The sequence below is a fragment of the Pseudomonas sp. NFACC56-3 genome (genome assembly GCF_900100025.1).
GTDB classification, from domain to species: Bacteria; Pseudomonadota; Gammaproteobacteria; order Pseudomonadales; family Pseudomonadaceae; genus Aquipseudomonas; species Aquipseudomonas fluorescens_AA.
In genome coordinates this window covers 1-56538 of sequence record NZ_FMTK01000005.1, presented here as the reverse complement: position 1 = coordinate 56538, position 56538 = coordinate 1, and the positions used below count along the sequence as shown (strand labels likewise).

The 56538-nt window shown below is 61.8% G+C and carries 54 protein-coding genes and 3 pseudogenes (1 of these 57 only partly in view); 32 read left to right on the top strand and 25 right to left on the bottom strand.

What is annotated here, in order from left to right; all coding sequences use genetic code 11:
- From BLO80_RS09495 to BLO80_RS09485, 3 genes are all read right to left on the bottom strand, one after another.
- A protein-coding gene (locus tag BLO80_RS09495; RefSeq protein WP_092327657.1) for a glutathione S-transferase family protein crosses the window boundary here: on the bottom strand, nt 1-315 show its beginning. 315 nt of this gene lie to the left of the window's left edge; only the first 315 of its 630 coding nucleotides appear in the window; the start codon lies at nt 313-315; its stop codon lies beyond the left edge, outside the window.
- 129 nt (nt 316-444) lie between these two features.
- On the bottom strand, nt 445-2499 hold the full coding sequence (locus tag BLO80_RS09490) for a 2Fe-2S iron-sulfur cluster-binding protein (RefSeq protein WP_092327655.1): 2055 nt from the start codon (nt 2497-2499) through the stop codon (nt 445-447).
- Nucleotides 2500-2673: 174 nt separating this feature from the next.
- Nucleotides 2674-4281, bottom strand: a complete 1608-nt coding sequence (locus BLO80_RS09485; RefSeq protein ID WP_092327654.1) for an ATP-binding response regulator — start codon at nt 4279-4281, stop codon at nt 2674-2676.
- A 100-nt stretch (nt 4282-4381) separates the two neighbouring features.
- Between BLO80_RS09485 and BLO80_RS09480 the strand changes: the two genes are divergently transcribed.
- The 3 genes from BLO80_RS09480 to BLO80_RS09470 all read left to right on the top strand — a co-directional run bounded on the left by BLO80_RS09480 (nt 4382) and on the right by BLO80_RS09470 (nt 6310).
- Nucleotides 4382-5020 carry a response regulator gene (locus tag BLO80_RS09480; RefSeq protein ID WP_092327652.1) on the top strand — a complete coding sequence of 213 codons (639 nt, stop codon included), beginning with the start codon at nt 4382-4384 and terminating at the stop codon, nt 5018-5020.
- Nucleotides 5021-5336: 316 nt separating this feature from the next.
- Nucleotides 5337-5843, top strand: coding sequence for a hypothetical protein (locus tag BLO80_RS09475; RefSeq protein WP_092165132.1), 507 nt, complete (start codon nt 5337-5339; stop codon nt 5841-5843).
- A gap of 44 nt (nt 5844-5887) precedes the next feature.
- Nucleotides 5888-6310, top strand: coding sequence for a hypothetical protein (locus BLO80_RS09470; protein ID WP_092327650.1), 423 nt, complete (start codon nt 5888-5890; stop codon nt 6308-6310).
- 62 nt (nt 6311-6372) lie between these two features.
- Here the strand turns inward: BLO80_RS09470 and BLO80_RS09465 are convergent, their stop codons facing one another.
- Nucleotides 6373-6762: a hypothetical protein gene (locus tag BLO80_RS09465; RefSeq protein ID WP_092327649.1), complete on the bottom strand. Its 390-nt coding sequence runs from the start codon at nt 6760-6762 to the stop codon at nt 6373-6375.
- A 131-nt stretch (nt 6763-6893) separates the two neighbouring features.
- Here BLO80_RS09465 and BLO80_RS09460 point away from each other — a divergent pair, with 131 nt between their 5' ends.
- Nucleotides 6894-8528, top strand: a complete 1635-nt coding sequence (locus BLO80_RS09460; RefSeq protein ID WP_092327647.1) for an ATP-binding response regulator — start codon at nt 6894-6896, stop codon at nt 8526-8528.
- Here the strand turns inward: BLO80_RS09460 and BLO80_RS30600 are convergent.
- The 3 genes and pseudogenes from BLO80_RS30600 to BLO80_RS09450 all read right to left on the bottom strand — a co-directional run.
- Nucleotides 8509-8982, bottom strand: a pseudogene (locus BLO80_RS30600) (methyl-accepting chemotaxis protein); the annotation flags it as partial. The gene BLO80_RS09460 and the pseudogene BLO80_RS30600 sit on opposite strands and share 20 nt — an antisense overlap.
- A gap of 114 nt (nt 8983-9096) precedes the next feature.
- A pseudogene (locus BLO80_RS30595) lies at nt 9097-9774 on the bottom strand (PAS domain-containing protein); the annotation flags it as partial.
- Nucleotides 9775-9938: 164 nt separating this feature from the next.
- Nucleotides 9939-10844 (bottom strand): transcriptional regulator GcvA, encoded by a 906-nt coding sequence (locus BLO80_RS09450; RefSeq protein WP_092327644.1) that lies wholly within the window; start codon nt 10842-10844, stop codon nt 9939-9941.
- A 113-nt stretch (nt 10845-10957) separates the two neighbouring features.
- Here BLO80_RS09450 and gstA point away from each other — a divergent pair, with 113 nt between their 5' ends.
- Together gstA and BLO80_RS09440 are read left to right on the top strand one after the other, a co-directional pair.
- Nucleotides 10958-11557 carry a glutathione transferase GstA gene (gene gstA / locus BLO80_RS09445; RefSeq protein ID WP_092327926.1) on the top strand — a complete coding sequence of 200 codons (600 nt, stop codon included), beginning with the start codon at nt 10958-10960 and terminating at the stop codon, nt 11555-11557.
- 123 nt (nt 11558-11680) lie between these two features.
- A complete protein-coding gene (locus BLO80_RS09440) occupies nt 11681-12631 on the top strand; it encodes a DNA/RNA non-specific endonuclease (protein WP_092327643.1) in 951 nt (316 codons plus the stop codon).
- A gap of 280 nt (nt 12632-12911) precedes the next feature.
- On the opposite strand, the gene BLO80_RS09435 is transcribed toward BLO80_RS09440, so the two are convergent.
- On the bottom strand, nt 12912-13859 hold the full coding sequence (locus BLO80_RS09435; protein ID WP_092327642.1) for an ABC transporter substrate-binding protein: 948 nt from the start codon (nt 13857-13859) through the stop codon (nt 12912-12914).
- Between the two features lie 302 nt (nt 13860-14161).
- Between BLO80_RS09435 and BLO80_RS09430 the strand changes: the two genes are divergently transcribed.
- From BLO80_RS09430 to BLO80_RS09415, 5 genes are all read left to right on the top strand, one after another.
- A complete protein-coding gene (locus tag BLO80_RS09430; protein ID WP_092327640.1) occupies nt 14162-15154 on the top strand; it encodes an aliphatic sulfonate ABC transporter substrate-binding protein in 993 nt (330 codons plus the stop codon).
- 62 nt (nt 15155-15216) lie between these two features.
- On the top strand, nt 15217-16062 hold the full coding sequence (locus BLO80_RS09425) for an ABC transporter permease (protein WP_092327639.1): 846 nt from the start codon (nt 15217-15219) through the stop codon (nt 16060-16062).
- Nucleotides 16063-16065: 3 nt separating this feature from the next.
- Nucleotides 16066-16779 (top strand): ABC transporter ATP-binding protein, encoded by a 714-nt coding sequence (locus BLO80_RS09420; protein ID WP_092327637.1) that lies wholly within the window; start codon nt 16066-16068, stop codon nt 16777-16779.
- 122 nt (nt 16780-16901) lie between these two features.
- Nucleotides 16902-17063 carry a hypothetical protein gene (locus BLO80_RS29880; RefSeq protein WP_170847644.1) on the top strand — a complete coding sequence of 54 codons (162 nt, stop codon included), beginning with the start codon at nt 16902-16904 and terminating at the stop codon, nt 17061-17063.
- A gap of 53 nt (nt 17064-17116) precedes the next feature.
- Nucleotides 17117-17707 (top strand): helix-turn-helix domain-containing protein, encoded by a 591-nt coding sequence (locus tag BLO80_RS09415; protein ID WP_170866797.1) that lies wholly within the window; start codon nt 17117-17119, stop codon nt 17705-17707.
- Between the two features lie 131 nt (nt 17708-17838).
- Here the strand turns inward: BLO80_RS09415 and BLO80_RS09410 are convergent, their stop codons facing one another.
- A complete protein-coding gene (locus BLO80_RS09410) occupies nt 17839-18348 on the bottom strand; it encodes a hypothetical protein (protein WP_175459473.1) in 510 nt (169 codons plus the stop codon).
- 291 nt (nt 18349-18639) lie between these two features.
- Complete coding sequence (locus tag BLO80_RS09405; protein ID WP_092327634.1) at nt 18640-19596, bottom strand: threonine dehydratase; 957 nt, start codon at nt 19594-19596, stop codon at nt 18640-18642.
- 94 nt (nt 19597-19690) lie between these two features.
- Between BLO80_RS09405 and BLO80_RS09400 the strand changes: the two genes are divergently transcribed.
- Nucleotides 19691-20506, top strand: a complete 816-nt coding sequence (locus BLO80_RS09400; RefSeq protein ID WP_092327633.1) for a helix-turn-helix transcriptional regulator — start codon at nt 19691-19693, stop codon at nt 20504-20506.
- A 176-nt stretch (nt 20507-20682) separates the two neighbouring features.
- On the opposite strand, the gene BLO80_RS09395 is transcribed toward BLO80_RS09400, so the two are convergent.
- The 5 genes from BLO80_RS09395 to BLO80_RS09375 form a co-directional block, all read right to left on the bottom strand.
- Entirely contained in the window at nt 20683-21447 is a 765-nt protein-coding gene (locus tag BLO80_RS09395; RefSeq protein WP_092327631.1) for an SDR family NAD(P)-dependent oxidoreductase, read from the bottom strand.
- Nucleotides 21448-21713: 266 nt separating this feature from the next.
- Nucleotides 21714-24083: a CehA/McbA family metallohydrolase domain-containing protein gene (locus BLO80_RS09390; protein WP_092327630.1), complete on the bottom strand. Its 2370-nt coding sequence runs from the start codon at nt 24081-24083 to the stop codon at nt 21714-21716.
- 52 nt (nt 24084-24135) lie between these two features.
- Complete coding sequence (locus BLO80_RS09385) at nt 24136-24885, bottom strand: ABC transporter permease (RefSeq protein WP_092327628.1); 750 nt, start codon at nt 24883-24885, stop codon at nt 24136-24138.
- Between the two features lie 7 nt (nt 24886-24892).
- Complete coding sequence (locus tag BLO80_RS09380; RefSeq protein WP_092327627.1) at nt 24893-25894, bottom strand: ABC transporter substrate-binding protein; 1002 nt, start codon at nt 25892-25894, stop codon at nt 24893-24895.
- Nucleotides 25891-26730, bottom strand: coding sequence for an ABC transporter ATP-binding protein (locus BLO80_RS09375; RefSeq protein WP_092327625.1), 840 nt, complete (start codon nt 26728-26730; stop codon nt 25891-25893). Before BLO80_RS09375 ends, BLO80_RS09380 begins: the two co-directional genes overlap by 4 nt.
- Nucleotides 26731-26864: 134 nt before the next feature.
- Between BLO80_RS09375 and BLO80_RS09370 the strand changes: the two genes are divergently transcribed.
- Complete coding sequence (locus BLO80_RS09370) at nt 26865-27608, top strand: GntR family transcriptional regulator (RefSeq protein WP_092327624.1); 744 nt, start codon at nt 26865-26867, stop codon at nt 27606-27608.
- A 6-nt stretch (nt 27609-27614) separates the two neighbouring features.
- On the opposite strand, the gene BLO80_RS09365 is transcribed toward BLO80_RS09370, so the two are convergent.
- Nucleotides 27615-28526, bottom strand: a complete 912-nt coding sequence (locus BLO80_RS09365) for a bifunctional helix-turn-helix transcriptional regulator/GNAT family N-acetyltransferase (RefSeq protein ID WP_256574185.1) — start codon at nt 28524-28526, stop codon at nt 27615-27617.
- A 293-nt stretch (nt 28527-28819) separates the two neighbouring features.
- On the opposite strand from BLO80_RS09365, the gene BLO80_RS09360 reads away from it, so the two are divergent.
- Complete coding sequence (locus BLO80_RS09360) at nt 28820-30475, top strand: sensor domain-containing diguanylate cyclase (RefSeq protein WP_175459472.1); 1656 nt, start codon at nt 28820-28822, stop codon at nt 30473-30475.
- 4 nt (nt 30476-30479) lie between these two features.
- Here the strand turns inward: BLO80_RS09360 and BLO80_RS09355 are convergent, their stop codons facing one another.
- Together BLO80_RS09355 and BLO80_RS09350 are read right to left on the bottom strand one after the other, a co-directional pair.
- Nucleotides 30480-31145: a LuxR C-terminal-related transcriptional regulator gene (locus tag BLO80_RS09355; protein WP_092327620.1), complete on the bottom strand. Its 666-nt coding sequence runs from the start codon at nt 31143-31145 to the stop codon at nt 30480-30482.
- Entirely contained in the window at nt 31132-31932 is an 801-nt protein-coding gene (locus tag BLO80_RS09350; RefSeq protein WP_256574175.1) for a DUF3108 domain-containing protein, read from the bottom strand. The genes BLO80_RS09355 and BLO80_RS09350 overlap by 14 nt, the downstream gene beginning before the upstream one ends.
- Nucleotides 31933-32159: 227 nt before the next feature.
- On the opposite strand from BLO80_RS09350, the gene BLO80_RS09345 reads away from it, so the two are divergent.
- The 6 genes and pseudogenes from BLO80_RS09345 (at nt 32160) to BLO80_RS09325 (ending at nt 37522) form a co-directional block, all read left to right on the top strand.
- Nucleotides 32160-32588 (top strand): DUF1810 domain-containing protein, encoded by a 429-nt coding sequence (locus BLO80_RS09345; protein WP_092327619.1) that lies wholly within the window; start codon nt 32160-32162, stop codon nt 32586-32588.
- 20 nt (nt 32589-32608) lie between these two features.
- Nucleotides 32609-32719 (top strand): annotated as a pseudogene (locus BLO80_RS30590) (NAD-dependent deacylase); the annotation flags it as partial.
- Nucleotides 32720-32781: 62 nt separating this feature from the next.
- Nucleotides 32782-33084 carry an SIR2 family NAD-dependent protein deacylase gene (locus BLO80_RS30585; protein ID WP_371914569.1) on the top strand — a complete coding sequence of 101 codons (303 nt, stop codon included), beginning with the start codon at nt 32782-32784 and terminating at the stop codon, nt 33082-33084.
- A 123-nt stretch (nt 33085-33207) separates the two neighbouring features.
- Nucleotides 33208-34914, top strand: coding sequence for a molecular chaperone HscC (locus BLO80_RS09335; protein WP_092327617.1), 1707 nt, complete (start codon nt 33208-33210; stop codon nt 34912-34914).
- Nucleotides 34911-36578, top strand: coding sequence for a J domain-containing protein (locus tag BLO80_RS09330; RefSeq protein WP_092327616.1), 1668 nt, complete (start codon nt 34911-34913; stop codon nt 36576-36578). The genes BLO80_RS09335 and BLO80_RS09330 overlap by 4 nt, the downstream gene beginning before the upstream one ends.
- A complete protein-coding gene (locus tag BLO80_RS09325; protein WP_092327614.1) occupies nt 36575-37522 on the top strand; it encodes a DUF3829 domain-containing protein in 948 nt (315 codons plus the stop codon). Before BLO80_RS09330 ends, BLO80_RS09325 begins: the two co-directional genes overlap by 4 nt.
- A 4-nt stretch (nt 37523-37526) precedes the next feature.
- Here the strand turns inward: BLO80_RS09325 and BLO80_RS09320 are convergent, their stop codons facing one another.
- From BLO80_RS09320 to BLO80_RS09305, 4 genes are all read right to left on the bottom strand, one after another.
- Nucleotides 37527-38048: a GNAT family N-acetyltransferase gene (locus tag BLO80_RS09320; RefSeq protein WP_092327613.1), complete on the bottom strand. Its 522-nt coding sequence runs from the start codon at nt 38046-38048 to the stop codon at nt 37527-37529.
- 318 nt (nt 38049-38366) lie between these two features.
- Entirely contained in the window at nt 38367-39611 is a 1245-nt protein-coding gene (locus tag BLO80_RS09315; protein WP_041476374.1) for a saccharopine dehydrogenase family protein, read from the bottom strand.
- Between the two features lie 25 nt (nt 39612-39636).
- A complete protein-coding gene (locus BLO80_RS09310) occupies nt 39637-40734 on the bottom strand; it encodes a carboxynorspermidine decarboxylase (RefSeq protein ID WP_058545429.1) in 1098 nt (365 codons plus the stop codon).
- 249 nt (nt 40735-40983) lie between these two features.
- Nucleotides 40984-41919, bottom strand: coding sequence for a Ppx/GppA family phosphatase (locus tag BLO80_RS09305; RefSeq protein ID WP_092327611.1), 936 nt, complete (start codon nt 41917-41919; stop codon nt 40984-40986).
- A gap of 222 nt (nt 41920-42141) precedes the next feature.
- Here BLO80_RS09305 and ppk2 point away from each other — a divergent pair, with 222 nt between their 5' ends.
- The 6 genes from ppk2 (at nt 42142) to phnE (ending at nt 48179) form a co-directional block, all read left to right on the top strand.
- Nucleotides 42142-43059, top strand: coding sequence for a polyphosphate kinase 2 (gene ppk2 / locus BLO80_RS09300; RefSeq protein ID WP_092327920.1), 918 nt, complete (start codon nt 42142-42144; stop codon nt 43057-43059).
- Nucleotides 43060-43126: 67 nt separating this feature from the next.
- Nucleotides 43127-44746, top strand: coding sequence for an inorganic phosphate transporter (locus tag BLO80_RS09295; RefSeq protein WP_092327610.1), 1620 nt, complete (start codon nt 43127-43129; stop codon nt 44744-44746).
- Nucleotides 44747-44945: 199 nt separating this feature from the next.
- Nucleotides 44946-45797, top strand: coding sequence for a putative selenate ABC transporter substrate-binding protein (locus BLO80_RS09290; protein ID WP_092327608.1), 852 nt, complete (start codon nt 44946-44948; stop codon nt 45795-45797).
- On the top strand, nt 45794-46594 hold the full coding sequence (locus BLO80_RS09285) for a phosphonate ABC transporter ATP-binding protein (protein ID WP_092327607.1): 801 nt from the start codon (nt 45794-45796) through the stop codon (nt 46592-46594). Before BLO80_RS09290 ends, BLO80_RS09285 begins: the two co-directional genes overlap by 4 nt.
- Entirely contained in the window at nt 46588-47415 is an 828-nt protein-coding gene (locus BLO80_RS09280) for a PhnE/PtxC family ABC transporter permease (RefSeq protein ID WP_092327605.1), read from the top strand. The genes BLO80_RS09285 and BLO80_RS09280 overlap by 7 nt, the downstream gene beginning before the upstream one ends.
- The gene (phnE, locus tag BLO80_RS09275; protein WP_092327604.1) at nt 47412-48179 is read left to right on the top strand and encodes a phosphonate ABC transporter, permease protein PhnE; all 768 of its coding nucleotides are present in this window, start codon (nt 47412-47414) and stop codon (nt 48177-48179) included. Before BLO80_RS09280 ends, phnE begins: the two co-directional genes overlap by 4 nt.
- 81 nt (nt 48180-48260) lie before the next feature.
- Here phnE and BLO80_RS09270 read toward each other — a convergent pair whose 3' ends face one another.
- Together BLO80_RS09270 and BLO80_RS09265 are read right to left on the bottom strand one after the other, a co-directional pair.
- Nucleotides 48261-48920: an NADPH-dependent F420 reductase gene (locus tag BLO80_RS09270; protein ID WP_092204315.1), complete on the bottom strand. Its 660-nt coding sequence runs from the start codon at nt 48918-48920 to the stop codon at nt 48261-48263.
- Nucleotides 48921-48956: 36 nt separating this feature from the next.
- Nucleotides 48957-49682, bottom strand: coding sequence for an SDR family NAD(P)-dependent oxidoreductase (locus BLO80_RS09265; RefSeq protein WP_256573368.1), 726 nt, complete (start codon nt 49680-49682; stop codon nt 48957-48959).
- Nucleotides 49683-49866: 184 nt separating this feature from the next.
- Here BLO80_RS09265 and BLO80_RS09260 point away from each other — a divergent pair, with 184 nt between their 5' ends.
- Complete coding sequence (locus BLO80_RS09260; protein ID WP_092327600.1) at nt 49867-50478, top strand: TetR/AcrR family transcriptional regulator; 612 nt, start codon at nt 49867-49869, stop codon at nt 50476-50478.
- A gap of 7 nt (nt 50479-50485) precedes the next feature.
- Here BLO80_RS09260 and BLO80_RS09255 read toward each other — a convergent pair whose 3' ends face one another.
- On the bottom strand, nt 50486-51409 hold the full coding sequence (locus tag BLO80_RS09255; protein WP_092327599.1) for a LysR family transcriptional regulator: 924 nt from the start codon (nt 51407-51409) through the stop codon (nt 50486-50488).
- Between the two features lie 114 nt (nt 51410-51523).
- On the opposite strand from BLO80_RS09255, the gene BLO80_RS09250 reads away from it, so the two are divergent.
- From BLO80_RS09250 to yghU, 5 genes are all read left to right on the top strand, one after another.
- On the top strand, nt 51524-52519 hold the full coding sequence (locus tag BLO80_RS09250; protein ID WP_092327597.1) for an aldo/keto reductase: 996 nt from the start codon (nt 51524-51526) through the stop codon (nt 52517-52519).
- 125 nt (nt 52520-52644) lie between these two features.
- On the top strand, nt 52645-53403 hold the full coding sequence (locus BLO80_RS09245) for a substrate-binding periplasmic protein (RefSeq protein WP_092327595.1): 759 nt from the start codon (nt 52645-52647) through the stop codon (nt 53401-53403).
- 1 nt (nt 53404) lies between these two features.
- Nucleotides 53405-54748, top strand: a complete 1344-nt coding sequence (locus BLO80_RS09240; RefSeq protein WP_092327594.1) for a GGDEF domain-containing protein — start codon at nt 53405-53407, stop codon at nt 54746-54748.
- Between the two features lie 27 nt (nt 54749-54775).
- A complete protein-coding gene (locus BLO80_RS09235) occupies nt 54776-55510 on the top strand; it encodes a substrate-binding periplasmic protein (RefSeq protein WP_092327592.1) in 735 nt (244 codons plus the stop codon).
- A gap of 43 nt (nt 55511-55553) precedes the next feature.
- The gene (yghU, locus tag BLO80_RS09230) at nt 55554-56393 is read left to right on the top strand and encodes a glutathione-dependent disulfide-bond oxidoreductase (RefSeq protein WP_092327591.1); all 840 of its coding nucleotides are present in this window, start codon (nt 55554-55556) and stop codon (nt 56391-56393) included.
- Nucleotides 56394-56538 lie beyond the last annotated feature (145 nt).

Sequence of the window (56538 nt, the reverse complement as noted above, 5' to 3'; positions counted from 1 at the left end):
CGCGGCCACCGAAAGCCAGCGCTGCACCCGGGCCTGGGCGAGCGGATCGCTGGGCAACCACTGGCCCTCGCCGTACTTGGCCGCGAGGTAAACCAGGATCGCGTTCGAGTCGGCCAGCACCACACCGTTGTCATCGATCACCGGCACCTGACCGAAGCTGTTGATGGCGAGGAACTCCGGGGTCTTGTGCTCGCCTTTCATCAAGTCCACGAATACCAGCTCGGTCGGCAGGCCCAGCAGCGAGAGCATCAGCTCGACACGATGGGCGTGACCCGACAACGGGTGGCGATAAAGTTTGATCGCGTTCTCAGGCATGACGTACTCCATGTTGTTTGGGCTCGAAGCGATGATCGCGTCGATGGCGCTATCCTCTGCTCCTGCTCCGGACAGTGGAATAACCAGCTTTTACAATCCACCATTTCACCCTGTGAAACGATCGCAAGCCTAGACTTCAAGCACCAACGGCTCGCTGCCTTGGGCCGGTACCGCGCAGCAGATCAGCACTTCGCCCTCGCCAACCGGTTCGGCCGGCTGGCTCAGGTAATGCACCTGGCCGCGGCTCAAGCGGGTTTTGCAGGTGCCGCAGGAACCGCCGCGGCAGCTGAATTCCGGGTTCAGGCCGCGCGCCTCGGCCAGTTCCAGCAGCGTTCCGCCGCCGGGTTCCCAACGGGCCTCCTTGCCGGAACTGGCGAACAGGACCTTCACCGCTTCAGTCGCGGCCGGCACTTGCTGGGGCGCCGGCATGCTGACTTCGATGTCCCGCACAAGGGTGGAGGGACCGAAGGTTTCCGCATGGATGCGATCGTCAGGGATGCGCAATTTGCGCAGCCCGTCGTACAGCGCCTGGGTAAAGCTGCCCGGCCCGCACAGATAGAAGTCGTAGTCGTTGAGCGGCAGCAGTTTCTTCAGCAGTTCCACATCGATCCGGCCCGCCAGGTCATAACCTTCACCCACCGTTGCTTCGGTGGGCGGTTGGCTGACCATGCGCACAATCTGGAGCTTGTCGCCGGCACGGGCGGCCAGTTCGTCGATCTCTTCACGGAACGCCAGGTCGGCCACCGAGCGGGCGCTTTGCACCAGCCAGACCGGGCGCATGCGGCTGATGCGTTGCCCCTGGTAAACCACCTCGCGCAACATCGACAACAGCGGCGTGATGCCCACCCCCGCTGCCAGCAATACCAACGGACGCCGCTCGGTGGCCTGGACGGTGAAATGGCCCTGGGGCGCCCGCGCTTCGATCTCGTGCAGCGCCCGCACCTGCTCATGCAGGTGGGACGACACCGATCCATCGCGCTTGACGCTGATGCGCAGGAAGTCATCCGACGGCGCGCTGGAAACGCTATAGGTCCGGATCGACGGCGCTTTGTGTCCCTCCAGCTGGATCCGCACCGGCAAATGTTGCCCGGCTTCAAACCGGGGCAAACCCAAGCCATCGCTCGCCTGTAGGTAGAACGAACGAATGTTGTGGCTCTCATCCACGACTCGCGCAACCCGCAACGCACGCCAGCGGCTACGCAGCGCCTCAGCCTGCAAACGCTCGGCGGCTTGCTCCCAACTGCCGGTCATCAATGAATTGGGCGAATCGCCTTCCTCCTGATCCTTCCAGCGCAGCGCGATGGCGGCCGGACGATGGACGATGCGTTGCGGTGTGAAGCGCAGCAACCGCTCGGCGCCTTGGAAGGCATTGATCTGGGGATCGTCCAGCAAGACTTGCGCCGAGCCACTCATTTGCAACAGATCGCCGGTCTGGAAATCGACGAACACCAGCCCGGCCCGTGGGTTGAGCAGGATGTTGCCCAGGGTGTTGAAGAACAGATTGCCGGAAAAATCCGGAATGGTCAGCGACCCGTCTTCATCCATGCGCACGAACCCCGGCTTGCCGCCACGGTGAGAAGCATCGACCTGCCGCTCGCCATCGCGCACCACGTAGGTGGCGATGTAAAACGAATCGGCCGCCGTCACCAGGCGCCGCACCAGCGGGTCTGACGCGGTCAACTGCCGCGGCGCGACATCCTGTGCGTCGACAAATTGATACTGGCGCAGGTTGATGTAGCGAGGGCAGTTGCCATAGGCCTGGCTCACTGCGATCTCCAGCCCTGGGGCAAGCTGACGACGCACGACGCCATTCATGCGATTACGCCGACGGGTGTGCAATTCGATCCCCAGCATGCCGATGGCATCCCCCTCGCCCATGCCCTCCTGGGCCGGGTCGTTCGGCTCGGGCTCGAGGTTGATGTGCAGGGTCTGCGGATCGGGCGAATTCATGAAACCCGGCTGCCCCGTGCGCAGGGTCGCCCACACGTCGCCTTGCCGATCCACCGCCCCCAGTATCACGAAAGGCAACTGGGCGTAGAACTCCCGGTGCTGGTCCGGCATCCATGTACGCGCCAGTTGCCGTTGGCCGACACTGGCCATCATGTCGACTGCGCCGACGGAGCGCTGCAAGGTCAGCTCTCCTTCGTGCCAGGGCGAGTTTTTTACTTGCAGGGCTTCGTCCATCAGCTACTCCTCGCGCTCGCAGCATGAACGCCTGCGCCAGTGCGCTACGGTTAGGGATTCTCCGCCACCTTCTGCACGGGTGTGCAAGTGGCTGGGGTCATCTTCTGCCCAAAGCGGTTGCGCAGGAATACGCACAAACTGCAATCCACCGTTTCATAAACTGGAATGGTGGGCTCATGGCCTGACACTGGCGAAATGCTTGGTCAATTCGAGCAAGGTCGCCCGCAACTCCGGAGGCCGCACGGGCTTGGCCAGGATCGAAATGTTCATGTGGTGCAGCGCGTGGCGAATTCTTTCGATTTCATGGCCGGTCATGATCATGGCGGGGACTTCCCAGCCCCGCTGTTCGCGAATCGCGGCGATGCATTCGGCGCCCGATACTTTCGTACCCAGGTCAAAGTCGGCAATGATGATGTCGCAGTCACTGGTCACACCCACCCCGTCGCTGTGGGTTTCCACTTCGCATCCCCACTTCTCCAACAGCGCAGACGTCGCCATCAGCACGTTGGCGTCATCCTCCACCAGGCACACCCGCAAACCCTGCAAACGGCTTTGCGTGGGCACCGGTCTGTCTACCACAGCCCTTGGCGCGACCCTTTCCAGCCCTTGGATCATGGCGCGCGTGCCCTGGCCGAGCCGGGAGTGCAATTGGATGTCCAGATTGATCAGGTGGCTGATCCGCTTGACGATGGACAACCCCAGGCCCAGTCCCTCGACATCCTTGTCACGGACGTGGCGTACCCGATAAAACTCCTTGAACACCTCAGGCAGATGTTCGGCGGCAATGCCCCGGCCCTTGTCGTAGATGACGATGGCCAGGCCACTGCCTTTCGGACGCACACCGATCAATACCGGTTGGCCGGGGGCGTATTTGAGCGTATTGGAGACCAGGTTCTGCACCATGGTCGCCAACAAACCGGCATTGACACTGACCCAGTGCCGGCAAGGCCGCAGGCGTAACTCGACACCGGCCCAGCGAGCGGCTTCGGTGTTCTGCTTGACCACGTCCTGGAGCAACGCGCCCAGGTGCACGGGTTCGGCCTGCGGTTCAAGCTGCCCGTTGTCGAGGGTGTAGATGTCCAGGATCGAACGAAACAGCTGCGACACGATGTGCAGCGAACGGTCGATGTTGTCCACCAGTCGCAGCTCTTCCTGTCCCAGCCGGGCATCGCGCAGGCAGGCGGTGAACAAGCCGATCGAGTGGATCGGCTGGCGCAAGTCATGGCTGGCCTGGGCCAGGAAGCGGGATTTCTCCTGGTTCGCGGCAATCGCCTCTTCCGAAGCGATGCGGGTACGGGTCAGCAGGATATGCGCATAGGCAGGCACCACGATGGTGGTGACGATCAACGTCAGGAACAGATAGGGCTGGCCACGCCAGAACGGCGTGAGCATGAAAATCACCCCCAGGGTCGACAGCGCGAGAACGGTTGCCAGCGCCAGGTAGCGCGAGCCGAAGCGCATGCCATTGCCCAACGTGACCCAGAGCACTGCCGCGTACACCGGCAGCATGCCCTCTCCACCCACGATCAAGGCAAAGGCGAGGCTTGCATAATCCAAGGTCATGGCAAAAAGACGACGCAGGAAGAAGTGCCCGGGCCAGCGCTTGACCGCCATGCGCAGCGGGAGCGCGGTGCCGAAGAAAAAGGCCATGTACCACAGGATCGGTACATAGGTTTCGAAGTCGCTGGCCAGAAAGGCCACCACAATGATGTAGAGCGCAGTACATGCCCCGACCGTCAATCTCAATGTAGCCTGATCAAGCTCGCTATTCTTTTCCGTCATATTCACAGGACTATTCCAACATGAAAGTTTGTTTCAAACTGAAATCCGAGGGGCAGTTTGGGTTACGATGCGTGAACTTGAAGTCAGAAGGATCTGAAGCATGACGTGCAGAGTCATTGTGGCCGATGACCATCCTTTGTTTCGTGAAGGGATGTTGAGAACCATCGAACGGCTTCTGCCGACAGCCACCATTGAACAAGCTGGCAATCTGGATGAAGTATTGGCGCTGGCGCGTTCCGGGGTGGAAGTGGACTCCCTGATACTCGACTTGCGCTTTCCCGGGATCAAATCGCTGCAAGTCATAGGCCAGTTGCGCAGTGAATTCAAACGGACCTCCATTATTGTGGTTTCCATGATGGATGACATCGATGTTATTTCCCAGGTGATGGCGCTGGGGGCCGACGGTTTCATCGGCAAGAATATCGACCCCTCCGGTATTGCCGACGCCATCATGGCAATACGCGAAGGCGAAGTGGTGGTGAAGTATCAAGCTGAAAGCTCGGTACAGGACGACGCGCTTTCCCAGCTGACCGTGCGCCAACGGCAAGTGCTTGGGTTGATCGCGGCCGGCAAGACCAACAAGGAAATAGCCCGGGACCTGGGCATTTCCCCCTTCACGGTGCGCATCCATGTCTCGAGCCTGCTCAAAGCCCTGGGTGTCCCCACGCGCGCGGCGGCCGCGGCGCAATTTTCCAACTTCCCAAGCCATGGAGGATGGTCGGAAAAACAAGACAATTAAATGTATGACGGCCGCAAATATTCATTGAGCGTCACCCTCCCTGCTCGCCTCCCAAGCCATAGCACACTTGTACTATAGCTTCGCCCAGTACTCTCCCCCTAAGCTGTGGGCGCTCCATACAAAGGCTGTTCAAACAGCCAATCATAAAGAAAGCCAACGCGCCATTCGCCGTGCAGTATTACTGTGCCTATCGAAACGTCATGGCGTGCGAAGCCTATGGATTAAATAAGTCCACAGGCGGCGCAATGCTGGGTCAACTTCACCGTCTGCGCGGTTGAAATGGAATGGTCCTGACATTAACTCAAGGTAAGTCATCATGTCCTTCGAATATGGAAAAACACTTAGAAATGGATTGGCGCTGTGCGTACTGGCGGGCGTACTCAACGGTTGTGCAAACACCGGTGACTTGGGCAACTTGGGCAACTTGATGGGCTCCCTGAATCAGGGCGCCAAAAAATACGACGTCTCTTACCTCAAGCAAACGATCATTCCGGGCAAGACGACAAAAAGCCAGATCACCCAAATGTTCGGCGCGCCGACAAATGAAGAGCTCAATTCGACCAGCTCCAGCAACGAGTCGAACTGGACCTATGAAAAGAGTGATGAGGGCCTGGATAAATACATGAAGCTGGCCAATAAGTACGTGTCGACCGAGACGCGCATGAAAATGGCCGACACCTCGGCACAACTGTCCAAGGCACAAACCGTGGCTAACGACGTCAGCAGCGTGACCGGCGGGAAAACGGGCCAAAGCCAGACCCAAGGTTCGGTATTGACCATTTATTTCGTCGATGACGTGGTCAAGTACTACCGGGTCTACTAAGACACTGACGTCATTGATCGGTGGCTTGAAGAGAGGCGGTCTTGATGCGCAGATACAATGGGCGTTGGCTGTGGGTATTGGCATTTGCCAGCACCCTGCTGACCGGATGCGGCACCACCGGTGGCCTGGAGGAGATCATTGCCCGGCAAATGTGGCGCGGCAAGACACTGGCCGAGGCCGTGGACATTTATGGTGAGCCTGATCGGCAGTCGGTCTCCGACGCGACTGGAGAGAAAACGCTCCAGTGGTTCATGAATGGCTCTTATCGGAGAAACATCTATCTGGGCAGCGAAACCCAGATGCAAAACGGTGTAATGGTCACGACCAACCATTGGGACACGTCGATCAGGCCGGGGACGTGTGTCATTACACTGACCTTTGACAAAAACAACGTCGTCACCAACTTCGATGCGAACGACGGCTTCAACCGGTTCGCCCACACCTGCGTCAACAAAAGATCCTATTGATCGTTGGGGACGGCGTCGAGCCTGTCCCCAACCCTCAAGCAACGACGACCGTGATGCTCGAACTACTCCTTCCAGGTCCCTCCGCTCAAGGCACAACTCTTGCGGGTGCTGTCCAACAGCTCAGCGGTACGCCTGTAGTAATAAAAGTCCACGCCCTGCCCGTCCACATTCACACAAGTGCCCTGGGGATTCTCCGGACAGGTTTGCGAGTAGGTGATCCTGCCCGCTTCGCCACCAAACGCGACCGGCATGTTGGCGAAGGATTCACAGCTGGAGCGGAACTTGGCCACCGGTTGCTTATCGCTCGCCTGCACACAGTCTTTCGCCTCGATGTGTTGCCCCATGACGGTCATTTCACCTTCCATCGTGCACGCCTGGCTACCTGCATGGGCCGCTGAAACACACAGTATCGTGGCGCTGATCGCACTGAAAAAACGAACGATTCCGTTCATGTACTCTCCCAACGTCCTGAGTGGTCATGCCTCCTGAAGTATCCTGACTCGGGCAATAATTCTGAATAGCACAGATGGGCTAGGCGCTACGCTTGCTCAAGGCACCAGAGACACATGAGGTTCGAACGCCCGTGGAAAAGAACAGTGAACTCGACCAGGCCACGTTGCGCCTGACCGTCAGCGCCTGTGCGCTGTTGTATATCGTCGTGCTGGCCAGCCTCTCCCAAGACGCCGCGCGTTATGTGCCAATCATTGTCTATATCAGCACGTTCATCTTCGCCTCGGTGTTCCTGCGCATGGCAATCAAACGCTGGCCGGGGCATTTCTTCTGGCGGCGTCTCTTCGCCATGTTGCATGACTACACCGGCGTCGCTTTCTCCATGATCGTCGGTGGCGAAGGCGCACTGCCGATCTACGCCGCACTGCTCTGGGTCACGTTGGGCAATGGCATGCGCTTCGGCTCGCGCTACTTGGCGCTGGCAACCGTTATCGCACTGTCGACCCTGGTGCTGATTTTCTGGCTCAACCCGTTCTGGCGTACCCAACCCTATATGTTCCTGATGCTGATCGTCACCACCATCGTGGTGCCGGCCTATGCGCACATCCTGCTCAAGCGCACCCGCATCGCCTCCGAGGAGGCGATTGCCGCCAACCAGGAAAAGTCCCGCTTCCTGGCCCAGGCCAGCCATGACCTGCGCCAACCGATCCACTCCATCGGCCTGTTCACCGCCTGCCTGCGTGACGCCAGGCTGGGCCTGGAGGAATTGCGGCTGGTGGACAACATCGACCGTTCGCTGCACACCGTGTCGCAACTGTTCCGTTCGATTCTCGACATCTACACCCTGGACCACGGCAAGCTGGTGCCGCAGGCCGAGACCGTCCACTTGGGCGCGCTACTACAGGACGTGGTCAAGCAGAACACCGAGGCGGCTCGCTGGGCTGGGGTCGAACTGCGCCTGCGCGCCAGCCCTTACTGGGTCAGCGTCAATCCAGGCATGCTGACCACGATGGTCCAGAACCTGGTGTCCAACGCCCTCAAATACGCGCCCGGCCAACCGGTACTGATCGGCGTGCGGCGCCAGGGCAAGCGCCTGGCCGTGGTGATCTACGACAAGGGGCGCGGCATTGCCGCCGAACATTTGCCCGAAGTGTTCAAGGAGTTCTACCGCGTGCGCCATGTGCGCGACAAGGATGTCGAGGGCCTTGGCCTGGGCCTGTCCATCGTCAAGCGCATCAGCCAGATACTCGGTGTCGATGTCCACATCCGCTCCACGGTCGGACAAGGCACCAAGGTGGCGATCAGCGGCCTGGAACTGGCGGCGCCAAGGGCCATGGCGCCCAAGGTGTCGCCCGTCCAGAATCGTTTGGACGGATTACGGGTGTGCCTGGTGGAAGACGACGCCAACGTCCTGATGGCGACGTCGGCGCTTTTGGAAAAATGGGGTTGCGAGGTTGAGGCCCACAGTGACGGCGAGGGGCTGACCAGCGATTGCGACATCGTCATCGCCGATTTCGACCTGGGCACGAAAGTCTCGGGCGCCGAATGCATTGCCGCGATACGCGAGCAGCGCGGCTGGCAAGTCCCGGCGCTGGTCATCACCGGACACGAGATCGAGCGCATACGCCAGTCATTGCAAAGCCTGAATATCTCGGTGCTGGCCAAGCCCGTGCGACCGCCGGAGCTGCGAACAGTCTTGCTTGAACTGCTCAAGTCCATGGATCGCCAGGGCGAGGGCTCAGCTCACCTCACCCCACCCAGCCGATAGCCGTCTTGGGAATCACCTCGGACTCGTCGAGCTTGGAGGCGAACATGCTCACCGCATCGAGGGCATCGGTGGTCCCGTTCCGGATCTGCACGATGACCGATCCGGCCTGGTCTGCCAGGGTGACACCGCGCAAGGCGCCCTCGTGGGTCACGTTCATGCTCGCGACGGCATCGCGGGTTTCGGAGAGGATCATGCCGATCATTTCGGCAATCTCCGAGGTGGAGCGACTGGTGCGCCCGGCCAGTTGCCGGACCTCGTCGGCCACCACCGCGAACCCTCGCCCCTGATCGCCGGCCCGCGCAGCCTCGATGGCCGCGTTGAGGGCCAGCAGGTTGGTCTGGTCGGCAATGCCGCGAATGGTATTGACGATGGCCGTGATCTCTTCCGAACGTGCGCCCAGTTGCCCAACCAGGCGCGCGGAGGCGCCGATGTTGTCGGCGATCTCGCGCATCTCCTTGGCGGTCTGGTGGATCACCAGGGCGCCCTGCTCGGCCACGCGTTCGGTCTCGGCGGAAATGTGGTACGCACGGGAGGCGCCGCGCGAGTCCTCTTCGAATTTCTCTACCCGTTCGGTGATGTCACTGGCGAACTTCACAATCTTGCACAACTTGCCTTCGGCGTCGTAGACCGGGTTGTAGCTGGCTTCCAGCCAGACAACTTTGCCGTTTTTGCCGAGACGCTTGAATTGTCCGCTGAAAAACTCACCGGCGTTCAGACGACGCCAGAAATCACTGTACTCCGAACTACTCACCAGGCTCGGTTCGCAAAACATCCGGTGGTGCTTGCCCTTGAGTTCAGCCAGTGAGTAGTGCATGACATTCAGGAAGTTGTCGTTGGCGGTCAGGATGTTGCCGCCCAGGTCGAACTCGATGACCGCCATGGCTCGGTCGAGGGCCGCCAGCCGGCCGCGTGTTTCGGCCTCGGCGGTCACCTTGGCGGTGACATCGAGTGCGTACTTGACCACCTTCACGACACGGCCTTGTTCGTCCACCACCGGGTTGTAGCTGGCTTCCAGCCACACGTTCTGGCCTGACGCGCTGCGGCGGTGAAACGTGCCGGATACGAATTGACCGGTGCGCAACTTGTTCCAGAATTCACGGTACTCGGCGCTGCCCGCCAATGCAGGAGGGCAGAAATCCCGATGGGACAGGCTGGCCAATTGTTCCGCACGGTAACCCATCGTGCTCAGGAAATTCTCGTTCGCCCGAAGGACCTTGCCATCGGGGCTGAACTCGATAACCGCCATCGACCGCTCCAGAGCGCCGACCAATCCTTTGTACGTTGCCAATTCGGCCATCCTAGCCGTCAGTTCATCTTTTAGTTTTTTATTAAACATGACGTACCCTCGAAGTAACCGGACCTTTATATACATATCGACCGGCTAGCTGGGGGCTGAACGGTATGGCGTAATTATGTTTCGGCGCCAAAACCCACCGAGTCCATCAGCCAGGTTCTAAAGGCCTGCACCTTCGGGGCATCGGCCAGTTCATGTGGGGTGACGAAGTAAAAACCCAGGTCAGACTTCAGTCGCAGATCGAAGGGCGCAACCAGGCGGCCCGCCTTAAGGTCGTCCTCGACATACGTTGAGCGGCCGATGCACACCCCCAGACCGTCGACCGCCGCCTGCACAGCCATCATGGCCAGGTCGAAGGTGAGCCGGCTGCCTTCGGCCAGGCTTTTCGGTTGGCCAGCGGCACTCAACCATGAACGCCAGTCGTCACGGGTCACCCCGCTGACCTGCAACAAGGTGTGCCGGGCCAGATCGCCGGGGTCCTGCAAGGGGGTGGGACCTTGCAACAGCCTGGGACTGCAGACCGGGAAGATTTCGTCGGCCATCAGCCAGTCGGCCCGCACGCCCTTCCATTCGCCGACACCGTAACGGATGGCCGCATCGACGCCGCCCTTGCGAAAATCCACCCGTTCGGTGGATGCAGTGACGCGCACATCGATATTGGGAAACGCCTGCTGGAAGGAGGCCAGCCGCGGCAGCAACCATTTGGAGGCAAACGAAACCAGGGTGCTGATCGTCAAGACACTGTTGTTGCGGCTTTCCAGCAACGTCTCGGTGCAATAGCGCAGCTCATGGAAGGCGGCCCTAACGCCTGGGAAATAGGCCTGACCTTCAGCGGTCAGGGCCAGGCCGTCCTTGAGCCGCAGGAACAAGCGCACACCCAGTTCCTCTTCGAGCCGGCGGATCTGATGGCTTATGGCTGTTTGAGTGACGTTCAGCTCTGCTGCGGCGTTGGTAAAGCTCATGTGCCTGGCGGCTGACTCGAATGCTTTAAGGCCATTGAGAGAGGGGATTCGGGTGGCCATGGAGGTTTGCTGCACTCATGAGATTTTGTCATACGCTAGCACTGAAGATGTCCTTTGAAAATGTCCCGCCCCTCACCGATTCTGACGGCCCGTCCCCCGCCTGTGAGGAAACCATGAAACTGTACTTTGCCCCCATGACCTGCTCATTGTCCCCGCACATCGTGCTGCGGGAATTGGGTCTGCCCTTCGAATTGATCCGGGTCGACAACAAGACCAAGCGAACCGCCGACGGGCTCGACTTCCTGAGCATCAACCCCAAGGGCTACGTGGCCGCCTTGGTGTTGGAAAACGGCAGCGTGCTGACCGAAGGGCCCGCCATTGTCCAGTACCTGGCCGACCTGGCCCCCGGCAACACGCTGGCCCCGGCCAATGGCACCTGGGAGCGGGTTCGCCTGCAGGAGTGGTTGAACTTCATCAGCGCCGAACTCCACAGCGGCTGTGCCCCGCTGTTCAACGCCGATATCGCAGAGCCCACCAAGGCGATCTTCAAGGCAAGACTGTTCAAGCGCCTGGACTACCTCAGCCAGGCCCTTGCACGACAGGACTACCTGATGGGCAGCTTCGGCCTGGCCGACGGTTATCTGTTTACCGTTTTGAACTGGCTGCCGTCGTTCAATATCGAGATCGGGGACTGGCCGGTGCTGGCGTCGTTCATGACCCGAATCGCCGCACGCCCCAGCGTCCGGGCAGCCATGGCGGCGGAGGCGGCCTAGTCACAGGCAAGCGATCACCTTCGCGGTTTTGTCCGCAAGGCAGCATCATAAAAAATTCATGGTGCCGGAGCATGCTCGCTACGTTTGCTGATTACTTTCGTTCCCATTCAGTGAGGTAGGATCATGCCACCACAAGGACTCCCGGTGGACTTCGCCCATCGACCACGGCTTGCCGATCTGCAGCCCCTGCAGGAACCCGTCAGGCGCGTGTCCGGCACACTGGGTAAACAGGCAGAGCCGGCCGTCACACCGGCGGTGCAGTTGCGGGACCGGCGGGGATACGACAGCGGCTTTCTCGGCGACTTCATCGTGCCTTGGCCAAGCGTAGAAGCAGCGTTGGTCGATGACGTCTACCCGACCGGCACCGTCGACAATCGCCTGGATTATCAGCACTTCTCTATCGTTCTTTCGCGACGGCGACGCCTGGCCCTGGTGGCGGGCGTCAACATCGATGGTGCCCGCAGTGTCGAGATCGACCGGGGTCGTGATGCCTGGGCATACGACGGCCGAATCCCCAGCGATGCCCAGATTGGAGAAGCGCTGTACGCTGGCAATTTGCTGGATCGCGGTCACCTGGTCCGACGACAGGACCCCAATTGGGGCGCCGACGCACAGACCGCTAACAACGACACCTTCCACTTCACCAATTGCTCGCCGCAGATGGCAGCCTTCAATCAAAAAACCTGGCTCGAGCTCGAGGATTACATCCTCGATAACACGCGCCGGTGGAAAGCCAGGGCGACGATATTTACCGGGCCGTTGTTCCGCGGCGATGATCAAACGTACAGAGGCGTACAGATCCCCACTGCGTTCTGGAAAGTCGTGGCCTTTCTCGGTGACGACGGCAAACCTTCGGCCAGTGCCTACATGATTGACCAGCGCCAGGAACTGGAAAAATTGGAACTTGTGTTCGGAGCGCTCAAGACCTACCGACGCAGCGTCGATCGAATTGAAGCGCTGACCGGTATCCGCTTCGGCGACTTGGCCGACTACGACGGCTTTTCCAATGAAGAACGACTGACAGGTACGAGGATTGAAGCGCCGATCCGTGGGCCTGAGGACATCCGCCTTTGAAAATGGTGGGAGCGAGCTTGCTCGCGATGACGGCGGCACCAGTCAACATCCCCGCAAACTGACCCACCGCTATCGCGAGCAAGCTCGCTCCCACAGGGGATTGAAGCTGCATGGGATGTTGGCGAGCGACTCAAAAAACGGTGGGAGCGAGCTTGCTCGCGATGACGGCGGCACAGTCAATATCTCTGCACGCTGACCCACCGCTATCGCGAGCAAGCTCGCTCCCACAGGGGATTGAAGCTGCATGGGATGTTGGCGAGCGAAAAAAAAACGGTGGGCCTTATTCGCTCAAGGCGTGGCTGAAGGAGGTGTCGATAATCCCGGCAGTGGCCAGCGGGGCTGGCAGCGCCTTGACCTTGAACAGGAAGTCTGCAGTGCTTTGCAGGTCGGCGGCGGCCTGTCGATCCACCGGGCCGACGCTCATGTGGGCCTGGCGCAACCAATGGCGTGAGACGTTCTGGTCGAGGTTGGCCTTTTTCGCCCACAAGTCCGCGTATGAGTCGGTGTGGTTGTCGACCCAGGTACGGGCTTGTTTCACGCGGCCGAGGAAGTCGGCGATGGCTTCGCGCTTGCTGTCGATGGCCGGCGTCGAAGCGGCAATCGCGCTGAGACCGGGCATGAGGTTTTTCGCCGTCAGGATCGGCCGGGCGCCGGAGAACAGGATCTGTTGCGAGATGTAGGGTTCCCACACCGGAAAGGCGTCGATGCTGCCCTGGGGCAAGGCCGCCGCCGCGTCGATCGGCATCAGCTTGATGAATTCCACATGGTTCTCCGGCAAGCCGGCCTGCTCCAGGGCCCGCAGGGTCAGTTGCTGGCTCCACGCGCCCGGCCAATAGGCGACCTTCTTGCCCTTGAGGTCGGCGATGGTCTTGACCGGTGAGTCCTTGGGCACCAACAGCGCAATGGTGTCCGGGTTCTGCCGCGAAACACCGATCAGTTTCACCGGGGCCTGTTTGGCAGCCAGGAACAGAAACCCCGAATCGCCGAGGAAACCCAGGTCCAGGTCGCCGGTATTCAGCGCCTCGGCCAGGGGCGCGGCGGCTTGGAAGTGTTTCCAGTCGACGCGGTAGGGGGCGCCCTCAAGCACCCCCGAGGCCTCCACCGAGGCCCGCACGTTGTAATAGTTCTGATCGCCGACATGCAGGACCAACGGCTCACTGGCCTGGAGCCAGGGAGCGACGAACAATGTGCTGAGGAGCAGACGGCGCAGGGATCGGGCGAACTTCATGAAAGCATTCCTGAGTGAATTTCATAGAACATAACGCTCTTGTAATTCTCGTTAGAAATTCTTTTAGCGCATAAGCTCATAGTCATAAACAGTCACTGTCCATGACCCAACAGTGCCGCAACAGACTGTTGCCCCGGCAACATTTCCTTGAAGCCTTCACCCCATGGCGGTACCCGGAAACCGCCCTTTCGCCGGCTATGGCACAGAGCCTGCAATATTCCTTTCAAGCGCGATTTTCTTCCGCGCTCCGATCTTTCGGAAATAAGAACATTGCCTTCTCGCCGCCTTGCTGGAGCTGCTCCATGAAACCCGACTTCCGTTTTTCACTGGCCCTGGCCAGATTCCTGATCGGTGCCTGTGCCCTGGCGTTGAGCCTGCCATCCCTGGCCCAGACCGCAGAAAGCCCCCCGGCCGAAGTGCACCTGGATTATGCGTATTACTCGCCGGTCAGCCTGGTGCTCAAGCACTTCGGTTACCTGGAAAAGGCCTTGCCCCAGACCAAGGTCAGTTGGGTCCTGAGCCAAGGCAGTAACCGTTCCCTGGAATATCTCAACAGCGGCGGCGTCGACTTCGCTTCGTCCGCCAGCCTCGCCGCGGTGCTGAGCCGGGCCAATGGCAGCCCGATCAAGTCGGTGTATGTCTACAGTCGCGCCGAATGGACCGCCCTGGTGGTGCGCAAGGATTCGCCGTACCAGACGGTCGCCGACCTCAAGGGCAAGAAAATCGCCGCCACCAAAGGCACCGATCCCTACCTGTTCACCCTGCGCAGCCTGCAACAGGCCGGGCTGAAGAAAGACGATGTGGAGCTGGTGCACCTGCAGCACCCGGACGGTCGTACCGCCCTGGAAAAAGGCGATGTCGACGCCTGGGCCGGTCTCGACCCGCACATGGCCGCCAGCGAAGTACAAGCCGGGTCGCGCCTGCTGTATCGCAACCCCGCCTTCAACAGCTACGGCGTGGTCAGCGTCACGGAGAAATATGCCCAGGAGCATCCGCAGACCATCGACACCGTGCTTGCGACCTACGAACAGGCCCGGGCCTGGGCGGTGGAGCATCCGCAAGAACTGGCCAAGTTGCTGGCCGACGAATCCGGACTGCCGCTGGAAGTCGCCCGGCTGCAACTGTCCCGCACCGACCTGGGCAGCCCGCAGTTGAGTGCCAAGGATGTGCTGGCTTCCAAGGCTGCCGCGCCGATCCTGGTCTCGGAAGAATTGGTTCGTCGCGGGGTGAATGTGGACCAAGTGATCGATCAATTGCTCGACACCGGCCGCCAGCAGGCCGTGGCCCGTCAATAACCCTTGCCCAGGCGACAGCCGATCCGCGCCTGGCGCGGATTCGGCGTTGCCGGAGGAACGCCATGAGCAGTAATAGCGAAGACCTCTCCAGCCCCCATTTGGCCCTGTCCGCATCGGGTAAAGCGGCCCTGTTCAATCCCGAGCGCTGGCGGCTGCGCCTCAAGGGGCTGGCCCTGCCGGTGCTGATCATCGTGTTCCTGGAGATCATCGTGCGCATCGGTTGGCTGCCCGCCTACCAGATGCCGGCCCCCAGCGAGATCGCCCTGACCCTCGGCGACCTGGCCGAGGGGGCGCTCTGGAAACATATCAGCGCCAGCCTGTTGCGAGTGCTGCTGGGCTTTGCCATCGGCGCCAGCCTGGCGTTGCTCTTTGCCGCCTGGGTTGGCTTGAGCCGGGAGGCCGAAGCCTATCTGGAGCCGACCTTCGCCGGCCTGCGCTCGATCCCCAGCCTGGCCTGGGTGCCATTGCTCCTGCTGTGGCTGGGCATCGACGAAACCTCGAAGGTGGTGCTGATCGCCATCGGCGCGTTCTTTCCCGTGTACCTCAATGGCGTGGCAGCGATTCGCAACATCGACCGCAAGCTGGTGGAGGTCGGCCAAATGTACGGCTTCAGCCGCCGCCGTCTGGTATGGCGGATTCTCCTGCCCGCCGCTCTGCCCGGCCTGTTCACTGGGTTGCGCGGCGGCATGAGCCTGGCCTGGATGTTCCTGGTGGCCGCCGAGCTGATCGCCGCGACCAAAGGCCTGGGCTATCTGCTCAGCGATGGCCGCGAAACCTCGCGCCCGGACATCGTGCTGGCGGCGATCATCGTGCTCGCCCTGCTGGGCAAGCTCAGCGACGGCATCCTCGCCGCCCTGGAAAAACATTTCCTGGCCTGGCGCGACACCTTTAACGGCACCGAGGAGTGAACCATGACCCAAGCCCTGCTGGACATCCACGTCGAGCGCAAGATTTTCGCCGACACCACCGTGCTCAATCATATCCACCTGCAACTGCAACCCCGGGAAACCGTGTGCCTGCTGGGCCCCAGCGGCTGTGGCAAGAGCACCTTGCTGCGCATCGTCGCCGGTCTGGAGAAAGACTTCGAAGGGCAACTGCTCAGCCACACCGAACACCTGGCCTTTGTGTTCCAGGAGCCGCGATTGATGCCCTGGCTGACGGTGCAACAGAACATCGGGTTCAGTGATGACGACGATTACGACAAGGCCTGGGTCGCGCAGTTGAACGAGGAAGTCGGCCTCACGGGTTTTGCCGACGCGTTGCCCAAGGCGTTGTCCGGCGGTATGGCGCAGCGGGTGGCGATTGCCCGTGGCCTGTACGCGCGACCGCAGGTGCTGTTGCTGGACGAGCCCTTCAGCGCCGTGGACGCCTTCACCCGCATGAAATTGCAGGACCTGTTGCTGCAACTGGCCGAGCGGCACGGGATCGCCTTGTTGCTGGTGACTCACGATGTCGACGAGGCGCTGTACCTGAGCGACCGGGTGTTGGTGATGGACAACCGCCCCAGCCGCATTCGCCAAGCGTTGACGGTGCAACTGGACCATCCGCGAGACCGGCGCGACCCGTTGCTGGCCCGACTCAAGGCGCTGGCCCTGACCGAACTGCAGCGTGCCCATGTAATTTGATCAAGGCGCCTCGCTAAGCACTTAAAAGCATTAACCAATAAACAATCAGTATTTATGGTTATAAACATAACCACGTACTCTCAGCTCATCCCGTCCCATTGGTCACGATAGTGAAGTGCCTTATGAAACCGACTGACAACGTTATCGACTTCGTCCAGTTCCGCAAGCGCAAGCAGGCTCAGCAACTGGCCCGGGCCATGTGGGAAATGTACGCGCGTAATGCCGGTTACCAGGCGTTCCAGTGGGTCCAGGCGTTCCAGCCGACCAGGACGTACCAGGCGTGAGCACCCAGGAACCCTCGCGTTTTTTGGCGAGTGCCGACGAACCCGAAGTGGATCTGAACAACCTGGAAGCCTTGGATGAAGATCCGATTTGCGAACGGGTCGCGCAGAACCTGCAACGCCTTCGTGGCAAGCGCCACCTGTCCCTGGACGCCCTCGCTCGTCAGTGCGGGGTAAGTCGGGCCATGCTGGCGCAGATCGAGTCCGGACGCAGCGTCCCCTCGATCAAGGTACTGTGCAAAATTGCCAAGGGCCTGAAGGTGTCGGTTGCCGCGTTCCTGGAACATCGGGCTTTCGAGGGGGTGGCGGTGCTGTCGGTCAGCCAGAGCAAACGCCTGGTCAGCGCCAGTGGCGCCTTTGTCAGCCGTGCCCTGTTCCCGTTCGATGTGGCACGCCAGTCGGAATTCTACGAGCTGCGCCTGGGCCCCTTGGGTGAGGACCAGTCCGAAGGGCACGGGCCCGGTGTTCAGGAGAACCTGGTGGTGTCCCAGGGTGTACTGGAGATCAGCGTCAACGACGAGCGCTATCTGCTCTCCACTGGCGACTCGATTCTGTTTTATGCCGACCAACCACACCGCTATCGCAACCCGGCCGACAGCGAAGCGGTGGCGTACCTGGTGGTCACCTACCCGGAACGCCTGGACTGACCCCGCCTGTGGCGAGGGAGCTTGCTCCCGTTTGAGTGCACAGCGCTCACAAAATGGGGGCGGCTGCGCAGCCCAGCGGGAGCAAGCTCCCTCGCCACGGGGCCAGTCTCAAGGACGTTGCCCGGCTGTAATCAGCAGGTGCAGCACATCATCGGCATGCCGTTGCAGCTCATCATCATCGGCATGCTGCAGTCGTTCATCATCTTCATCATCAAGGCGCAGCAGTTCTTCATCATGTCCATGTTCATGCCCGCCATCGGCATGACTTTGCACATCATGCAGTCCGCCATCACCGTGCATTCCATCACGCACTTCATCATCGGCATCGGCATGCCCATCATCGGCATTGGCATCATCATGCTCGCCATCGGCATGGCCATGCTCGCCTGGGACATGCACATCATGCTCATGTTGCCGCAGTGCATCATCATCGGCATGCCGCAGTTCATCATCATCTGCATCATGTCGGCGCTGTTCTTGAACATGGCCATGTCCATGCCGGCGGCTGGCATCATCTTGCACATCATGCCGTCGTCCATCATTTCGCAGGTCATGGTCGCCATCATCATCGGCATGCCCATCATTGGCATCATCGGCATGTTGGCGTTCATCGGCATTGGCATCTGCATGGCGTTCATCATGGTGGTGTTCCCTGTAAGGTTCGAGAGTCGGACGAGCTGATGGGGCGGATTCTAAGCATTGACCCGGGCCCGACAAGATGGCGATCGAACAGCAGCAATGAACGTTCAGACAGGCTTACCGGAGCGACACACGCCAAGTCGTCTGCTGCTGCATGAACTGCGCTTTCATTGCAGACACTTTCAAAGCGACAGCTTCGATTCTTCGGTCATGGATATGCCATTCAAACCTATATCAATAACCGTAAGAAATAATCGATCTAAATATCCCCAAGGGTTTCCCGCCACGAGGGCTCAGCCAATCAACCGGGCATACACCGGCCGGTCGATATTCCCGCCGGACAGAATCACTCCCACCTTTTTCCCCTGCATCGCTTCACGTTCCTGCATGAGTGCCGCCAAGGCTGCGGCACCTGCGCCCTCGGCCAGGTTATGGGTGTCGGTGTAATACACCCGCATGGCCTCGGCTATTTCCGCATCGCTGACCGCGACGATCCGCGCCGCAGCGGCCCCATAGAGGGCAAAGGCCTCGGGAATGGGTCTGCGCACGGCCAAACCGTCCGCAAAAGTATTCGCCGAAGCGGTCTCACACAGTCTTCCCGTTTCAAATGACAACTTCGCCGCGACGGCCTCGGTGGACACGACACCCACCACTTGGGTTTTCAGCCCCAAGGCATCGCGGGCGGCGATGACTGCGCAAATCCCCGACCCACAGCCTATCGGCACGTAGACCGTGTCGAGGTCCGGCACCGCCTTGAGCAGCTCAAGCCCATAAGTCGCCACGCCCCTGACCAACTCAGGATGGAACGGCGGCACCAGGTAGAGGCCTTGTGCGTGGGCCAGGCGTGCAGCTTCTTCCCGGGCCTCATCGAAATCTCGGCCGTGTTCGACCACCTCGCCGCCAAAGCCACGCATGGCATTGTTCTTCTCCACCGAGTTGCCTTGCGGCACGACGATCAACGCTTTCAAACCCAAGGCGGTGGCCGCCAGCGCCAGGCTCTGGCCATGGTTGCCGCGCGTCGCCGTGACAATGCCTTTCGCCTTGGGATGCTCGCGCTTGAGCCAGTGCGTGAAGGTCAGGCCACCGCGCACCTTGAAGGCCCCGGTCGGCGTGTGATTCTCGTGCTTGACCCACACCGTGCAACCCAACCGTTCAGCCAGCAACGGCCAGGCGTATTGGGCCGTGGCGGGCATGAATTGATAGAGATGGCGGGCAGCGTGTTCGATGTCGTCGCGGGTCAGTGTGTGCATGATTGGGCCTCCTGGTTTTGCCCAGTCTAATCAGCGCGCCGGCGACGGGGCTTTCAGAAAACTGACCTGACTTTCAGGCCCGCTCTTCATTACTATGCTGTTCATGAACACGCGAAACCATCAACCACCGCCCCTGTCTGAACCGGTCCGTCGTATCGAGGCAGGGCCCTGGGCGATCGAATTGCTCCCCGGCTGTGCCTACGCGACCCGCTACGTCGCGCCCCAGTCGGCGATCGGTTTTGCCTTCGACAGTCAGCGTGGCCGGCACGCCATCGGCAGCGACCGCGTGTTGCCCTTCGAGGCGCTGCCCAACGGCCTGGCATTCGTTCCCGCCGGGTGCGACGTGTTCTCCGAATCCCCCCGGGGCGGTGAATACCTGCGGATGGTGCGCACCGACGGCCTGGCGTTGCCGGCGAAACATGCATTCAACAATCGTATTGACCCGCAGGCCATCACCCTCGCCTTGAGAATGCGCAGCGCACTGCTGCGTGCCACGGCAGAGGACGATTGGGAAGCCTGGGCGCTCGGGCTGGCTGAGCGAGTGAAGGACCACAAGCGGTTTTCGGCACACTCCCAAGGTTCGATCACGGGCGGCCGGATGCGCCTGCTCGATGAATTCATCGACGCCGGTCTCGACGGCCCGCTGGGGGTCAAGGAAATGGCCGGGCTGCTGGGTTTGTCCGAAGGTTATTTCATGCGGGCGTTCAAGCAGGCGACCGGCAAAAGCCCACACAGCTACCTGATCGACCGACGCCTCGCCAAGGCACGGGCGCTGATGCGCGATTCAACCGCCCGACTGATCGATATCGCCCACATCTGCGGCTTCAATTCCCAGGCGCACATGACCACGCTGTTCAAGCAACGCCTGGGCGTCAGCCCGGCGCAGCTGCGCGGGTATTCGAGGCCCTGAACCCTCTGGGCACGGTACCGGTCAGCGAAGGCATGGGCCTGGTCAGGCGACCACTGCCCACGCCAGATGAAAACGGGCTGCCGTTACGCGGCAGGCTTCGTCGGGCGCAGCTCTGACAACAACACCGGCCGGGTGCACAGCCCGGCCGGTGACCCTGGTGTCATCCAGCAATCGATTCAGCCGGCGGTAACGGTCATGCCGCCGTCGGCCATGACCACCGCACCGACCACAAAACTCGCGCGATCCGAGGCCAGGAACGCAACCACCTCGGCAATTTCTTCCGGCCGTGCGGCCCGGCCGATGGGCGCGGCTTCACCGTGCTGGGCGAGGAACGCCGGACCGTCCTCGACCACGTCATTGAGGATGTTGGTGACCACATCGCCAACACCGATGGCATTGACGCGAATGCCATGCTCGATGACTTCCAGGGCCAGGGTGCGCGTCAGTTGCGCCAGGGCACCTTTGGACGCGGTGTAGGCGGCAATGGTCGGGAAGGCAAAATAGGACGCGTAGGACGCGATGTTGACGATGGCCCCCGACTTGTTCGGCATCATCGCCTTGACCGCTTCGCGTGAATGCAGGAAAGCGGCCGTGGCGTTGACCGCCTGGATGCGCTCCCAGTCCTGGCGCGTCATGTCGATGACCAGTTTATTGATGATGATCCCGGCATTGTTGACCAGGATATCCAGCCGGCCGAACTGCTCGACGGCCAGGCCGACAGCGCGCTCGGCGGCGCCATCCTCGGTGATGTCGGCCTCCAGCGGCACCAGCCCGGGACGGGCCAGCTCATGGACGGCGGGGTTGATGTCTTCAGCGATTACCTTGGCGCCGCGGGCATGCAACAGCAATGCGATGGCCTTGCCGATGCCACTGGCGGCGCCAGTGACCAGTGCAACCTTGCCTTGGACTTCGTGGGGAATGTTGTGTTGGATATCGGTCATGATCGCTCTCCTGCGTGAACGGGCAGACGAGACATTCGCCCGCCCGGCGCCCGTGGGCGCTGTCGTTATCGACGACTTCACTTTCTCGCAATGGCGACGGCCAGGCTTTCGCAGGCTTGCTGGGACTGTCGGAGTTTTGCGCAAATGTGACCAGAGAGAGTCCCGCCGGGCTTTGTAGGCGCTGGCGAAGCCTGCGATCTTTTGATCTTTCGCTTGAGATTCAAGTGTCTGGGGAAAGATCGCAGCCTCGTTGCACTCGACAGCGCCTACAGCGTCAGGAACAGCGCGGAGGTCCAGACCCGTGACTGATCCCGCTGGCGGGCACAGATGAACAAGGGGTGTTCACGCCCTGGATCAAGCCCCAAGCGGGCCAGTTCGATGCGCCCCTGCAACTCGCGGGGCAACGGTGCAGCGGTCATCCGTTCCAGGGACAGCTTCAACTCCGCGCCCGGCAACTCCTCGACCACTTGCGATTGCGCCAACAACTCATCGCCGGACAGCTCCATCACCACGGTCGGTGCGTGCACGTAAGGTTGCGGTTCGGACGGGTCGCCGACCTTGATGTAATTGTCGATACGGCTGTGGATCTGCAGCGTGGCGCCGGCCAGTTGCGACAGGTCGATTTCGATGCTGTCGGTATCGCCGTTGGTGTCGGTGCGAAACGCCAGGACTGTGGCGTCCTTGCGCCATACGGTCTGCTCGGGATGGTCGAGGCCCAAGGCGCGAAAGCCATTGATGACCGCGCCGGTGATACGGATTTCGCCAGTCCAGTACGCACCGCGATAGCGGTCCTTGATCCGCGCGCCACCCAGGCGCAGGCGAATGCGTTGGGCGCAGAAACCCAGTTCCTGGTGCAGGTTGCGCGACCAGATCAACTGGTCGCCGTCGAACAGATCGACCTGCTCCCACCCGGCCTCCCCCAGCAGTCGATAGTCCAGGGAGGCATTCGAATCGGCAGTGAAGACTTCACCCATGAAGTGCTTGCCCTGGCGCAGGCTGGCGAACGCACGCTCACCGGTCGTGGCGAAGGTACGGCGGGCGCGCAAGGCCTTGCCGACGCTGGCGCGGTCGAAAGCCTCGGCGACCACACCCGTCAACCCGCCACGGGAGCCGAACACCGCCGTGGCCGGAACGCCGCCACCGCAGCGACCCTGGTGCTCATCGCTATTCGCCGCGGCGCCAACCCGATAGCCACGCTGCAGCGCTTCAGCGTAGACCCAATGGAACTGGCCCCAGGCCGAACCCACCTCGATCAGCCGCTCGAGTTCCGGGTGATGCCAGTCGAGGTTGCAACGGCGTCCACCGACATGGGGCATCATCAGATGGCCTTCGGGGTCCTTGGCATAGGCGGCGTACAACTCGTCCACCGGCCAGGCGCCAGGCTTGATGGTGCCGGCGGTGAATTCGTTCCATTCGAAGGAACGCACCAGTCGCCCTTGATTGTCGAAGGGGAACTCGGGTTTGCGGTCATGCAGGAATACGACGTTGCGGTCGCCGCCCGCACAAGAGTTACCGCACCATTCGGTTCCGGGATAACACACGAATCGACCCGACTCATTGAGCTCGTGGATCAGCTTGACCGCCTGGTCCCAGCGTTGCTCGGTGATATTGAAGTCATTGGCGGTGTAGCCGAGGACGTCGAGCCCGGCGACATCGCGACCGTAGCTGAGGTTGTACAGCGTGTCGTTGGTGCCCACCGTGTCATCGGAGTGCACATGCAGGTCGGCGTAGAGCGGGCGCAACGCCGTACCGGCCGGGTCGACAGTGACGAAGGCCTGGGCCCCGTCGACAAACGGCGCCGCCACGTTGGCGGACAAACGCCACTCGCCCACGGCGCCGAGGTCAAGCGCCTCGAGCCGGGCCGTCGCCCAACCTTCGGACGCCAGCGTGAACGGCTGTCGACGCTCGCCGCCCTCCGGATCGACCAGGGTCAGTACCCCCTCGAGCGGCAGGTTTCGGCAGGTGTTGCCCCAGGCATCATCCACCCGCACGAGGACATCGAATGCTTCCCCGGCGCTGACCAGTCGAGGCACGATCAGCTGCACACGCTGCGCCGGTCCCGGCACGATGTCCAACAAGGGGTCGCCCGGCACTTCGGCAAATTTCGAGCTGCCCAGCGGGTCGATGAACAGGCGGAAACGGAAGTCCTTCTCGACGAAACTCTGTACCCGCGTCCCCGCCCCGCCCTGGCGTCGGTCGCCCAGGCGAATGATGACTTTATCCCCCGGGTTCAGGTACCCGTCGATGATGTCGATGATGATCGCTTTCTGAAATGGCCGTTCATGGCCCTTCTGGTCGAAGCGCACCTTCAAGTGCTGCACCGTGGCCTGGCTCTGGCCGGGGACCAGCTCACCGGCCTGGTATTCGGCGCTGACATAGTTGGGGCCGGCCGGGTTCGAGGTCTGGAACAAGGCCCAGTCGGAATAGAACTTGAAGGCCAGCTTGAGCCACGCGCCGTCGGCCAGGCCGCTGCCACCGACCTCATAGACCAGGGTGATTTCATCCCACTGCCCGGCGACCAGCGTGTCACGGTCGCAGTGGACGCTGCCCAGGAACGGACGTTTCTTGTTGCGCTCGTACAGGCCTTGGGGGGCGATGTAATGCCCGGCTTCGCGGGGATCGAAAACGTTACTCACATGACACCTCGTGCAGTGGTCCACTGAAGGGTTCGAATACGTGGGGCGATGCTTATTGCACGCGCCATTGCTGGTAGTGACGCTCGATGCGCCGGAACACAAAACTTTCCATGAGCCAGGCAATCAAGCCGATCACGACAATGCCCAGCAGCACCTGGCTGCTGTTGCCGATCTGCCCACCCGTGGCGACCATCCAGCCGATGCCTCGGGAAGCGCCGATCATTTCCGCCGCCACCAGCGCCCGCCAGCCCTGGCTGAAGCCGATGCGCAAGGCGGCGGTCACGAACGGCAACGAGGCCGGCAAATAGACGTGGGCCAACAGTTGCCAGGCATTGGCACCCAAGGTCCGTGCCGCGCGAACTTCACCGCCGCGGATGCTCTGCACGCCCTCCTGGATGGTCACCGCCATGGGGAACATCGCGGCAATGAAAATCACCAGCACGATGGAGACATAACCCAGGCCGAAAATGATCATGATCAGCGGCGCCCAGGCAATCGGCGGGATGGCCATGAACAGGCTGTTGAGCGGCGAGATGAAATCGCGAAAGCGCGAGGACAGGCCCGCGGCCGTGCCCAGCAGGAGCGCAACGATCACCGCGGCGCAAAAACCACCCAGCTCTTCCAGCACACTGGCCTGCAGGTGCTGCCACAGCGAACGGTCACTCAGCCAGCGCAGCGCCTCGCGGGCAACGTCCCAGGGCTGCGGCAGGATGTAGGTGGGAAAGCGGCTCGCCAGGGCGATCCAGATCAACAACAGGAATGGCAGCGACGCCCATCCCCAATTCGGTTTTGGCAAGGACATGACGGACTCAGTGCGCGGCTTTTTCCAGGTAGGAGGTATCCACGATCTGTTCGGTCTTGAGCGTGGTGTCGATAAAACCCAGGTCGTGGGAGTAATCCATCAGGCGCTGGATGAACTGGATGTCCGCCGCCTGCAAGTCCGCCGACCAGCCCAGGCGGGTCCGGGCCTGGGCGACGATGGCTTCGGGGGCGATGGTCTTGCCGTCCGGGCCTTGCACCGCTTCGAGCTTGAACGCCTCAGCGATGAGCCGGTTCGATTCGGCGGGATGTTCGTTGAGGAAAGCGATGGCCTTGCGATGGGCGCGCAGCAGCTTCACCACGTCATCTGGGCGCTCCTGCAAAGTTTTCGGCAAGGCGATCACCACGTACCACGGGTACTGGGGCAGCGTCTGGTTGACGTCCAGCAGGATCCGGCTCGAACCGCGCAACACCGACTGGCTGACGAAGGGTTCCCAGGAAAATGCCGCGTCGACGATGCCACGCTCGAGGGCAGCGTTCATGTTGCCCGGCGGCATGTCGATGATGTCCAGGTCCTTGTCCGGATCGAGCCCGGCCTTTTCCTTCAGGACATAACCGCGCAGCAGCACATCCATGCCACTGCCCTTCTTGACCCCGGCGAGTTTTTTCCCCTTGAGCGCTTCCAGCTGGGTGATCGGACTCTTGGCGTCGACAATCACCGCGGCCTGGCCGTAATTGACCTTCGCCAGGATCCGGCTTTGCAGCCCGCGGGAAAACCACTGGTACACCGGCGGGGTGCCGACATAGGCCACGTCCAGTTCACCGGCGGCCAGTGCCTGCTGGATCACCGGGCCATCGCCCAAGGCCTTGAGGTCGACGTTCAAGCCTTCTTCGCGGTAGTAACCTTGTCTGTCGGCGATCAGCGCCGGGGCGTTGGCCATGGCGAAGACATAACCCACGCGCAAGGGTTTCGCCTCGCCCGCCACGGCGAATGCGCTGCCTGCCAACGTGGCGGCAGACAATGTGAGGGCAAGCAGCGAACGTTTGATCATGCTGTCAGCTCAAGTCGAGGGGTGGGGTGAACCGTGGTGTCGCAGGCGTCCATCACCTGGGCAATGCGCGTCATCAGCTCATTGCGGTAATCGAGGAACGCCGGCAGGCGACGGGTTTTCAGGTTGCTGCGGGGACGCGGCAGGTGGATCTCCAGCTCGCTGTGAATGCCCCCGGGGGCGATGTTGAGCACGATGACCCGATCGGCCAGGAACACCGCTTCGTCGATGTCGTGGGTAATGAACAACACCGTCTGGCCCAGTTCGGCCCAGATGCGCAACGTCTCTTCGTTCATGCTGTTGCGACTGATGGCATCGAGTGCGGCGAACGGCTCATCCATCAGCAATACGCTGGGTTCCAGGGCCAGGGTCCGGGCCAGGGAGACGCGCTGTTGCATGCCACCGGAAAGCTGGTGCGGCAGCCGATGCGCCGCACTCTCCAGACCGACCAGGCGCAGGTACTGCAATGCCTGTGCACGCTGCTGCGATTCGTCGGTGCGGGCGCTCATCCGCAGACCAAAACGGACGTTTTCCAAGGCGCTCAACCAGGGAAACAATTGCGGCGCCTGGAACACATAACCCAACTCCGAACGCTCCGGGCGTACCGCTGTCTGGTTGATGGTGATGCGGCCACTTTGCGGTTGCACGAACCCTGACAACAGGTTCAGCAAGGTGGTTTTCCCACAGCCGGATGGCCCCAGGATCGCGACGAACTCGCCGGGCCTGGCGTTCAGGCTGAAAGAAGAAAACACGCGATGCCCATTGGGGTAGCTGAAGCTGATGTCATCGACCGTCAGGGCATCGGCTTGTGGCAGTGGGTATGGGGAGGTGTTGGGCATGGCAAGTGTCGTCAGGTCGTTTACAATGGGAGCGCCCGACATAATACGTATTAATACAAGTTGTCCCAATAACCTATTTTTATAACCTTAGAAGTGAAGGCACCCTGCCCCACTCAAAGCCATGGAAGCTGACAGTGTCCACCTCCATTCTTCGCGACAGCACCACCTCGCTCTACGAGCAGATCGCCCATCAACTGTTGGAAGAAATTCAGCGCGGCGACTACGAACCCAGCGGCAAGCTCCCGTCCGAGGCGCAGTTGGGCGAACGGTTCGGGGTGAGTCGCGTCACGGTTCGCCTGGCGGTGGGCAAGCTCAGCGACGATGGCGTGGTGGAACGCAAGCAAGGCAAAGGCACCTTCGTGGCGGCCAAACAGGTACGCCATGGCCTGGATGCGCTGCGCAGCTTTCATGAGGCGTTGTTGCTACAAGGGCTGCAACCGAGCATGCAGGTGCTCAGCCACGCCCTGCGGCCCGTCCCGGAAACCCTGCGGGGTCTGTTTGAGCAAGCGCACGACTGCCTGCTTCTGGAGCGACTGCACTTCGTCGATGACGAACCCATCGCATTGGGACGCAGCCACCTGCCGGCAGAGTTGGCCAGCGTGGCCTGGGCTGAGGTCGAACATCAGCCGATCTATTCCATTCTCGAATCGATCACCGGCCTGGCGGTCAGCCGCGCCGACCTGGCCATCCGTGCACAGGAAGCCGACAAAAGCCTGGCCAGCGTGCTGCACGTCAAACGCGGTGCCGCGCTGCTGGTCATGGAGCGCACGTCCTATTTCGCCGATGGCCGTTGCTGCGACCGCACGACATTCTTCATCCGCCCGGAACGCTATGCCTTCGTGCTCAGTGGGGTTTTCAAATCCAATAGCGCCAATTGATACGATTCAAATTGGCGAGGCGGTTGGGCCCGGCCTGACAAAACACTGTTCAATGACCTGTCGCCCCCATTGCTGCCCCTCTTGCTCCTGCTCCAACCTGAAACCGAACGCCTCATACAGCTTGCGAGCAGCGTCGAGCCCCTGGAACGTCCAGAGGATCGTTGAGCTAAAGCCCCACTCGTCGCAGAACTTCATCGCTTCGGCCAACAGGCGCCTGCCAGCCCCCTGGCCGCGCGCCGAATCATCCAGGATGAAGCAGCGCAGCACCGCACTGCCGCCCTCGCCTTCACCGTCGATGGCAATCGAACCGACTATTCGTTCGCTATCCAGAACTACCCAGACCTCATTGCGCGGATTGTGCAGGCGCCCCATCAGCTCGGCCATGTCCGATGCAACCAGGCTTTCGAACAACTGGCCGAAGTTCGAATGCCTTGCGTAATAGTCCGCATGCATTTGCACAATGCGGCCAATGACGCCAGGGCGGTAGCCACGCGCAATCTCCAACTGCGCCGGCGCAGGCGGCGCTGTACCGAGCCGATGGGCGTGTAGCGCGATGGCATAGCTGGCAATCCCCTCACTCACGGTCTGACATTGCTCATTGGATAAGTGAGACATGGCCGCGACAACCTGTTGCGTGGCGAAAGCATCGATGGTTCGGAGGGTGTCTTGCCCCTGGGCGGTGAGTCGCAGTCTCTTGGCCCGCGCATCCTGTTCATGGGTAATTTCTTCGATCTCGCCGGCCTCGATGAGCTTGCGCACCATCCGACTCACGCTGGATTTTTCCAGGCCGAGCATCTCGACAAGCTCGCCCGCGGTCAGGAATTGGCGATTGCCGAGCTCCACGAGGGTGTGCACCGACGACGGCGGATAACCCGTCGCAGCCAACGTGGTGTGCATGAACCCCAGCTCCCGCACCATGAGACGCGACGCCGAACGGATTTTCTCAATCAGGGCTGATGAGCAATGGTTCACGGGGACCTCGAATGCGGATGGGTATTTAGTTGTACCGCACAACTAAATACCCATCCGTGCGTTCAGTCAAGCTTTCCGTTGGCTGGCCTATCAGCGATAAGGCGGGTAGTGACAGTGCTCCTGTCGTCGCACTCAGCGGTGAGCGGACCAGTACCCCAAACTGGAAAATTTTGAGAGGATGCGTGCCAAGAACGCCATGGAATAAAGGCCTTCCAATCCCATCCCCATGGCGGCCCGACATGTATATCCCTCTCTTCCAAAGCTTGCAGGCACGCTTCGCCATCGTCGTGGCGCTGGTGGTGCTGCTCCTCAGTTGCATCTTCGGCACCGTTATCGGCGAGTCCTCCATTTCGCGGCTCAAGGAGCAAACCGGGCTGCAACTGAGCGAATATGCCTACTCGATGATCGACCGCCTCGATCGCGACATGAGTAACCGTTCAAAAGCGCTCACGGTCCTGAGCAAGCTGGAAACCCTGCGCAACACGGCGAGCCCCGGCGAAGCACGCGCCCTGCTCGACCACCTTAGCCAGCAGTTCCCAAACTATTCCTGGATCGGCCTCACCGACGCCCACGGCAAAGTGGTCGCATCGACCAACGGGGTGCTCGCAGGTGCCGACATCTCGCAACGGCCGGTCTTTGCCAGGGCGCGTGAAGAGACATTCATTGGCGATGTTCACGAAGCCGTCCTGCTGGCCAAGTTGCTGCCGAATCCTTCCGGGGAAGCGATGAAATTCGTCGATATCAGCATGCCAATCAAGGACGTCGCCGGAAATCTCACGGGGGTGCTCGCAACGCATCTTTCCTGGGAATGGGCCGCGGAAGTCGGTCGATCGCTTTTCGACCCCTTGCAGGAGCGCCTGCCTGGCCTGGAGTTCCTGGTCATCAGCAAGGACGGCACCGTCTTGCTGGGCCCCAAGGACATGATCGGCAAGCCCGCCGGGATTACGCTCGATGGGCGCGGACAAAGCTGGTCGGTCGAGCGCTGGCCGGACGGTAAGCTCTATATGGCAGGTGCGGCGCAAAGTGTCGGCGTCGACGACTATCCCGGCCTGGGATGGACCGTGGTGACACGCCAGCCCGCCGAGATCGCCTTTGCGGCTGCACGTGAGATGCGCAATGAAATACTCCTCTGGGGCGGTCTGCTGTCCATCCTGTTCGCGGTCATCGGATGGATCATGGCAGGTATTCTCACCGGGCCGGTGAACGTCATCGCCGAGGCTGCCGCGCGCCTTTCCGAAGGCGCCGATGTGGGGATTCCCTTGCTCAAGGGGACGCGCGAAGTCGAAACGCTGAGTGTCGCGATCCGGCACCTCGTTGACAGCCTCACCCGAAAAAGGGGTCAGTTGGCCGTGGTCGAGGGTATCGCCTACCGCGATGTCGTCACCGGCCTGCCGAACCGGGCGGCCTTGGAAAAGTACATCGAGGCGGTACGCAGCGAGGTCGACGTACAGCCTGGCTTCGGCGTGCTGTGCCTGGATCTCGACGGGTTCAAGCCCATCAACGATTGCTTCGGCCATGCCGTCGGCGATGCATTGCTCCAGGAGGTCGGCCTCCGGCTCCTGGGCGCTGTGCGCGATGGCGACATCGCTGTGCGCCACGGCGGGGATGAATTCGTATTGCTGCTGCGCCTGCGTACCGGAGAATCCTTGTCCAGCATGAAGGGCGCCGCCCAGCGCATCATCGCAAAACTGGCCGAGCCGGTCATGCTGGCCGGGGAGTCGATCACGATCGGCTGCAGCATCGGCGGGACGCTGTGGACCGGCGGCGAGTTTACCGATGCGCTGGCCCAGGCCGATGAAGCGCTCTACCGGGCCAAGCGTGCGGGCAAGTCCCAGGCGAAATTCCATGACACCTCGCGCACCGACGAGGCTGCCCATGCCGGTTCGAAGGTCTGAGGCGCTAGCGCAAGGTCTGAAGCGCCTCGCGCCCGGCAAAACGGGCAGCGGCCACCGCCCTGTTGGGAACGTTCAGCGCACGGATCAACGAAGAGACGTGAATGCGCACGGTGAAGGGAGAGATCTCAAGCGCTGAGGCGATTTCCTTGTTGGTCTTGCCTTCGGCGATCAATTGCCAGACCTCTCGCTGCCGTGACGTGAGCTTGCTCATGTCATCATCGGGACCGAGTGGCAGCGAGCCCGAAGGCGCATACTTGACCCGTACTTCGCCACGGCGAATATCGGCGATGGCCTGGCCGACCTGGTCGGGAGAAAGGCTCTTGCCGACAAACCCGTCTACACCGGTGGCCATGACACGGCCAATGACATCGCTGTCATCCAGCGTCGAAACCACAATCATCACGGTGTGCGTGAGTGCCTGGCGCAACTGCGCGAGCTCGCTGATGGAGCCCAGGCCGGGAAGACGTATTTCAAGAATCAGCGTATCGAGAGGTTGTCCATTCGTTGCCAGCGTCCGTACTTCCTCCAGGCTGCCTGCTTGTTCGATCACTGCGTCAGGTATCAGGCGCTCCAGCAACACCATCATCCCCTCTCGGAACAGCGGATGCTCATCTGCCACGATAATCCGGCAAATCTTCCGACCCGAGACGCGTCTCTCATCGTGTCCCATACTGCATCTTGACGACTTCACTGATTCTCTGCGCAACGCCATTGGCCGGAGGCGTGACGGATCGGATCGACTGACCACGATAAGGTCCGTCCGCGGGAAACCAATTCTGGACAACGACAACCTGTTTCGGCTGCTCGGCCGAAACCGGGCCCGTGGAGATTTCATTGGTGAACTTGCAGGTATCAAACGTCCCCAGGGCCGTCTTGATCGTTTCACGCCCGTTATAAGTCAGCTTCTCGACGACATCGAACTCGACCGTTCCCCCGGCGCTCACCGCTTTGTTTTTGTAGCTGACGGTGACGGTCTGCCCAGGTTGCAGATCAATCGGTGTGGAAGCGGGAGGCTGGTAGGTGGTGGTCATCAACGATGCCCCGGCACCATGGCGATCACCGTAACGAATCAGCCGACCGTCCTTGATCTCGGCGAAGGTCGTCGTCAGGAAAAACGGCGCATTGTTCAGGAACGACGTGTGCACCGAAGCCACCGGATTGGCGCCGGCAAACGCCTCGCGCCCGAGCGTCTCGGTTTTACCGCGACTGGTGGCTGGCGACAGGTTGTCGCGACTTTCATACTCCACTACCGTCCCGGCCTGGAAATCCGCCTCGTTGGTGCAAGCCGCAGAGGATGTCTCACTGGCAGTGGCAGCCGACGCACCGGCGATCAAAGAACCCCAGCCACTGGCGACAAGGGCCGAGACGGCAAATGCCGTTGCGAGGCGCTTGCGATAAGCCGGGCAGACGTTGGACTTTCTGGCGGGTGTGTTTTTCAAAAACAGATCCTTGTTCAAATAGGCTCGTTGCGGCCGGTCGAAAACCCGATAGCGCTCATAGGTTAGGGTCGAGTGCCGACCGGCGCTATAGCGCAAGTGTGCTATAGGCTTTGCCCTCGTTCTGAATGGGGGTGATGATCGAGACTACCGATACGCGCCAGACAATGACATCATAAAGCCACTACTTTTGATCGAACCTGGCCGCGCTTCATTCTTCAGCCTTGAAACCGGTATCAGAGGCTCGCATGACCGAATCACTGGAGCGCTTTGTCCAGGCCCAAGCGTCAACCTATGACCGCGCTTTGCTCGAGCTACGGCACGGCCGCAAGGAAGGCCACTGGATGTGGTTCATCTTTCCCCAATTACGCGGCCTGGGTGTCAGCGAGAACGCCACCTATTACGGCCTGCGCGATCTGGAAGAGGCGCGCGACTATTTGCATCACCCGCTTCTGGGACCGCGACTGGAGTGCGCAACCCGCGCCGTCCTGGACTCGGACGTCGCGGTAGAGAAACTCCTGGGGACACTCGACGCCATGAAATTCGCGTCCTGCATGACGCTGTTCGCAGCGGCCGCAGGCGAGCATTGCGTGTATGCCCAGGCGCTGGAGGATCGGGTGAATGTCGACTCAAGAACACTGGAACTACTTAAGGGGCGAGAGAGAAAAAATGTCTAATCTGACGGGAGGATGAGACGGTGAATCCAGAAGTCATTTTCGCCGAAACGGTGAAACGCCTGCGAGCGGCCAGGCACCTTGTCATTTTTACCGGTGCCGGCATTTCCGCACAAAGCGGTATCTCCACCTTCCGTGATCCTTCGACCGGCCTCTGGGCGCGTTGCCCGTGGATGTCGGGCCGGACTGCGACAGCTTGGAACCCCCGCGTTGTCCACACTGCGACGGCCGGATCCGCCCCAATGTCGTCTGGTTCGGCGAGGGAATGCCGGAACGGGAACTGGACCTGGCCTTCAGCGCGGCTCGCGACTGCGACGTCATGCTCTCCATTGGCACTTCCGGAAACGTCTACCCGGCGGCACGGATTCCAACATTGGCAACCGAGCATGGCGCCTGGCTGGTGCATATCAATATCGAACCGATGGGGCCCGATTCCGATAAAACGCTGGTGGGCGATGTGACCCACTGGTTGCCGAGGCTGGTCGAGGCGTTGGGCTGATGCTTCCTGCAAAACCCGCCCATGATCCCAAAGTTTTCCACGAATACGCCGATACATGCCTGATAAAATGACCGGCTCGCAGGTAGCCCCTCGCGACGCAACGATTAAGGAGATCCAACGGACATGATTGTCGGCATTGACCTGGGCACCACCCATAGCCTGATCGCAGCATGGCGCGACGGCGCGGCGCAACTGGTACCCAACGCATTGGGCGAGTGGCTGACACCGAGCGTGGTAGGCCTGGACGACGAAGGCCGCGTCATGGTCGGCCGCGCGGCCCTGGAGCGCCTGCAGACCCACCCCCAGGTCACCGCCTCGCTTTTCAAGCGCTATATGGGCAGCGCTCGTCTCACCACGCTGGGCAATCAACAGTTCCGGGCCGAGGAGCTCTCGGCCATGGTGCTGCGCAGCTTGCGCGAAGATGCCGAGCGGCATTTCGGCGAACCGGTGGAAGAGGCCGTCATCAGCGTTCCCGCCTATTTCAGCGATGCCCAGCGCAAGGCCACACGAATTGCCGGCGAGCTGGCCGGGTTCAAGGTCGAACGACTGATCAATGAACCCACTGCGGCCGCACTCGCCTATGGCTTGCACCAGCGCGATAACGCCAGCACCTTCCTGGTTTTCGATCTCGGCGGCGGGACTTTCGACGTGTCCATCCTGGAGCTGTTCGAAGGCATCATGGAAGTACGCGCCAGTGCCGGCGACAACTACCTGGGCGGGGAAGACTTCGACACGCTGCTGCTGCAGGACTTCGTCGCCGCCCAGGCGGGCAGCAGCGATGGCCCGCTGGCCCTGGAAGATGCGCAGCTCTACGGGCGGCTGCGCCGCGAAGCCGAACGCGTGCGCAGAACCCTGGGCCAGGAACCGAGCGCAACGTTCGCGGTACGCCAGGGCGAGCGCGAATGGCGCCGCGAATACACCCAGGCCGGCCTGACCGACCTGTATGCGCCCTTGTTCAGCCGCCTTCGAACGCCTATCGAAACCGCCTTGCGCGATGCCCGCATCCGCGCCAGCGAGCTGGATGAGGTGTTGCTGGTGGGCGGTACCACCCGCATGCCACTGGTTCGCAAGCTGGCCGCCAGTCTGTTCGGGCGTTTTCCCTCGATCCAGCTCAACCCCGACGAGGCCATAGCCCTCGGCGCGGCCGTGCAGGCAGGGTTGAAGAGCCGCGACGCGGCCCTGGAAGAAGTCGTGCTCACCGATGTCTGCCCCTACTCCCTGGGCATCGAAACCACGGTCGACTATGGCGGCCAGCTCGAATCCGGCCATTACCTGCCGATCATCGAACGCAACTGCGTGGTGCCGGTCAGCAAGGTCAAGCGCGTGTACACCCTGCGCGACAAGCAGAAGGTCGTCCTGCTGAAGGTCTATCAAGGCGAAAGCCGCCGGGTCAGCGAAAACATCCTCCTGGGTGAACTGGAGATCCCCGTGCCGCCCATGCCTGCCGGCGAAGTCGGGATCGACGTGCGCTTCACCTACGACACCAATGGCCTGCTGGAAGCCGATGCGCAGATCGTCCAGACGGGGGAACGCCGCAACCTGGTGATCGCCAACAACGCCGGCGTCCTGGACAGCGAGGAGATCCGCCAGCGCCTCAAGGCCCTGGAAGCCTTGAAAATCCATCCACGTGACGAGCAACCCAACACCCTGCTGATCGCCCGGCTGGAGCGTCTGTACCAGGAAAGCCGCGGCGACCTGCGCCAACGGATCGATGAGCTGGCGACCCACTTCGCCCATGTGCTCGAGAGCCAGGAGCAGCACGACATCCGCGCATTGCGGCTGCAGATCAGCGCCCAGCTCGACAGCCTGGAAGAAGGTGTCTGGCGATGACCTGCTGGACAGTGCTCGGACTGCCGGAAGACGCCGACAAGCGCAGCATCAAGCGCCAATATGCAAGCCTGCTCAAGCAGCATCGACCGGACGAAGACCCCGAGGGTTTCCAACGCCTGCGCGAGGCTTACGAGCAGGCCTTGGAATGGGCTGACTGGCAGCACGAAACAGCAGTCGTCGACGACGAACAGCCGGCGCCTATCGACCTGCCTCCCATGGAAGCGCCAACCCCGCCGCAGGCGCCGTCGGGGCCCTCTCCGGCCCAACGCCTGGCGGCGCAATGCCTGGAGGGAATCACCGCGGCCAACCTCGCCATTCGCCTGTCGCAGGCGCGTCTCTATGGCTGCGAACGCGAGTTCGAACACGGCCTGCTGGGGCGTTGCCTGGCCCAGGAAGACACCTACGACCTGGCCGAAGCGGCCATCGAGCAGTTGCACTGGCTGACCCCTTGGCAACGCGAGGACCTACCCGGCACCGACACCGAGCAGTTGCGCGGCAGGCTCATGGATCTGGCATGGTCTCGCCTGACCGGGGCCTGGCACGATAGCCAACGCTTTCTCGACCTTGCCCGCCAGCTCAATGCCAGTCCGTGGCTACAGACCCTGGACGCTCGGCAATGGCTGAACCGATGCCTGGCCATGGCCCTCCTGCAAGCACCGGGTTGGTCGGAGCCGTTGTTCGATGCCATCTGCGCGCAACAGGGCTGGAAACAGACCGGCCACTCGAGCCCCTGCCCAGAGCCTTGGTGGAGTCAACTGCTTGCCCGCAGCCACTGCGCGACGTTCCTTCAGCAGCAGGCTCGCCTCGCCCAGGGGGGCGACAGCAGCGAATCCCGGGCCGCACGCATGTTGTTCGGGTCATCCGACGAAGACGACCGGATACGCCTGGGCATGACCTTCCGTGCCGAGGACTGGACCGCCTGCGAAACGCTGTATCGCGCCATTGAGCTTCGCTACCCGCACCTGCTGGAAGAGATGCCGCAGTTGGCCCCGGAACACTGGCGTACGCTGCGTCGTCAACCGCCACTCCTGGCCGTGCCGCTGGCCCTGCTCGGCAGTTCCACCTACATGAGTTGGGCGCTGGAGTATCGACTGGGCGGTGCGTTCCTCACCAGCGTGATCGATATGCTCCTACGCGCCCTGCTGCTCGGTGTCGTCGCCTGGGGGCTGCATGCTTTCTGCGCAACGTTGAGCCACGGCGCCTGGCGGCTCGACCGATCAATCAGTACGCGCTACGGCCACTGGCTGAGCCTGCGGCGTCCTGCGCCATTGCCAATTCGCGAGAGTCTCTGGGTCGGGTTGCTTGGCGCGCTCATTTACCTGGTCGGCGGCATTCCTGCGGCGGGAATCTATTTCGGCATCCTCGCGGTGCTCGCGGCCATCAGCCGGCGTGCCGCCTCTCGATCCGGCAAGTCCTTTTTTGCTCGAGTCTATGAGCGCGTGCCCGGGGATGTGCTGATCGGCCTGTTCCTGGGAATGCTGGTGCCCCTGGTGCTGCTGGGCAATGCCTTGGCCAGCCATTCGAGCCTCGCCGTGAATGAAGGCCTCCAGGCCTGGCCCCAGCGAACCTGCGCCGCCCGCCAACTGACGGCTTCGCCTTGCCCCTCCAAGCTTTCGGCAGAGCAGTGGCATGCCGTCGACACCGCCCAGGTAAAACAACCATGATCAGCACCCGCGCCTTTATCACCGCGGTTGTCGTCCTGCTGACGATGGCCTGGCTGGTGCAACGAGTGTCCAGTTCGGAAACCGTCGTCGACAAAACCACCCTTTCGTACTGGGCCGAGGTCCAGGCCATTACCACCTGCCTGGTGGAAGGCGCGGACCTTCTGGAGCAGCGCTACGCCGATTATCACGCCCTGCTGACGCCCCCCAAAGATAAATGGCTGCCCAGACAGGGCTTTGCCGGATTCGGCATGGGCGCCGGCGATCTCCTGAGGACCCAGGCGCCTTGCAAACCGTGGCTCCATAGTTCGGAGCCGGAGCTGAACGCCCAGGCCAAGCACTACGTCCAGGCATATGACCGCCTGCGGCCCGATGCGTTGGCCATCGAACGGTGGCTGGGCGATCGGTCGAACGAGCCCCCTGCTCCCGAGCTCGATCAGCTCGAACGCACCTTCAACCTGAACCTGCAAGACTTGCGTACCCAGGCGATACCTTTGCGCCAGGCGTTGGAGCGACCGCAACTGCAAGTTCGCGAGCAACAGTTGTCGGCCATTGAAACACGCCTGGGCCATGACCAGCATTGGCATACCCTGCGCTTCATGATCTTCGCACGCGAGACGATCAATGCCCTGGACGCCATGACCGAAGGCACGCCGTTAAGCCCGGAGCAATTGCTCACCCAGCAACAGGCGCTCATGGCCAGCTGGAAGGACGCCGAAGCCCTCGTGCAAGCCCTGCCGCGCTTGCGCTCGGCCAATGGCAAGCAGCCCGTATGGACCCACATCGGTTTCGCCGCCAAGGAATGGTTGACTGCCCTGGAGCGCCTGCAACAGCACTGGGCAGCCGGGGCCGACGCCGGCGAACTGAACCAGGACCTCGCCGCCGCACGAGCCGGTTACGATGAACTGCAGTCGCGCTATAACACGGCGGTGCAATCGCAGTATTGATTCGTCAGGACAGCCTCGCGGCAGCCTGGACTGCGAGAACAAAACGGCAGCCTTCTCCTGCCTCTTCACCGGGTAAGCGGGGTGCAGCCACGAAACCACAGCGTTCAAGGACTTTCCTTGAACCGACATTTTGCTCGTAGACATACGCCACCAGCTGCGTCAGCGCCCAGCGCATCCGTGCCTGCCGGATGAGATGCTCCAGGGCCAGTGTGGCCAGGCCCTGCCTGCAGAAGTCCTGGTCTATCCGGTAACCCACCTGCGCGTAACCGTCCGCTGGGTGGATGTCCTTGAGGTTCGCGCGGCCGACGATCCTGCCGCTGCCATCCTCAATGACAAAAGGGTGCCAGACGCCCACGGCAAAATCGGCCAGATAGCCTTCGATGTGCTCGGTGACGCCCGTCCATGAATAAAAGGCAGGGTCGCGTGCGTCGATCTGCGACTCGAACCATTCACGGTTATGGATTTCGAAGGCCAGCAGCGCTTGCACATCGGTCATTTGCAGCTCGCGAATTCTGAAGGGTTTCACTGATGGCTTCTCCTGGGGCCGTGAAGCGCAATCGTAAGGTCGAGCGATCGTTCATGGCGAGGGTTTCTGCTTGGGCGGTTCTTTGTTGGGGCCGCTGCGCAGCCCAGCGGGAGCAAGCTCCCTCGCCACGGGCCTATTGGATGGCCCCCTAAACGAAAAATGCTCCGTACCTTTCGATACGGAGCATTTCTTCAAGGCTTCCCGCGGATTGCCAGGTAGTCACGCGACGGTGAGTCTCATGGTTCAATCGCCTGCCGAATCCAGAGCGATCCTGCAGTTCCTATCGGGGGAGCCAATGGGGAACCCGCCTGGAGTCCTTCAGGCGTTTTGGTTCCAGGGACGGTCGCCATGTTCGTCCTTGATGCGTGTCGGCAGGCCCATCACATCCAGCGCCTCGAGGAACGCCTCGGCAGGCAGCTCTTCGACGTTGACCATGCGCTGCACGTCCCACTCGCCACGGGCCACCAGCAAGGCCGCGGCCACGGGTGGCACGCCGGCGGTATAGGAAATGCCCTGGCTGTCGGTTTCGGCGTAGGCGTCCTCGTGGTCGGCCACGTTGTAGATGAACATCTCGCGCGGCTGGCCATCCTTGACGCCCTTGACCAGGTCACCGATGCAGGTCTTGCCGGTGTAGCCCGGCGCCAGCGAGCTCGGGTCAGGCAGCACGGCCTTGACCACTTTCAGCGGCACGACTTCCAGGCCTTCGGCGGTCTTGACCGGTTGCTCGGACAGAAGGCCGAGGTTCTTGAGCACGGTGAACACATTGATGTAGTGCTCGCCGAAGCTCATCCAGAAACGCACGTTGGGCACGTCGAGGTTCTTCGACAGCGAGTGCACTTCGTCGTGGCCGGTCAGGTACAGGTTCTGCGAGCCGACCACTGGCAGGTCGTCGGTGCGCTTGACCTCGAACATGGTGTTGCTGGTCCACTGGCTGTCCTGCCAGCTCCACACCTGGCCGGTGAACTCGCGGAAATTGATTTCCGGATCGAAATTGGTGGCGAAATATTTGCCATGGGAGCCAGCATTGACATCGAGAATGTCGATCGAATCAATGCGGTCGAAATGCTGTTGTTGCGCCAGTGCCGCATAGGCATTGACCACACCCGGGTCGAAGCCCACGCCGAGAATGGCGGTGATGTTCTTTTCCTGGCACTCCTGGAGATGGTTCCACTCGTAGTTGCCGTACCAGGGCGGCGTCTCGCAGACCTTGCCCGGTTCTTCGTGGATGGCGGTGTCCAGGTAGGCCACGCCGGTATCGATGCAGGCACGCAGCACCGACATGTTGAGGAAGGCAGAGCCGACGTTGATGACGATCTGCGACTCGGTTTCGCGAATCAGCGCCTTGGTCGCTTCGACATCCAGAGCGTTCAGTGCAAAGGCCTTGATGTCGGCGGGTTGCTTGAGGCTACCCTTGGCCTTGACGCTGTCGATGATGGCCTGGCATTTGGAGATGTTGCGCGACGCGATAGCAATACGACCGAGTTCGTCGTTGTGCTGCGCGCACTTGTGGGCCACCACCTTGGCGACACCTCCTGCACCAATGATAAGTACGTTCTTCTTCAATTTCTTTATTTCTCCTTCCGCCAACTCAAGAGAGGCTGGACAAGTAGTCGTCGTAAACAAACTCGCGAACCACCTCGACGCTGCCGTCGAGTTGCTTCACAACGATGGACGGCATTTTCAGGCCGTTGAACCAGTTTTTCTTGACCATGGTGTAGCCCGCTGCGTCGATGAACGACAGCCGATCGCCGATGGACAGCGGACGATCGAATTGGTACTCGCCAAAGATGTCTCCAGCCAGGCAGGATTTGCCGCACACCATGTAGGTGTGTTCGCCCTCGCTCGGTGCCAGCTTGGCGTCCAGGCGATAGATCAGCAGATCGAGCATGTGTGCCTCGATGGAGCTGTCTACCACGGCCAGGTGCTTGCCGTTGTAGAGCGTGTCGAGCACGGTGACTTCCAGCGACGCGCTCTGGGTGATCGCGGCCTCGCCCGGTTCCAGGTAGACCTGCACGCCATACTTCTGCGAGAAGGCCTTGAGCCGTGCGCAAAAGGCATCCAGGGCATAACCCTCGCCGGTGAAATGGATGCCGCCACCGAGGCTGACCCACTCGACCTTATGCAATAGATGACCGAAACGCTCCTCGATCGTGCCCAGCATCTGGTCGAACAAACCGAAATCGCCGTTCTCGCAGTTGTTGTGGAACATGAACCCGGAGATATGCTCGATGACCTGTTCGATTTTCACCGGATCCCATTCGCCCAGGCGGCTGAACGGGCGCGCCGGGTCGGCCAGCAGGTAATCGGAGCTGCTCACTTGCGGGTTGACCCGCAGGCCGCGAACCTTGCCGGCCGACGCCTCGGTGTAACGCTGCAACTGGCCGATGGAGTTGAAGATGATCTTGTCGCAGTTGGCGAGCATCTCCTCGATCTCATCGTCGGCCCAGGCCACGCTGTAGGCGTGGGTCTCGCCCGCGAATTTCTGCCGGCCGAGCTTGAGTTCATAAAGCGACGACGACGTGGTGCCGTCCATGTACTGCTGCATCAGGTCGAACACCGACCAGGTGGCGAAACACTTGAGCGCCAGCAAGGCCTTGGCCCCGGACTGCTCACGCACATAGGCGATCTTCTGCATGTTCGCCAGCAGCTTTTGTTTGTCGATGAGGTAGTACGGCGTTTTGATCATTTTCGAGGCCTCCGGGCAAGGCGAGCCAAAAAAGGATGCGCATTGTGCCTTCACTGACTGCAGATCGAAAGAGCGAAAAGCCCCGTTCACGCAATCATCCTGATCCAGATCGACGCTTTGCGATCACCGGACATACCGGCCGCCCAGGCGACGAAATGCTGAATCTGGCAAAGGAGGATAACCAAAGGGCGCTGACGCTCGACCTTGAGCCGTCGCGGATAACCGGCCTTGCACAACAGGCCATCAGTGTCAGTGTTTATGCATCAGGTCATGAAGGACACCAAACCTCAGGCCCGCTTCGCAAACGATCATGTCTGTAATGCCGAAGACCTTGAACGCCGCCAGCATGATCGCCAGGCCACCGGGCAGGATGCCCAGTCGATGGCTCTGCAAGCCGGCCAATCTGAGGCGGTCGACATGGCCGACTTCCAGCAGCCGCAACGACAGGCGCAACAACCCGCTGTAGGTAATGCCGCCTTGTCCGAGGTCATTGAGACCATTGGCCTTGAGCACTTTGGCCAACATCCGCGCAGTACCGGAAGAGCCGATCACCTGCTGCCAGCCCTGCACGCGATAACGCGCCGCCACCGCTTCAAACTGCAGGACCGCCACGCGTTCAGCCTCCAGCAGCGCTTGAGCGGTGATGCGTCCGCCCGCAAAGTAACGTGCGCCAAAGGTGCCGCTGCCGACGGCAATGCTTTCCGTCAGCAGCGGCTGAGCGCCCTGCCCCAGAATCAGTTCGGTCGAGCCACCGCCGATGTCCACCACCAGTCGCGTCCGCTCGACACCGGGCACCGCATGGGCGACACCGGCATACACCAACCGGGCTTCTTCATGTCCGGACAGCACGTCGATCCGAAACCCCAGGTGCCGCTCGGCACTGGCCAGGAACAATTGGGCATTGGCCGCTTCGCGCACGGCACTGGTCGCCACCGCCCGCACCCGTCCAGCCTCGAAGCCTCGCAGCTTTTTGCCAAATCGGGCCAGGGCTTGCCAGCCTCGATCCAGCGCCAGCTCGTCCAGGGCCCCGGCTTGCAGGCCCTCGGCCAATCGGACCGGCTCGCGCAGGGTTTTCACTTCCTGGATCACCCGTTGTCGATTGCGCTTGACCGACTGGCCAATCATCAGGCGAAAGGCGTTGGAGCCCAGGTCAATGGCCGCGAACAGGGGGGCGTCGCCTTTCATAGCGGTGTTCCTTGATTCATCAGCCAGCAGGCACAAGCACTGCGGGCATTCCACGATGGTTTGCGAAGATCCTGCCACGGGTTCGATGACACCTGAATGACACCCCTTGCGCCCCAATAACTGTTTTAGCCAAGGGCAACGCATGAAGCACAGATGACCGTCACTACTATGTAACAAATTGCAACTAGCGTGGATGGCGCCTCCACGACCGAGTTTTCCATCATGCTTTCAACCCAGGACACCTTGGTACAGCGCATCCACCGCGAATTGCTCGATCACAGCGACGAAGAACTGGAGCTGGAGTTATCCGAAGACGGGCATGACCTGAACGCCTTGTTCGATGAACACGGCCCGGATAACAGCGAGAAAGAAATCCGACGCCTGTATTTCAGCGAACTGTTCCGCCTTCAGGGCGAACTGGTGAAGCTGCAAAGCTGGGTGGTCAAGACCGGGCACAAGGTCGTGATCCTGTTCGAAGGGCGCGACGCCGCCGGCAAGGGTGGCGTGATCAAGCGCATTACCCAGCGGCTCAATCCCCGGGTGTGTCGCGTCGCCGCCCTGCCCGCCCCCAACGACCGTGAACGGACTCAATGGTACTTCCAGCGCTATGTTTCGCACCTGCCGGCGGCGGGTGAAATCGTGCTGTTCGACCGCAGTTGGTACAACCGCGCCGGGGTCGAGCAAGTCATGGGGTTCTGCACCGACGAACAGTACGAAGAGTTCTTTCGTACCGTGCCGGAATTCGAGCGGATGCTCGCCCGCTCCGGCATCCAGTTGATCAAGTACTGGTTCTCCATTTCCGACCAGGAACAGCACCTGCGCTTCCTCAGCCGCATCCATGACCCGCTCAAGCAATGGAAGCTCAGCCCCATGGACCTGGAGTCCCGCCGGCGCTGGGAGGCCTATACCAAGGCCAAGGAAATCATGCTCGAACGCACCCACATCGCCGAGGCGCCCTGGTGGGTGGTGCAGGCCGACGACAAGAAAAAAGCCCGGCTCAACTGCATCCATCACCTGCTTGGGCAAATGCCCTATGAAGAGGTGGAGCTGCCGACCATCGAACTGCCGCAGCGGGTACGCCAGGAAGACTACTCCCGCAGCCCGACGCCACCGGAGCTCATCGTGCCCCAGGTCTACTGAGACCCGCCAGGCAGGGACGCCCGGCACCGAGCCCCCACTTCCACCGCTCACTGAGCCGGATTTCATCATGACGAACCAGACCCTGACCATGGACTCCTCGAGTGCCATCGCCCCCAGCTCGAGACCGCAACTCAACCGCAAGCCAAGCGTGCTCACCCTCATGGTGTTTTTCGCGGTACTGGGCAGCGGCCTGCTGTTTACCGCCTACAGCCTGATGCACGACATGAACGAACTCGGCACCGTGGTGACCACCTGGACGCCGTTCCTGCTGTTGGGCGTGGCACTGGTGATTGCCCTTGGCTTCGAATTCGTCAATGGTTTCCACGACACCGCCAACGCCGTGGCCACCGTCATCTACACCAACTCCATGGCGCCGAACGTGGCCGTGGCCTGGTCGGGCTTCTTCAACTTCCTCGGGGTGCTGCTCGCCAGCGGCGCGGTGGCCTTCGGTATCATCGCCTTGCTGCCGGTCGAACTGATCCTGCAAGTCGGTTCCTCCGCCGGCTTCGCCATGATCTTCGCCCTGCTGATCGCCGCCATCCTCTGGAACCTGGGCACCTGGTGGCTGGGCTTGCCGGCGTCGTCGTCCCACACCCTGATCGGTTCGATCATTGGCGTGGGCGTCGCCAATGCCTTGATGCACGGGCGCGACGGCACCAGCGGCGTGGACTGGGCCCAGGCGACCAAGATCGGCTATGCATTGCTGCTCTCGCCACTGGTGGGCTTCGGCTGCGCGGCGTTGTTGTTGCTGGCGTTGCGGGCCTTCGTCAAGAACCGCTCGCTGTACAAGGCGCCGGAAGGCAACACCCCGCCGCCCTGGTGGATTCGCGGCATGCTGATCCTGACCTGCACCGGTGTGTCATTCGCCCACGGTTCCAATGACGGCCAGAAAGGCATGGGCCTGATCATGCTGATCCTGGTCGGCACCCTGCCGATGGCGTATGCGCTGAACCGCACCATGCCCGCCGACCAGGCCCTGCAATTCGCCGCTGTGGCGCAGGTCACCCAGCAGGCCCTGGTGAAGCACTCGCCGCTACCGGCCCCGACGGACCCGCGCGCGATCCTCACCACCTACGTTGGCAGCAAGGAAGCGACGCCTCAGTTGGTGCCGGCCCTGGCCGCCATGACCGGCAGCATCGGCGCCGAGGTCAAGGGCTACGGTTCGCTGGCCAAGGTGCCGGCCGAAGCCGTGGGCAACGTGCGCAACGACATGTACCTGACCAGCGAAACCATTCGCCTGATGGACAAGAACAAGGTCGGTCACTTCGACGCCGACACCAGCGCCCAGCTGCAATTGTTCAAACAGCAGATCGACACCTCCACACGCTTCATTCCTCTGTGGGTGAAAATCGCCGTGGCCATCGCCCTCGGCCTGGGCACCATGGTCGGCTGGAAACGCATCGTGGTGACGGTGGGTGAAAAAATCGGCAAGACCCACCTGACCTACGCCCAAGGCGCCTCGGCCGAAACCGTCGCCATGCTCACCATCGGTGCCGCCGACATGTTCGGCTTGCCGGTGTCCACGACCCACGTGCTCTCCTCCGGCGTGGCCGGCAGCATGGTCGCCAACGGCTCTGGCCTGCAGATGCGCACCATCCGCAACCTGTTGATGGCCTGGGTACTGACGCTGCCTGCCGCCATCCTGCTGTCCGGCAGCCTCTACTGGTTGTTCACCAAGCTGTTCTGACCTGCTGTTCGCCGGGGCCTCACCTGACAGAGGCCTCGGTTCTCCCGTTCACCACAGCTCCCCACAGGGGACTGGGTGAGTTCACAACCAGAAACGGTTAACATCCCTCTCCTTCGTCTACCCTCACAGAACGGCGTACCGCCCTCCATGTGGGCGTGATGCTTCGACATTCCTTGCCTTTCTCTACCGGAGATCTTCCATGCTCAAGCCTTCCCTGGCATTGGCCGCTGGTGTTGCCCTGTCGTTTTGCAGCTGGCTGGCGCAGGCCGCCGACACCCTGAAAGTCAGCGCGATTCCCGATGAGGCCCCGACCGAGCTGCTGCGCAAGTTCAAGCCGCTGGGGGCTTACCTGGAACAGCAAACCGGCATGAAGGTCGAGTTCGTCCCCGTGAGCGACTACCCGGCCGTGGTCGAGGCACTGGCCACCGACCGGATCGACATGGCATGGCTGGGGGGCTTCACCTTCGTCCAGGCGCGCCTGAAAACCGGCAACGCCATCCCGCTGGTCCAGCGCGAACAGGACGCCCAGTTCACCAGCAAATTCATCACCGCCGACCCGACCGTCAAATCCCTGGCCGACCTCAAGGGCAAGACGTTCGCCTTCGGTTCGGTATCGTCGACATCCGGCAGTCTCATGCCGCGCTACTTCATGCTCCAGGACGGCATCAAGCCAGAGAGCTACTTCAGCCGTGTCGGCTATTCGGGCGCCCACGACGCCACCGTCGCCTGGGTCCAGGCCGGCAAGGTTGACGCCGGGGTACTGAACGCCAGCGTCTGGGAAAAACTGGTCGCCGCCGGCAAGGTCGACACGAACAAGGTCAAGGTCTTCGCCACCACCCCAGCCTACTTCGACTACAACTGGACAGTGCGCGGAACCCTCGACCCCGCGTTGGCGGCCAAGATCAAGGCCGCCTTCCTGGCCCTCGACCCGGCCAACCCGAAGGACAAGGAAATCCTCGACCTGCAAGCCGCCAGCCGCTTCATCGAAACCAAGCCTGAGAACTACAAGGGCATCGAGCAAGCCGCACGCGCCGCCGAACTGCTCAAATGACCCTGCGACTGACCCAGGTCAGCGTTACCCATGCCAACGGCGTCCAGGCGCTGCGTGGCGTGGACTTGCACATCGGCGCGAACGAACAGGTCGCCATCATCGGCCCGTCCGGCGCGGGGAAATCCAGCTTGCTCAATGTACTGGCCACTGCCCTGCAACCGGGTAGCGGCGACACGCAAATATTGGGCGAGCGCGCCTGGCAATTGTCTGCCCGCCAGCGCCAGCGCTTACGGGCGCGCATTGGCCTGGTCCATCAAGCGCCGCCGCTCCCGCCGCGCCAACGTGTGGTCACCGCCGTGCTGGCCGGCAAGCTGGGACAATGGGGTCTCGGCAAGAGCCTGCTGAACCTGTTGTACCCGCTGGATGTGCCGGGCGCACGCGCGGCACTGGCCAGGCTGGACCTGGGCGACAAATTGTTCGCCCAATGCCAGCAACTGTCCGGCGGACAACTGCAGCGCGTGGGCATTGCCCGCGTGCTGTACCAGGCGCCCGAGGTGTTGTTGGCCGATGAACCGGTTTCGGCGATGGATCCGGTACTGGCCGGGCATACGCTGTCGGTGCTCTGCCGTCATGCCCGGGAGCACAACGTCACCCTGGTCGCCAGCCTGCATGCGGTAGAGCTGGCCCTCGAGCACTTTTCCAGGATCATCGGCCTGCGTGACGGACAGGTTCTCTTCGACCTGCCGGCTCGCGCCATCGACCGTGCGTTGCTCGACAAGCTCTACGCCAACGAACAGTTGCAGTCGTCTTCGCCGCTGCCTTTGCCGTCCCTGAGCGTGCAGATACCCCGATGCTGACACGCGATACCCGAGATCCCGCCAGCCGACCGCGCCTGCTGCTCAGTCTGCTTGCCCTTGTCCTGTTGTGGCCGGGCATCCGCTACAGCGAACTGGACCTGCGGGTGCTACTGGCGAGTGACAGTCAAAGCGAGATGGGCCGTTTCGTGTCAGCCTTCTGGCCACCGGCCCATGGCGAGGAATTCCTTGCCTTACTCTGGCAGGCCACCCTGCAAACCCTGGCCATCGCAACGGCCGGCATGGCCCTGGCGTTGCTGCTGGCGGTGCCCGCCAGCCTGTTGGCCAGCCGCGCCCTGTCGCTGTCGGCAGCCTCCCGAGGCGGTCACCCCGGCCCCGGCGGACAGTGGCTGCGCTGGCCGGTGCGTGGCCTGCTGATCTTCCTGCGCAGCGTCCCGGAAATCGTCTGGGCCCTGCTCTTCGTGCGCGCGGTCGGCCTCGGCCCGACGGCGGGCGTATTGGCCATCGCCATTACCTACAGCGGCATGCTGGGCAAGGTCTATGCGGAAATCTACGAGTCGGTGGACCAGCGCCCGGCCCACGCGCTGTTGCGGTCAGGCAGCGGTCGGCTCGCCGCCTTCTGCTATGGGATCCTGCCCAATGTCGCCGCGGAACTGTTGTCCTACACGGTGTATCGCTGGGAATGTGCCATCCGCGCCTCGGTGGTGATGGGCTTCGTCGGCGCCGGCGGCCTGGGCCAGCAAATGGACCTGTCGCTGCGAATGTTCGCCGGCGGCGAAGTGGCCAGCCTGCTGTTGACGTTCCTGTTGCTGGTGCTGCTTGCCGATCAACTCAGCCGCCTGCTGCGCTGGAGGCTGGCATGAATCGCCTGTTCAATCTGGTGTTGCTCCTGGCCATCGGCGCGGCCGTCATGACATCGTTCCTTTACCTGGGCATCGACCTGGGCACGCTGGGCGACAACGGCAACCTGGCGCGGATGGGCGCTTATGCGCAGCGCTTTCTCAGCCCGGACCTGAGCCCAGGCCATCTGAAAGCGATCGGTCATGGCGCCCTGGAAACCCTCGCCATGTCCGCCCTCGGTACCCTGCTCGCCGCGGTGTTCGGCCTGCTGTTGGCCTTGCCTGCGGCCGGACGCTTCGGCTGGCTTATGCAGAGTGCCTCGCGCCTGATACTCAATGCCTTGCGCGCGGTTCCGGAGTTGGTCTGGGCCGCACTGATGGTCCTGGCCGCCGGGCTCGGTCCCAATGCCGGCACCCTGGCGCTCGCCCTGCACACCACTGGCGTACTCGGTCGCCTGTTCGCCGAAGCGCTGGAAAATACCCCTTCCGAACCGGCCGACGCCATCCGTTTGCAAGGCGGCAACGCCGTATTGGCGTTCTGCTACGGGACACTGCCCAACCTGATGCCGCAACTGCTGGCCTACGTCTTGTATCGCTGGGAAAACAACATCCGCATGGCCAGCGTGCTCGGCTTTGTCGGTGCCGGAGGGCTTGGGCAAATGCTTTATGTCAGCCTCAGCCTGTTCCAGGAGGCCCAGGGCAGCACGGTCATCCTGGCGATGCTGCTATTGGTACTCGGCGTCGATACCTTGAGCGGCTGGAGCCGCCAGCGTTGGGTCAAGGCTTGAATGACGCGGGCGCGCTCAATACCCCGGGCAGCCTGCGCGAACACCCGGCCGCCCAGGCGTCCGAGGTGTTCATCGGTACGTTCACCCTACGGCAGAAGCCTTGACGAGACGCGCCTTGGCAAGGTTGGCCAGCAGCTCGGATCGGCTCTGGCGCTCTTGCTTCCATGCCGGCTGTCCGGGGGCGCTGCGCCAGGATTCGCTCAACGGGCTGTTATCCACCGTGTCGAAACCGAACTGGTCGTACAGGCGCGTGACGATCTCCAACGCATCGGCATAATCGCTGGAAGCTGACAGGGCCAGCCGGTCGGGAGAGCCGGCCGGCCTGCCCCACGTGAGGATCCGCGGCGCCTGGATGTGGGTGAACGCCTTGACCACCCGGGAGGTGGGCAGTTGCTCCTGGCGAAGTTCATGGACGGTCTTTTGCCCCGAATCGATGACCGGGATATGGCCGTCACGCCAGACCATGTAGTTATTCGTGTCGAGCACGACCTTCCCTGCAAGCGCCTCCACGGGCATGTCGTTGTCGACCTTGAGCGGGACGGCCACGATGACGAAATCGCCCGCCGCGGCCGCGCCTGCAGCCGTCGCCGCACGCGCCGACGGCCCGAGCGCTTCGACCAGCCCGCGCAACGTCTCGGGGCCTCGCGAGTTGGCAATGACAACCTCATAGCCGTTCGCAATGGCCGCTCGCGCGATATGGCTGCCAACTTCGCCAGCCCCGATGATGCCGATAGTGGTCATGAGTCATTCACCTCAGTGTTGGATTGGGCGCGGGGGTCAGATGCTCAAGCCGCCAGCCACATCGATGGCGCTGCCCGTGATATAGGCACCGTTCGGCCCGGCCAGGAAACACACCGTGGCCGCCACTTCTTCGAGCGTGGCGATGCGGCGGATGGGGTGCAGGTCGAGGATCGCCTCGGGCACGCCGTCGCCGAGCACTTGTGCCGCCATGTCGGTCGGCATGATGCCGGGCTGGACGACGTTGACCGTGATATTGCGCGGCCCCAGATCCCGTGCGACACCCTTGGCATAGCCGACGATGGCCGCCTTGGTCCCGGCATAATCGGCCGCTCCGGCAAACGGTACGTGACCGCCCAGGAGCGAGCCGATGAAGATGATCCGACCGCCGTCCGACAGCACCGCAGCAGCCGCACGCGTGGTCGCCACCGCGCCCATGACGTTGATCTGCCACTGGCGATCGAGATTGACGGTGTCGAGATCGGGGTCATCGACCGTCTTGCCCTGGACAGCGATCGCCGCGTTGTTCACCAGGATGTCGAGCTTGCCGAAATGCGCGATCACCTCGTCGATCAATGGCTTGGCCGCCGTGCTGTCGGCCTGGTCGCTCTGGATGGCACGGGCACGGACGCCTTGCGCCTCAAGTTTTTCCACCACGGCCTTGGCCTTCTCGGCCGAGGCCACGTAGCTGATCGCAACATCCGCCCCTAGTTCGGCGAGCGCCTGCGCGAGGGTCGCACCGAGCCCTCGGGAACCACCTGTCACGAGCGCAACCTTGCCTGCCAGTAATTTCTGCATGGGTAAATCCTCTTCATGAATGCCTGAACGCCCTCGCCAAGAAGGCACTTGCCAACCGTAACGAGCGTTAGCGTAACGAACAGTATGAATTTGGACAGAGACCGTCAAGCAGTTTAATATCGATCGTTATGAAAAAGCCGGGGGTGATCTGATGGGACGTCAACGCGAGTTCGACGTGGATACGGCGCTGGACGCGGCGCTTTGCGTATTCTGGCGCAAAGGCTACGAGGGCGCGTCTTACACCGACCTGACGCAAGCCACCGGGGTGGAACGCCCGGCGCTCTACTCCGCGTTCGGCAACAAGGAATCGCTGTTCCGCCGGGCACTCGAGCGCTACTACGCGCGTTACCTGGATTTCTTTCCGGCAGCGCTGGAACAACCCACTTCACGGGACGTCGCCGCCTACATTCTTCGCGGGGCTGTCGAGGTGAATACGCGCTACCCGGACCGCAAGGGCTGCCTTGGCATTCATGGCGCGTTGGCCGGCTCGGACGATGCCGAGCCCATCCGCCAGGCCTTGATCGACGCACGCGCGACCGGAGAAGCGTCGCTGCGGGAGCGCTTCGAACGGGCGAAGACGGAGGGTGACCTGCCGGAATCGGCCAACTGCACGGCGCTGGCCGCGTTCGTGATGGCCATGACCCACGGAATGGCCGTTCAAGCCAAAGCCGGGTTCACCCGCGAGATCCTGGAGGCGGTTGTCGAGCAGGCGTTGTCGACCTGGCCGTCCAACCCTGCAAGCGAGCCCAGGGCGAATCAATGATTGGCCGTCAGACTCGCACCATCAACGCCGGCTGCGTATCCGCCACGCCATGCAATAACTCGATCACCCAATCGATAAATACCCGCACCCGTGGCGACAGCTGCCGATGGGGCGGGTACACCGCCGATATGGGCCAGGTCGGCACGCGGTACTTGTCCAGCACTTCAACCAGGCGGCCCTCGGCCAATTGCCGTTGCACGTGGTAACGCGGCACCTGTATCAAGCCCAATCCCGCTTCGCAGGCGGTCACGTAGGCATCGGCATTGTTGACGGTCAGTTCACCGCTCAATAGCCATTCGCGTACCTGCCCCGCCACCTCGAATTCGAACGGGAAGAAGCGGCCATTGCCAGTCGCAAAACAGATGGCGCGATGGGCCGCCAGGTCGTCCAACCCCCGGGGCGTGCCCAAGCGTGCCAGGTAGTCGGGGCTGGCACAGGTCAGTTGATGCAGCCGCACGATAGGCCGGGCCACCAAGGCCTGGTCAACGACATGCCCAGCGCGGATCGCGCAATCCACGCCTTCGCGCTGCAGATGAACCTGGCGATCGTGGAAACCGATGTCCAGTTGCAGCGCCGGGTAGCGCCGGTAGAAATCCGGCAGGCGCGGCAGGATCCAGGTGCAACCGAAGGCGATCGGCATGTCCACCTTCAACGTACCGCGAGGCTGGCTCCTTTGCGCCGACAACGAACTCTCAAGGTCAGCGAGGTCGTCCAGCAACTGGCCGCTGCGTTGGTAATACGCCTCACCGTCCAGTGTCGCGCGCACCTGGCGAGTGGTGCGCTGTAGCAACTGCACACCGAGGTGAGCTTCCAACTGCTGGATCAACAGGCTGACGGTGGCACGGGGTAATCCAAGGTCATCGGCCGCCTTGCCGAAGCCGCCCAGCTCCACAATGCGTCGGAACACCTGCATGGCATGTAGTCGGTCCAATGTGTGCCCCACTATTCAGGAATCACGAATAGTTAAATCAATATTTGTGTATTTATCCAGAAAAACGCTTATCAGACACTGAACGGGTCGTTCATATCCAGGAGTCAAAACATCATGAAGACCCGCCAACTCGGCCAATACGGCCCTAACGCTTCGTCCATCGGCCTGGGCTGCATGGGCATGTCGGACTTCTACACCACGGGCGTGGACGAGGCAGAAGCGATTGCCACGCTCCACCGCGCCCTGGAATTGGGCGTGACGCTGTTCGACACCGCCGACATGTACGGGCCCTACACCAATGAGCAATTGCTGGGACGAGCCCTGCGGGGCAAGCGGCAAAGCCTCTACCTGGCCAGCAAGTTCGGCCTGGTGCGCAGCAGCGATCCCCATGCCCGGGGCGTCAATGGCCGTCCCGAATACGTCCGGCAATCGATCGAGGGCAGCCTCAAGCGCCTCGAAACCGACTACCTCGATCTTTACTACCAACACCGCATCGATCCCGAAGTGCCTGTCGAGGAAACCGTCGGCACCATGGCCGAGCTGGTCAAGGCCGGCAAGGTCCGCCATATCGGCATCTCGGAGGCCAGCGCCGAGACCATCCAACGGGCCCACGCCGTGCATCCGCTGGCAGCGGTGCAAAGCGAATATTCGTTGTGGTCCCGCGAGCCTGAACACAATGGCGTGCTCGATACCTGCAAGCGCCTGGGCATTGCGTTCGTTGCCTACAGCCCCTTGGGCCGAGGCTTCCTGACCGGCGAACTGAAATCGCCGGAGGACTTCGCCGCCGACGATTACCGCCGCTTCAGCCCACGCTTCCAGGCCGACAACTTCAAGCGCAACCTGGCGCTGGTCGAACGGGTCAAGGCCTTGGCCGCGGACAAGGGCATCAGCGCCTCGCAACTGGCCCTGGGTTGGGTATTGGCCCAGGGTGACCACGTCATTCCGATCCCGGGCACAAAACAGCGCAAGTACCTGGAGAGCAATGTGGCGGCGGCTTCAGTGGTATTGAGCGCTGACGAGCTGGCCCAGTTGGATGGGATTTTCGCAGGCGAAGGTGTGGTGGCGGGCGACCGATACCAGGCGCAGACGATGACGTTGTTGAACGGTTGATCAGTCGGCTGGGCTGTCGGTTTCGACAGGCCGGATTCAAGCAGGCGCCAGCCCAGCCGATAACCCTATCAATGATAGCCCCCAGACCTCTCCGGGGCTCTGCCAGTTGCATGGGGTAACTATCAATGAGCTTGTCGCTGAATCGCCTGCTGACGTGGGGCATCGTGATGTTCCTCACTGCAAGCGCTTGCGCGGCAGAGACACCCCTGCGCATCGTGACGGAGGAACTGCCGCCCTACAACATGACGCAGAACGGACGCGTGACCGGCATGAGCACCGAAGTGGTCCAGGCCGTGCTCAAGGAGGTCGGCCTGGACGCACCTATCCAGCCCATGCCCTGGGCCCGGGCCTACGAGCTGGCGCTCAACGAAAACAATGTGTTGATCTATTCGATCGTCCGCACGCCTGCACGCGAATCGCTTTTCCAGTGGGTAGGCACCATTGGCCCGACGCAGTGGTACATCTACTCGCTGGCAGACCGGCCGGTAAAACTCGACTCGCTGGCCGACGCCCATGGTCACCAGATCGCCACGGTTAATCAGGACGTGGGCGAGCAATACCTGGTCTCGAAGGGTTTTCGCATCGGCGAGGAACTGCAGTCGAGCACCAAGTACGAACACAACTACCGCAAGCTCAAGGTCGATCACGTGGAGCTGTGGATTTCCAACGAGCTCAACGCGCTGTACCTGACTCGCCAGAATGGCGAAGACCCGGACAAGGTGCTGATCCGCTCGCTGGCGCTTCCCGAACTGAGCAGCCCAGACGGCCTGAGCATGGCGTTCAGCCGCAAGACGCCGGCCGAGACGGTGGAGAAATTCCGCGCCGGCCTTGAGACCATCCGTCACAATGGGGTCTACGACGCCATCCTGCACAAATGGTTATGACATGGGGGACTCTTTCCGCACGGCGGCGTCCCAGCCACCACCGACCCAGGCGTTCAGCTCCCTGGGCCGGCGCCTGGTGCTGGCAACGCTGTTGTTCTGCCTGCTCTTCACCCTGGCGATGGTCACCTGGCGCACCTGGCTGGCCTGGGAAAACAACCTGGCGGAAATGAATTCGGAGCTGGCCCTGATCGATCAGGTGTTCCAGAACACCTTGGCCTACGCCATCTGGGAACTGGACCGCGAATCCCTCGACCAGCAAATCACCAGCGTCGCCGCGGCGGCGCCCGTGGGGCGCGTGGTGTTGAACATCCTGCGCCCCGGGCAAGCACCGGAAGTCATCGAACTCAATCGATACGCCGTCGATCAATCGGACGTGGTGCCGGTGCTGCATCGCCAGCTCATCGCCGAGCCCTACGCCGGGGCCCATGAGAAAGTTGGTGAACTGACCATCGAAGGCGACAACAACCTGCTGTGGGAGCGTCTCTGGAGCGAAGCACGCAGCATCGTCATCACCCAGCTCATCCAGTCCCTGCTGCTGGCCGGGTTGGTCATGACCATGTTCAACCGCCTGGTGACCGTGCATGTGGTGCATATCGCCCGTCACCTGGGCGAACTCGCGCCGCATACCCTCAAACATCACCTCAAGCTGCAACGGGCGGTGAATCGCCAGGACGAACTGAGCCTGCTGGAATTCCAGGTCAATGAACTCCAGGACAATCTGTACGCCCACCTCGAACGCCAGCATTCGGACGAACTGGCCCTGGCCGCCAGCCGCGATCAAATGGCCGAACTGGTGGAGGCCCGCACCGCGGAACTGAAAGCGGCCAACCAATCGCTCGAAGCGCTGTCCCGTCACGATGCCTTGACGGGCCTGGCCAATCGTCGCTACTTCGACGAACTGAAGGAAATCGAGTTTCGTCGGGCAATCCGCCACAACACCCCGCTGGCCGTGCTCATGTGCGACGTCGATTTCTTCAAGATCTACAACGACACCTACGGCCACATGCAGGGCGATCTGTGCCTGAAAGAAATCGCAGAGACCCTGCGCAGCGTGTTCGGGCGCTCTGGCGAACTGACCGCCCGCGTGGGCGGCGAAGAGTTCGTCGTGGTCCTGCCCAATGTCGACGCCGCACAGGCCTGCCAAGCGGCTCAACGCTTTCGCACCAGCCTGGCGGAACGTGAGCTGCCCCACAGCGGCTCCAAGGTCTCGTCCTTCGTCACCGTGAGCATCGGCGTTGCCGAGCTGGACCCGGAGACCATGGACCATTTCGATCAATTGCTGCAACGCGCCGACCAGGCGCTGTATCGGGCCAAACACCAGGGACGCGACCGCGTCGCCCTGTAACGACCACCGCGCGCCATGAGGTCGCTTATGCACATTCGCCAGACACTCTGCTCATGCCTGCTACTCGCCTCGATCAGCCTGGCAGGCCACGCCGACACGATCGAAGTCGTCACCGAAGACTCCCTGTACGCCTATCAGCGTGACGACAGGGTCGTCGGGCCGGGCATTCGCATTGCCGAGGAGACACTGAGAAGCGCGCAGCTCACCGACTACAGCCTGTCGCTGTACCCGTGGGCCCGGGCCTACGAAAAAGCGCTGCACGAGCCTAACGTACTGATCTTCCCGCTGGACCGCACCCCGGCCCGCGAGACATTGTTCAAATGGGTGGGTGAAATACATCGGGTGGCGAGCCGGCTCTATAAACTGCGTGATAACCGCGACATCACCGTCAGCAGCCTCGAGCAGGCCAAGCAGTACAGCATCGGCGTGGTGCGAAACGACGCCAAGCAGATTTACCTGCAGCAGCGCGGATTCACCCGGCTGGTCATCTCGGCCAACAACCACGACAACTTTCAGAAACTGCTCAATCGCCAGATCCAATTGCTGCCGATGCCGGAGAACACCGCACGCCTGATGAGCAAGGATGCGCAAGTGGATTTCGCTTCGCTGGAAGAGGTCTATATCCTCGACGAACAACCCCACAGGGTCCACTTGGCCTTCAGCCTGAGCACGCCGGACGAAGTCGTCGCCAAGGCCCAACGCGCATTCGAAGAACTCAAGGCTTCCGGTGAAGTCGCACGAATCATGAGCGAACAGCGGTAGACTCTGGGGGATCACACCACAAGCAACGATGAGGTATGTCCCGATGAGTAAAGCGTCCTACGTTCCGCCCAAGGTCTGGAAAAACGACGCCCCGTCTGGCGGCCATTTCGCCAGCATCAACCGCCCTGTCGCCGGGCCGACCCATGACAAAACCTTGCCGGTTGGCAAGCATCCGCTGCAGCTCTATTCCCTGGCCACGCCCAACGGCGTGAAGGTGACCATCCTGCTGGAGGAACTGCTGGCGCTGGGTCATACGGGCGCGGAGTACGATGCCTGGCTGATCCGCATCAACGAGGGCGACCAGTTCTCCAGCGGCTTTGTCGAGGTCAACCCCAACTCCAAGATCCCGGCCCTGCTGGACCGCAGCGTGGAACCCGCCATTCGGGTCTTCGAATCCGGCTCGATCCTGCTTTACCTGGCGGAAAAATTCGGCGCCTTCCTGCCCACCGATCCGGCGGGCCGCACCGAAACACTGAACTGGCTGTTCTGGCAGATGGGCTCTGCCCCGTACCTGGGCGGCGGCTTCGGGCATTTCTACGCGTATGCGCCGGAGAAACTCGAATACCCGATCAATCGCTTCACCATGGAGGCCAAGCGTCAACTCGACGTCCTGGACCGCCGCCTCGGCGAAAGCCAATACCTGGCAGGCAACGACTACACCATCGCCGACATCGCGGTCTGGCCCTGGTATGGCCAACTGGTGCGCAACAACGTGTACGGCGCCGCCGAATTCCTCAGTGCCCACGAATACACCCATGTGCAGCGCTGGGCGGAAGACATTGCCAAGCGCCCCGCCGTCCTGCGCGGACAGCGGGTCAACCGCACGTGGGGGGATGAGGCAAGCCAGGTGCCGGAGCGGCATGAGGCTGGGGATTTGGGCTAGGTAGCACGCCGAATGGGTGGTAAACCTGGGTTCCTCAACTGACACAGCCCCCCCTAATGAAATGGTCCTCTCAGACCTCCCCCAGTGAAAGCTAAGCTTTCACTGGGGGATCTACCGGAGACCGCCGCCATGAATACTGACAATC

What these genes read in the sequence shown, in the direction of transcription:
- BLO80_RS09295 (WP_092327610.1), top strand. Translation starts at nt 43,127, where the DNA reads ATGACGAACCAGACCCTGACCATGGACTCCTCGAGTGCCATCGCCCCC.
- gstA (WP_092327926.1), top strand. Translation starts at nt 10,958, where the DNA reads ATGAAACTGTACTTTGCCCCCATGACCTGCTCATTGTCCCCGCACATC.
- BLO80_RS09290 (WP_092327608.1), top strand. Translation starts at nt 44,946, where the DNA reads ATGCTCAAGCCTTCCCTGGCATTGGCCGCTGGTGTTGCCCTGTCGTTT.
- BLO80_RS09485 (WP_092327654.1), bottom strand. Translation starts at nt 4,281, where the DNA reads ATGACGGAAAAGAATAGCGAGCTTGATCAGGCTACATTGAGATTGACG.
- BLO80_RS09285 (WP_092327607.1), top strand. Translation starts at nt 45,794, where the DNA reads ATGACCCTGCGACTGACCCAGGTCAGCGTTACCCATGCCAACGGCGTC.
- BLO80_RS09335 (WP_092327617.1), top strand. Translation starts at nt 33,208, where the DNA reads ATGATTGTCGGCATTGACCTGGGCACCACCCATAGCCTGATCGCAGCA.
- BLO80_RS09405 (WP_092327634.1), bottom strand. Translation starts at nt 19,596, where the DNA reads ATGCACACACTGACCCGCGACGACATCGAACACGCTGCCCGCCATCTC.
- ppk2 (WP_092327920.1), top strand. Translation starts at nt 42,142, where the DNA reads ATGCTTTCAACCCAGGACACCTTGGTACAGCGCATCCACCGCGAATTG.
- BLO80_RS09480 (WP_092327652.1), top strand. Translation starts at nt 4,382, where the DNA reads ATGACGTGCAGAGTCATTGTGGCCGATGACCATCCTTTGTTTCGTGAA.
- phnE (WP_092327604.1), top strand. Translation starts at nt 47,412, where the DNA reads ATGAATCGCCTGTTCAATCTGGTGTTGCTCCTGGCCATCGGCGCGGCC.
- BLO80_RS09470 (WP_092327650.1), top strand. Translation starts at nt 5,888, where the DNA reads ATGCGCAGATACAATGGGCGTTGGCTGTGGGTATTGGCATTTGCCAGC.
- BLO80_RS09325 (WP_092327614.1), top strand. Translation starts at nt 36,575, where the DNA reads ATGATCAGCACCCGCGCCTTTATCACCGCGGTTGTCGTCCTGCTGACG.
- BLO80_RS09490 (WP_092327655.1), bottom strand. Translation starts at nt 2,499, where the DNA reads ATGGACGAAGCCCTGCAAGTAAAAAACTCGCCCTGGCACGAAGGAGAG.
- BLO80_RS09420 (WP_092327637.1), top strand. Translation starts at nt 16,066, where the DNA reads ATGACCCAAGCCCTGCTGGACATCCACGTCGAGCGCAAGATTTTCGCC.
- BLO80_RS09465 (WP_092327649.1), bottom strand. Translation starts at nt 6,762, where the DNA reads ATGAACGGAATCGTTCGTTTTTTCAGTGCGATCAGCGCCACGATACTG.
- BLO80_RS09270 (WP_092204315.1), bottom strand. Translation starts at nt 48,920, where the DNA reads ATGACCACTATCGGCATCATCGGGGCTGGCGAAGTTGGCAGCCATATC.
- BLO80_RS09305 (WP_092327611.1), bottom strand. Translation starts at nt 41,919, where the DNA reads ATGAAAGGCGACGCCCCCCTGTTCGCGGCCATTGACCTGGGCTCCAAC.
- BLO80_RS09385 (WP_092327628.1), bottom strand. Translation starts at nt 24,885, where the DNA reads ATGTCCTTGCCAAAACCGAATTGGGGATGGGCGTCGCTGCCATTCCTG.
- BLO80_RS09310 (WP_058545429.1), bottom strand. Translation starts at nt 40,734, where the DNA reads ATGATCAAAACGCCGTACTACCTCATCGACAAACAAAAGCTGCTGGCG.
- BLO80_RS29880 (WP_170847644.1), top strand. Translation starts at nt 16,902, where the DNA reads ATGAAACCGACTGACAACGTTATCGACTTCGTCCAGTTCCGCAAGCGC.
- BLO80_RS09400 (WP_092327633.1), top strand. Translation starts at nt 19,691, where the DNA reads ATGCTGTTCATGAACACGCGAAACCATCAACCACCGCCCCTGTCTGAA.
- BLO80_RS09360 (WP_175459472.1), top strand. Translation starts at nt 28,820, where the DNA reads ATGTATATCCCTCTCTTCCAAAGCTTGCAGGCACGCTTCGCCATCGTC.
- BLO80_RS09260 (WP_092327600.1), top strand. Translation starts at nt 49,867, where the DNA reads ATGGGACGTCAACGCGAGTTCGACGTGGATACGGCGCTGGACGCGGCG.
- BLO80_RS09395 (WP_092327631.1), bottom strand. Translation starts at nt 21,447, where the DNA reads ATGACCGATATCCAACACAACATTCCCCACGAAGTCCAAGGCAAGGTT.
- BLO80_RS09235 (WP_092327592.1), top strand. Translation starts at nt 54,776, where the DNA reads ATGCACATTCGCCAGACACTCTGCTCATGCCTGCTACTCGCCTCGATC.
- BLO80_RS09330 (WP_092327616.1), top strand. Translation starts at nt 34,911, where the DNA reads ATGACCTGCTGGACAGTGCTCGGACTGCCGGAAGACGCCGACAAGCGC.
- BLO80_RS09280 (WP_092327605.1), top strand. Translation starts at nt 46,588, where the DNA reads ATGCTGACACGCGATACCCGAGATCCCGCCAGCCGACCGCGCCTGCTG.
- yghU (WP_092327591.1), top strand. Translation starts at nt 55,554, where the DNA reads ATGAGTAAAGCGTCCTACGTTCCGCCCAAGGTCTGGAAAAACGACGCC.
- BLO80_RS09425 (WP_092327639.1), top strand. Translation starts at nt 15,217, where the DNA reads ATGAGCAGTAATAGCGAAGACCTCTCCAGCCCCCATTTGGCCCTGTCC.
- BLO80_RS09380 (WP_092327627.1), bottom strand. Translation starts at nt 25,894, where the DNA reads ATGATCAAACGTTCGCTGCTTGCCCTCACATTGTCTGCCGCCACGTTG.
- BLO80_RS09375 (WP_092327625.1), bottom strand. Translation starts at nt 26,730, where the DNA reads ATGCCCAACACCTCCCCATACCCACTGCCACAAGCCGATGCCCTGACG.
- BLO80_RS09365 (WP_256574185.1), bottom strand. Translation starts at nt 28,526, where the DNA reads ATGGTGCGGGAGCTGGGGTTCATGCACACCACGTTGGCTGCGACGGGT.
- BLO80_RS09435 (WP_092327642.1), bottom strand. Translation starts at nt 13,859, where the DNA reads ATGAAGTTCGCCCGATCCCTGCGCCGTCTGCTCCTCAGCACATTGTTC.
- BLO80_RS09450 (WP_092327644.1), bottom strand. Translation starts at nt 10,844, where the DNA reads ATGGCCACCCGAATCCCCTCTCTCAATGGCCTTAAAGCATTCGAGTCA.
- BLO80_RS09245 (WP_092327595.1), top strand. Translation starts at nt 52,645, where the DNA reads ATGAGCTTGTCGCTGAATCGCCTGCTGACGTGGGGCATCGTGATGTTC.
- BLO80_RS09240 (WP_092327594.1), top strand. Translation starts at nt 53,405, where the DNA reads ATGGGGGACTCTTTCCGCACGGCGGCGTCCCAGCCACCACCGACCCAG.
- BLO80_RS09430 (WP_092327640.1), top strand. Translation starts at nt 14,162, where the DNA reads ATGAAACCCGACTTCCGTTTTTCACTGGCCCTGGCCAGATTCCTGATC.
- BLO80_RS09355 (WP_092327620.1), bottom strand. Translation starts at nt 31,145, where the DNA reads ATGGGACACGATGAGAGACGCGTCTCGGGTCGGAAGATTTGCCGGATT.
- BLO80_RS09250 (WP_092327597.1), top strand. Translation starts at nt 51,524, where the DNA reads ATGAAGACCCGCCAACTCGGCCAATACGGCCCTAACGCTTCGTCCATC.
- BLO80_RS09345 (WP_092327619.1), top strand. Translation starts at nt 32,160, where the DNA reads ATGACCGAATCACTGGAGCGCTTTGTCCAGGCCCAAGCGTCAACCTAT.
- BLO80_RS09410 (WP_175459473.1), bottom strand. Translation starts at nt 18,348, where the DNA reads ATGATGAACGCCATGCAGATGCCAATGCCGATGAACGCCAACATGCCG.
- BLO80_RS09440 (WP_092327643.1), top strand. Translation starts at nt 11,681, where the DNA reads ATGCCACCACAAGGACTCCCGGTGGACTTCGCCCATCGACCACGGCTT.
- BLO80_RS09475 (WP_092165132.1), top strand. Translation starts at nt 5,337, where the DNA reads ATGTCCTTCGAATATGGAAAAACACTTAGAAATGGATTGGCGCTGTGC.